The organism is Clostridium tetanomorphum, from assembly GCF_017873215.1.
In the GTDB taxonomy this organism is placed as follows: Bacteria; Bacillota; Clostridia; order Clostridiales; family Clostridiaceae; genus Clostridium_AO; species Clostridium_AO tetanomorphum.
In genome coordinates, this window is sequence record NZ_JAGGKA010000001.1 from 1 (window position 1) to 57,671 (window position 57,671).

Genomic DNA, 57,671 nt, shown 5'->3' on the forward strand with positions numbered 1-57,671 from the left:
AGATTTTCATACGTGCCTTAAGGCACAATGCTGGTAAAGTGCCCTTATAGGGCTTAAGAAAAACCACCAGCTTAGCTGGTGGATATTTATTTATTATCTATTATTTACTATTTATTAGATCTTCAACAAACTTTGGTAAAACAAAGGATGCTTTATGTAGTCTATTTGTATAGTATTTTGTAGAAAAAGGTAACTTATCTGGAAGATTAGCTTCTTCAGGGTCATGTGTTTTTGATCCTACAGTAAAGCTCCAATATCCTGCAGGATAAGTTGGAATTGCTGCCATAAATAACTTGGTTATTGGAAATACAGCCTTAGCATCATCATAAACTCTCTTTACTACTTCTGGTAAATAAAAAGGAGTTTCCGTTTGAGCTACAAATATTCCGTTTTCAGTTAAACATTCATATATTTCTTTATAAAAACTTCCCCCAAATAGGCCTTCTGCAGCTCCAAAAGGGTCAGTAGAATCAACTATAACAACATCAAATTCATTTTTATGTTCGTGTACATATTTAATTCCGTCACCAATAAAAATTTCACATCTTTTATCTTCTAAAGCACAGCTTATTTCTGGAAGATATTTTTTACATTCTATAATTACATCTTCATCTATTTCGCATAGTACAGCTTTTTCTATAGATGGATGCTTTAATATTTCTCTTATAGTGCCTCCATCTCCACCACCAACTACTAATACTTTTTTAGGATTAGGATGAGTAAATAGTGGAATATGAGTTATCATTTCATGATAAACGTATTCATCCTTTATGGTAGTCTGTACTATTCCATCAAGAACTAACATTCTCCCTAAAGCATAAGTATCTACAATGGCTAAATCTTGATATTTAGTTTTCTTTCTAACTAAAGTTTCCTTTATTTTGTAAGTCATTGCCGCATCAGAAATCTGACCTTCACTTAACCATAAATCCATCTTTTATATACCTCCCATGTACTATTAAAAATGCAATAAATTTATTATAACAGTGAATGAATTTATAAGCAAGGTATAATAATAAAAGAAAAATGTGTAAAATATATTATGAAATAATGTATAAAAATGAAATTTGTGGTTATAATAAAAAATACAAATTCAAATAAAAAGAAGGAAAAATATGGAATGTGTAGAATATATAAATTAGGTATTCAATGAAAAAATGGACAAATAAATACAAACAAAAATGGGGGGAAGTACATGTATCTTAAATTTGAAAACAATAATGATAAGCTACTAGTACATATGATGGGAGAATTGGATCATCATAGTGCAGAAGAAGTAAGAAATAAAATAGATGATAGACTAATCAGAGAAGATATGAATAAGCTTGTAATGGATTTTTCAGAAGTATCTTTTATGGACAGCTCTGGAATAGGAGTTGTAATTGGCAGATATAAAAAATTGTCTTATAAAAATGGAGCTGTTTGTATAACTAATGTAAATGAGGCTGTAAAAAGAGTATTTGAATTATCTGGTATGTTTAAAATTATAAAGCTATATGACAGTAATGAAGAAGCTTTAGAGAATATTTAGTGGGGGGAAAATAGAATGTACGATAACATGATGAAGGTAGAATTTTTAAGTAAATCAGAAAATGAAAGTTTTGCTAGAGTAGCCGTGGCAGCTTTTATATCTCAGTTAGATCCAACCATTGATGAAATAACAGACGTAAAAACAGCAGTCTCTGAAGCAGTTACTAACTCTATAATACATGGATATGAAAATAAAGAGGGAAAAGTTAAGATTGAAGCTTTTATTAAGGATAAGGAGGCTACAATAATAATTTCAGATGAAGGTAGAGGCATTGATAACATAGAACTAGCAATGCAACCCTTGTATACTTCAAGACCAGATTTAGAAAGATCAGGTATGGGATTTACTGTTATGGAATCCTTTATGGATAGTTTAAATGTTGAGTCTGAAAAGGGAAAAGGAACAAAAATTATAATGAAAAAAGCTTTTAAATCATTAAGTTAGGTGAATATTATGAGTGAAGAAGCGGTAAAAAAGGGTATATATTCTTATGAAGATAATTTAGGTCTTATTGAAAAAGCAAGGGATGGAGATAAAGAGGCTTTAAATAAGGTAGTAGAAATAAATCTACCTTTGGTTTCTGCTATAAGCAAAAAGTTCTTAAATAGAGGCTATGAATATGAAGATATATATCAAATAGGATGTATGGGATTAGTAAAAGCTATAAATAACTTTAATTCAGATTATGAAGTGAAATTTTCTACTTATGCGGTACCTATGATAATGGGTGAAATAAAAAGATTTATAAGAGATGATGGTATAATAAAAGTAAGTAGGAGTATAAAAAATACAGCAAGAAAATTACACTATGATAAAGAAGCTTTAGCAAAGCAGTTAAATAGAGAACCAACTATAGATGAACTAGCAACTTATTCAGGTATGGATAGAGAAGAAATAATTTTTGCTACAGAATCTGCTAGTAGTATGCAATATCTTTATGACACTATCCATCAAGACGATGGAGCACCTATTATGCTAATTGATAAGATTAGTGATAATTATGAAGAAGATAATGAAGTAGTTAATAAAATTGCATTGAAAGAAGCTCTAGGTAAATTAGATGTTAAGTCTAGGCAAATAATTATGCTTAGATATTTTAAAGACAAAACTCAAGTAGAAGTAGCTAAAATGCTTGGTATAAGCCAAGTACAGGTATCAAGAATAGAAAAAAGAGTATTAAAAATAATGAAGGAAAAATTAAAGGCTTAGGATAATTTGATTATCCTATTTTTTTTAGGTTAAAAATCAATTTTATGTATAAAATAAGAATAATAAATAAAAAAGAGGTGGTTTCATGAAGGGAAATGAAAAGAATGTAAAGAAAAAATTTAAAAAGTTATCCGCTGAAACAGAGCCTAAAAAGAATTTATTTAAAGACTGTATTAATGCATTTATTGTAGGAGGAATTATATGTGATATAGGTCAGTTTTTTAATAATTATTTTTTAAATAGAGGTATACCTAAAGAAGAAGTTGGAACCTATGTTGCTATAGTTATGGTATTCATAGGAGCCTTATTAACTGGTATTGGAATATATGATAGAATAGCTATTTTTGCAGGAGCAGGTACAATTGTTCCTATAACGGGATTTTCTAATTCAATGGTATCTCCTGCCATGGAATTCAAAAAAGAAGGATATATATTTGGAGTAGGAGCAAAAATGTTTACTATAGCAGGACCAGTATTGGTATATGGCATAAGTACATCGGTTATTGTGGGGATAGTATATTATGTTTTAAAAGTAATTTAATAATAAGAATAGTAGTAAAGAAGGTGGAAATTTGATAAAAAAAATAGGTAAACAGACTCTAAAAATGGAAAGTAAGCCTAGAATAATTTCGACTTTCAGCATAGTAGGACCTAAAGAAGGAGAAGGTCCTTTAAAAGATTATTTTGATTTTATATTAAGTGATGATATGAATGGAGAAGATAGTTATGAAAAGGCTGAAAGTAATATATTATATACAGCAGTAACAGAAAGTATAAAAAAGGCAAAATTAAAAGAAAGTAATATAGATTTCTTATTTGCTGGTGATTTGTTAAATCAATTAGCATCTTCTAGTTTTGCAGCAAGAGAAATAAACATTCCTTTTATAGGTCTTTATGGAGCATGTTCTACTATGACAGAATCATTGTCTATGGCTTCTTTAGCTATGGATGGAAATTTTGCAAATCATGTTGTAGCAGCCACATCTTCTCACTTTTCATCAGCAGAGAGACAATTTAGATTTCCATTAGAATTTGGCTCCCAAAGAGCACCTACAGCTCAATGGACAGTAACAGGTGCAGGAGCAGCGGTGTTAGGAAGAGAGGGGAATTTTCCTTATATAACTTATGTAACCATAGGAAAAGTAAAAGACTATGGTATAACGGATGCAAATAATATGGGAGCTGCTATGGCACCAGCAGCTGTATCTACTCTATATAGTCACTTTAAAGATACGGGTAGAGTTCCTAGTGATTATGATATTATTGCTACTGGAGATTTGGGTAAAATAGGTAAACAAATTACAATAGAATTACTTAAGGAATATAACTATGATATAAGCAATAATTATATAGATTGTGGAGAAGAAATATTTTATAACGATAAACAAGGAACAGATTCAGGAGGTAGTGGGTGTGGGTGCTCTGCGGTTGTTTTATGTGGATATCTTTATAAAAGCTTATTAAGTGGAAAATTTAAAAGAATGTTAATTGTATCTACAGGAGCACTTATGAGCACTACATCCTCTCTACAGGGTGAAAGTATTCCAGGTATAGCTCATGCAGTGTCAATAGAATATGGTACTGGAGGCGTTTAAGCTATGTTAAATGATTATATACGATCTTTTGTTGTAGGAGGAGGAATTTGTGTTATAGCACAAATTCTTATAGATAAAACTAAATTTACTCCAGCAAGAATACTTGTAAGTTTTGTTACTATAGGAGTTATATTAGGAGCATTAAATATATATGATGTAGTAATAGAATTTGGAAAGGCAGGTGCTACAGTACCTTTACCTGGATTTGGATCTACTATGGCTAAGTCAACTATAAAAGAAGTTAATGAAAAGGGACTGATAGGTGCATTTACAGGTGGAATAAAAGGAGGAGCAGGTGGAATAACAGCAGCAATAATTTTTGGATATATTATGTCTTTATTGTTTAATCCTAAAACAAAAAAATAGAATATACCCCAAAATATTGGGGTATATTTTTAAGGATTTTTTCTTTCATTAGCATGTGTATTATCTATATTATTAGTATTTTCTTTATCTGAATCAGTATTTTCATCTGTATTATTTTCATCAGGTTTTGAATCATTTGTTTCTTTATCATCATCTTCTTTGTTATCTACAGATTCATTTGTATCCTTTTTATCATCTTTTTTGTCATCTTTTTTATCCTTATCCTTTGAAGGAGTATAAATTCCAGTATGATAGTCACATAATTCAGTTGGAGCAGTTCCCTCTATAAACAATTCAGAAATTATAGTATTTTTAGGGCATGACGCTGTGGCAATTTTTCCCGATGATTTACATATAGGTACTTCTACAATTCCAGATGGTCTTGGAATTTCTTTATATTCTAGGTTCTTATGAGCTTCTTTCATTATTGTACCCCATAATAGGGCAGCATCGTTACTACCTATATATTTTCCATAAGTATATCCTGCATTGAAATTTGAATGGTCATCGTTACCTATCCATATTGCAGCGGAGTAATATGGAGTAAGTCCAGTAAACCATAAATCTATAGATCCACTAGTTGTACCAGTTTTACCTCTAGCCATAGGGCCAAAATTAGCAGAGCTACCAGTAGCGCCTGGAGAAAAGCTAACAGGACCTTTAAGTAAGTCGTACATTATATAAGCTGATTGAGGAGATAAAACTTTAGTTGTATTATATTTACTTTCTAAAATAACCTTACCATTTCTGTCTACTACTTTCCTATAGAGTATTGGATCCACTTTCATACCACTATTTCCAAAAGTTCCAAAGGCTGCAGCCATGGCTAAAGTATTTGTTCCACTGGTACCTTGTTTTCCACTTAATTGTCCTAAAGATAATGCTGATATGCTTGATTCATCTGAGGCCTTATCTAACATTAATCCGAATTTTTTACCATATTCTGCTCCAGTTTGTAAACCTATTTCATGTTCGATTCTTACAGATACTACATTTTTAGATTTTAAAAGAGCTTCTCGTAAAGTCATTTTTCCTTCAAATACATTAGGACTATTTTTAGGATTATAAGGAGCACCATTATCAGGATAAAGGCGTCCTATTTCTTCTGGAACAGGCGCATCATCATACATAGCAGCAGCAGTAGCTGTTTTGGTATCTATAGCAGGACCATATACTGTTAATGGCTTTATGCTAGAACCAACAGCTCTATAAAATTCTGTTGCTCTATTAAAAGATAGTGGAGGTTGTTTTCCTCTTCCTCCAATTAGAGCTTTTATTTCACCAGAATGATAATCCATTATTGTAGCAGAAGCTTGAGGTTCTATTATTTTGTTAGCAGATTTAGAGTTTATTCCTATAATACTGTCCATATTATCTAAAGTTTGTTGAGTATAGTCTTGTAAAGATTTATTCATAGTGCTATATATTTTAAGACCACCGTACATAATCATTCTTTCCGCTTCATTAGTGCTTAAATGATATTGAGAAATTAAATCCTTTTTTACTTGTTTAATAACTTCTCTTGAAAACCATTCATAATTCAATCTATTAACATTAATGTTTGTTTTTTTGAATACTAATTTTTTATTATTTAAGTCAGCAACAGCTTTATTATATTCAATTTGATTTATATATCCATTTTCCAACATTTTACTTAATACTGTTGTAGTTCTATTTAAATAAGTTGAAGGATTTTTTTGTGAAAATGCAGCATAATAAAAAGTAGTTGGACTTTGAATAATTCCAGCCATAAAGGCACTTTCAATAAGATTTAAATCTTTCACACTTTTGCTAAAATATTGTTTGGCTCCAGCTTCCATTCCGTAGGCACTACCACCTAATGGGATAGTATTCATATATGCTTCTAAAATTTCCTCTTTACTTAGTTTTTTTTCTAATTCCATCGCTAAATACCATTCTTGTACTTTTCTTTTAATCTTTACTTCATCAGAAAGTAATGTTTTTTTGATCAGCTGCTGAGTAATAGTAGAACCACCTTGTACTCCAGGCGTTCCAGTAATTTTATTTAACACTGTTCTAAAAGTAGCTCCAAATATTCTTTTTAGATCTATACCATTATGAGTTTTAAACCTTTCATCTTCAATACTTATAATAGCATTTTTTAAGTTATTTGGAACATCTTTAAATTGTACTACAGTTCTATGTTGATCAGAAACTACTGTATCCATAAAGTGTCCACTATCATTATATATAGTGGATGGTTCGTTTAAGCTTAATATCTTATTTATATCCAAAGGGGGAGCTGTTTTAATCATGGCAACACCTATTCCAAGTGCAGCTACAGATGAAAACATAGCAAGTAAGAATAAGGTTATAAGAACTATTTTAAGGGTTTTAAAACGGTTCTTTTTTTTCTTCTTTTTCCCCATTTTCTTTTTCTCCATATTTTTCCTCCTAAATTTACTATTATTTATTGTAACCAATTTTAAAATATTATATCATACAAAAGGCTTTTTATAAAATATATATATAAAGCCTTTTCTTTATATATAATATGATAATTATAAGAATATTTTCATAAATTGTTAAATATAAGTTAATAAGAATTTATATAGGGAAGTGAAGATTATTATAAGAGATTTTAAATTTAAAATGGTTCTTATATTTCTGTTTTTAAGCATATTTGGTGCAATCTTTATTTATACTTTTGATGAAATAGTAACTCCAACAGTTATCACAGTAGCTGATGGAGAAATGAGAGCAAAAGCTTTAGAAATTCTTAATAAAACTATAATAGATAATTGCTTAGAGAACTTTAAATATGAAGATATAATATCTATGGAAAAAGATGATTCTGGAAATATAGCTATGATAAAAGCAGATACATTGAAAATGAATAAAATAGCTTGTGATGTAGCTTTAGAATCACAACAGAGATTAAAAGATTTAGGAACTGTAGGAATAAAGATGCCATTAGGATATGTATTTAAGAATAATATCTTAGCTTATTTTGGTCCTAATATAACAGTTAAAATGCAACCAATAGGCTATATAGAAACAAAATATTTATCAGACTTTGAAAGTGCAGGAATAAATCAAACTAGACATAAAATATATGTACAGGTAAAAACTAATATAAGAGTAATAATACCTATGAGAAGCAATGACATAGAGGTAAAAAATGAAATACCTATATCTGAAACTATAATAGTAGGTAGAATACCTGAAACATCAATAAATTTAGGCTTGGAAAATGCAGGATTTAAAATTAGAGCAGAAGAAAATATGAGTAAATAATAAAAGACAATTAACAATATATTTTGTTAATTGTCTTTTGAGTCTCAATTTTCTTTCCAATTAAATATGTATGGAATGTTTCTGTAATAGTCCCCATAGTTTAAGCCATAACCTATTACAAATACATCAGGGATTTCGAAGCAACAATAATCAGGTTTAACATCTATTTTTCTTCTTTCTGGTTTATCTAGAAGTACACAACATTTTACAGAAGCTGCACCTAAATTTTTAACATGGTTTATTACAAAATCCATAGTTATACCTGTATCAACAATATCATCAACTATTAAAACGTCTAAACCCTCTATATTATCAGGAATATCATTTACTACTTTTACTTTTCCAGTGGATATTTCTGAGTTCCCATAACTTGAAGTTGTCATAAATCCTATTTTTGTAGGAACGGTTATATGTCTTACTAAATCTGCAGTGAAGATAAAGCTACCTCTTAATAAAGATAATACATATAAGTTTTTATCTTTATAATCTTTAGATATTACTTTTCCTAACTCTTCAATTCTTTTATCAATTTCCTCTTTAGATATTAATATATTTTCTTTTTTTTCTTCCATGATAGACCTCCATATTTATAACCATTATCTATGTTTATATATTATTTTTATATTTAAAATATACTTTATAAGCCTCCTAAAATCAAGGAAATTTTTAATTTCATTTAAAATTAGTTAAAAAATCATTTTTATTAATCTTGCTTATTCTACTTTCTTTTGATGTTTATAACAATGTTTATCCTAATTTCATTTTTGAAATAAAAGTATAATATCCATGTTATTGATATTTCTATATTTCTACAATTGTTTTAATATATTTCATGAATAATAAGTTTAATTTTTGCAATAAACTAATAAAGCAAAAACTGTTTTACAGAATTTTACGAAATCACTTCTAAACTTTACAAAATATTCTATTCATTGATATAATTTTATCAGGGAGGGATATATATGAAAAAACTAAAGATATACAATAGTTTTTTTATTGGATTGGTAATGGTATTTATCATTAGCTTAGGTAGCAGTACTGTTAATGCAGCACCAAAGCAAAAAAGATTAGCTGGTGCAGATAGATTTAAAACAAGTAGTGCGGTAGTAGAAGATGGATGGAAGCGATGTGATAATGCTATTTTAGTAAATGGAGAAAACTATCCAGATAGTTTAAGTGCTGCAGTTTTAGCTAAAAAGTATAATGCGCCACTTATTTTAACTAGAAGCAACTCTTTGGAGGAAAATGCTAAAAAACAACTTCAAAGGTTAAAAACAAAACATGTGTACATAGTTGGTGGACAAGGTGTAATTAAGGCTAATGTAGAAGAAGAATTAACTAAACTTAATATGACTACAGAAAGAATAAGTGGTAAGGATAGATATGCAACTTCTGTGGCTATAGCTGAAAAAATAGGTATAAAAAATGGTGTAATATTAGCTACAGGTAATGATTATACAGATGCATTAAGTATAGCTCCTATAGCAGCTAAATTACAAATACCTATATTATTGATACCTAAAGATAATGTTCCCCAAACTACTGCTGATTTTATGAAAGGAAAAACTGTATCTAAAACTTACATAATAGGTAGTACTAGTATAATTAGCGATAAAGTAGCTAGTACTTTTAGAAATGTTCAAAGAATAAGTGGAAAAGATAAATATGAAAGAAATATAAATATTATAAAAACATTTGAGGATAATTTAGATTTTAGCAATGCTATAATGGCCTATTCTGAAGGGTTTGCAGATGCACTATCTGGAACTGCTTATGCTGCAATAAAAAATAATCCTATTGTTCTTGTTGGGAAAAATCCAGCAGAAGCAACAAAAGGATATATTACAGATAAAGATATAAAAAATTTAATCATACTTGGTGGAAGTGCGGGAATAACAGATAGAACTATTAATACTATATATGAAGATAGAGAAAAAGATGATTCTAATAAAGATAAAGATTCAAAACATACAGAAAAAGAAAAAGTAGAGGATACATATAAAAATGGTAATATTGAAGTACAAATATCTAAATATAATCATTCAGATGGAAACGATATTAAATTTATAGTAATTCATGACACAGGAAATTACAAAGACACTGCTAAAAATAATGCACATTATTTTGGAGGAGGAGACAGGCAAGCATCAGCACATTATTTTATTGATGAAAATTCTATAGTACAAGTAGTAGAAGAATATGATGCTGCATGGCATTGTGGTGATGGAGGAATGAAATATGGTATAGGAAACCATAACTCTATAGGAATAGAAATGTGTAATTCTGGTGGGTATATATCTGAAAAGACTATAAATAATACTTTAGACCTAGTTAGATATTTAATGAAAAAGTATAATGTTCCAATAGAAAATGTTGTAAGACATTATGATGCTAGTGGGAAAAATTGTCCAAATAATATGTCGGCTAATAATTGGGAAAAGTGGCATGAGTTTAAAGCAAGATTAGTTGGAAATAGTAGTTCTGTACAATCATCTGAAAATGGTAGTTCTACAGAATCTAAAAGATTATTAAAATTAACATCACCATTAATGTATGGAGAAGATATAAAAGAACTACAGAATAATTTAAAAACATTAGGATTTGATTTAGAGGCAGATGGATATTATGGAGAGGACACTAAAAAAGCAGTTATTGAATTTCAGAAGTTACATACATTTATAGAAACTAATGGAATTGTTGGAAAAGAAACTAAAGAAGCTATTAAAGAGTATGTAGGTAGATAAATTAAATAGAGATTAAGCATTATAAATTAGAAATAATTTGATAATGCTTATTTTTTATAGCATTTACAATACGGATGTTATATTATAAAATTATATGAAACTTATTACAGTTAGTATATTTGTTTAAATTCATAATGTGTTGAACAAAATATGTTTTATAAGGAGATGAGGTTATGATAAGTGGCAATATAGAAGGAATTAGAGATATATTATTAGAAAAATTAGAAAAGATATATGACATAAAAGTTCCTAAAGATGAAGTGTTTAATATAGAATTATTAAATATAATATCGGAAGTTACTTCTAACATAGGAAGAGAAGTAAGTGTAGCTATAGATAGAAAGGGAAATGTAGTAGATGTAGCACTAGGAGATAGTACTACTGTAGAAGTACCTATAATAGATATAAAAGAAAAAAGATTATCAGCAATAAGAGTGATTCACACACATCCTAATGGCAATTCTAGACTATCAGCTTTAGATGTATCAGCTCTTATTAAGCTTAAATTAGATTGTATTGGAGCTATAGGGGTTGATGAGACAGGAGTTACAAATGTTACATTGGGGTTTTGTGGGATAGAAAATGATCTTTTAGTAGCTGAAATAACTAAAGAAATGACTATAGAAGAAACTATGAGATTTAATTTATTAGATAAAGTAAGGTATGCAGAAGAATCTATAAAATTAAATAGAGTAGAAGAAGATAATAGCGAGAAAGCTATTTTAGTTGGAGTTGAAAGTGAAGAGAGTTTAGAAGAATTAGAAGAATTGGCTAAAGCATGTAATGTTATTACAGTTGAAAAAGTGTTGCAGAAAAGATACAAAGTTGATTCAGCTTTTTATGTTGGTAAAGGTAAAGTTGAGGAAATTGCTTTATTAAGGCAGGCAAGAAAAGCTAATGTAGTTATATTTGATGATGAATTGACAGCTTCACAGGTTAGAAATCTTGAAGATTTTATTGGTGTAAAAGTAATAGATAGAACTACATTGATTCTAGAAATATTTGCCAAAAGGGCAAAAAGTAAGGATGGTAAAATTCAAGTAGAACTTGCACAATTAAAGTATAGATTGCCAAGATTATCAGGTCTTGGTACAGTTTTATCAAGAACTGGCGGAGGAATTGGAACTAGGGGGCCAGGAGAAAAAAAGTTGGAAACAGATAAAAGGCATATAAGGGAAAGGATATATGATTTAACAAAAGAATTAGAGAAAATAAAAAAGACAAGAGAGACTCAAAGAGATAATAGAAATGACATACCTAAGGTATCCTTAGTAGGATATACTAATGCAGGAAAATCAACTTTAAGAAATGTTCTTTATAATATGTATCCTGCTAAAGAAGGAATTCAAAAAGAAAATGTATTTGAAGCAGATATGCTTTTTGCTACATTAGATACCACTACTAGAGCAATATTGCTTCCTAATAACAGAAATATTACATTAACAGATACTGTAGGATTTATAAGAAAACTTCCTCATGATTTAGTTGAGGCTTTTAAATCAACATTAGAAGAAGTTATTTATTCTGATGTGTTATTACATGTAGTAGATATATCATCAGATTCCTATGAAGAACAGATACAGGCAGTAAATGAAGTATTAAAAGAGCTAAGTTGTTTGGATAAACCAACTATTCTTTTACTAAATAAGGTAGATAAAATTAATGAAGAAAAGTTATCAGATATAAGAGAAAAATTTAAAACATTAGATTGTATAGAAATATCAGCAAAACAGGGGAGAAATTTAGAAAAGCTTTTAGAAGAAATAATTAATAAGTTACCATATAAATTAATCAAAGCAGAGTATTTAATACCATATTCAGATGGTTCAACAGTGGCATATTTACATAGAAATGGAAATATTAATATAGAAGAATACAAAGAAGAGGGAACTTATATAAGCGCTGAAGTAGATGAGAAAGCATATAATGTATGTAAGAAATATATGATTAGTGAATAAATTATAAATGATAAATTATGAAATGAATATAGAGGATAGATAAGTAAAATTTTCAACTATTAACTGTCTTCTATTAATGAATTAAAGCGGGGGTTGTTATATGAGTATTTTAATTAAAGATACAATGATAGTTACTATGGATGAAGATGGGAAGATTATAGATAGGGGATATATATTAATTGAAGACAAAATAATAAAGGAAATTTCCTATGGAGAATATTTAGGAGAGTTTATAGAAAAGTATAATGATTTGGAAGTTATAGATGGCAAAGGATATTGCGTTATGCCTGGACTTATAAATTGCCATACTCATGCAGCTATGACTATATTAAGGGGCTATGGAGAAGGGTTACCTCTTATGAGATGGTTAAATGAAAGAATATGGCCTATGGAAAGTAAGTTTAAAGAAAGGCATATAAAGTTAGGTACAGAAATTGCCTGTATGGAAATGATTGGAACAGGAACTACTTGTTTTAATAACATGTATTTTTATGAAGAAGAAGCCATTAAAGTGGCAGAAGAATTCAATATTAGAGCTATTTTAGGTATACCCATAATAGGAGATACTTGGGAGGAAACATTAAAAACAGCGTTAGATTTTCATAAAAAAGTTAAAAGAAGAAATGATAATTTAATAAAAACTATGTTAGCTCCACATTCTCCATATACTTTAGAGAAAGAAGCTCTAGTTTGCGTAGGTAAAGAGGCTAAAAAAATAGAAAGCGGAGTTCACATACATATAGGCGAGACAGAAGATGAGGTTAATATATTAAAGGAAAAATATAATCTTACAGCTTGTGAATTATTACTTCAAAGTGGGATATTTAAAAATAAAGTAGTTGGAGCACATTGTGTTCATTTAACAGATGAAGATATAGAAATATTGAAAGAAAATAAAGCTAGTGTTGTTTATAACCCTCAAAGTAATATGAAATTAGCTAGTGGTGTAGCAAGAATAATTCATATGTTAGATAAAGGTATAAATGTATGTTTGGGAACAGACGGCACTTCTAGTAATAATAATTTAAACATGATAGAGGAAATGGAGACAGGAGCTTTGCTCCAAAAATTATGGTATAAAGATGCCACTAAATTAGATGGAGAAGAAGCAGTTAAAATGGCCACGATAAATGGAGCTAAAGCTTTAGGAATAAATAATTTAGGGATAATTAAAGAAGGATATCTAGCAGATTTAATAATGATCAATTTAAATAAACCAAATTTAATCCCTAATCACAACATACATTCAAATATAGTATTTTCTGCAAATGGTAGTGAAGTGGAATATGTAATAATAAACGGAAAAATAATCATGAGAAAAGCAGAATTTTTAAATATAGATAAGGAAAGAATAATGTATGAGTTTAAAGCTTTATGTAAAGAATTTAAACAATAAAAAATGTAGAAAAAATATTAAAAAATGGTATAAATTAAAAAATAAAGATGATATAATTGATTTGTAGTATAAAGATACTTATAGGACATTAAATGTTTACAAAATATTATCAATATTGTGAGCAGAGGAGGAGTTTTCATGGATAAGTATGTATGCAATGTGTGTGGATATATATATGATCCTGCACAGGGTGATCCGGATAATGGAGTAAAGCCAGGTACAGCTTTTGAACAGATTCCAGACAATTGGGTATGTCCTTTATGTGGTGTAGGTAAAAGTGAATTTGAAAAAGTAAAATAGTTTATAGTTAATAGGTGATTAATTTGTTTGATTAATCACCTATTAAATTTATACAATATATAGAAGTTTGGTTTTATATGAAAGTAAAATTGTTTTTTTATTGCAATATTTTAATTGTGGTAAAAATGTTAGAATTAATAAGCATAGTTAAAATCGGCATTAAACATAATAATATTTTTTAAAATAAAGGCCTATTTTAAATAAAAATGCAATTGATTTAAAAATAACTTTCATATATAATTATTCTTAGCTTCATATGAAAGTCTATTTAAAGAAGCGTAATAGAAGCATATAGTCTAACTATAAATGCAGAGAGTATTGAGGATAGTGCTATAGGATAAAATAATTATGGTAGTATACATTTATTGTATTTAATATCTACACAGTTGTGGTATTGAAATTATATTATGAAGGGGCTGAAAAGTTTGATAAAAAGATTTAAAAGAGTTTTAGTTGCAAACAGAGGAGAAATTGCTATAAGAATTTTTAGAGCTTGTCAAGAGTTGGGGATAAGAACCGTTGCTATTTATTCAGATGAGGATAAATGTGCATTATTTAGAACAAAGGCAGATGAATCCTATTTAATTGGTAAAAATAAAGGGCCTGTAGAGGCTTATTTAAATATTGATGAAATAGTTCACTTAGCTATCAAAAAAGGAGTAGATGCTATACACCCTGGATATGGATTTTTATCAGAAAATCCTGAGTTTGCTAGGAAATGTAGAGAAGCTGGAATTGAATTTATAGGTCCAACTCCAGAGATGATGGAGCGTGTAGGAGACAAAATACAATCTAAGCTAGTGGCTAAAGATGCAGGAGTTCCTACTATACCAGGTGTAGAAAAATCAATTGATTCTGAAGAGGAAGCTTTAGGAATTGCCAAAACTTGTGGATATCCAGTAATGATAAAAGCTTCAGCCGGTGGTGGCGGAAGAGGAATGAGAATTGTAAGAAATGAAAAAGAGCTTGTTTCAACTTTTAGAAATGCTAAAGAAGAAGCTAGAAAAGCATTTGGTATAGATAGTTTATTTATAGAAAAATATTTAGAGGGACCTAAGCATATAGAAGTTCAAATATTAGGTGACAAGTATGATAACATTGTGCATTTATATGAAAGAGATTGTTCTATACAAAGAAGACATCAAAAAGTAATAGAATTTGCACCAGCTTTTTCAATTTCAGAAGAAAAGAGACAGGAAATTTGTAATGATGCTTTAAAAATTGCTAGATCTGTTGGATATGTTAGTGCTGGAACAGCAGAATTTTTAGTGGATAAACATGGTAATCATTATTTTATAGAAATGAATCCAAGAATACAGGTTGAACACACAGTAACAGAAGTGCTTACAGGAATAGATATAGTACAAAGTCAGATATTAATTGCACAGGGTTATGCACTAAATTCAAAAGAAATTAATATAAATTCTCAAAAGGATGTAGAAAAAAGAGGATATGCAATACAATGCAGAGTAACCACAGAAGATCCTATGAATAATTTTGCACCAGATACAGGGAGAATAGATATTTATAGAAGTGGTTCTGGTTTTGGAATAAGATTAGATGGAGGAAATGGTTTTACAGGAGCTATAATAAGTCCATATTATGATAGTCTTTTAGTAAAAACTACAGCATGGTCAAGAAGTTTTAAAGATACAGCAAGAAAGGCAATTCGTTCTATTAAGGAATTAACTGTATCAGGTGTTAAAACTAATGTAGACTTTTTAATAAATGTGCTTAATCATCCAACATTTTTACAGGGAGCGTGTACTACAACTTTTATAAATGATAATCCAGAACTTTTTGATATATCACCTAAAGAAGATGAAGAATTAAGAGTATTAAAATATATAGGAGAAAAAGTAGTAAATGAAACAAAAGGAAATAAGCCTAATTTTGATGTACCTGTAGTGCCTAAAAATTTAAAAGAAGGAGAATTAAAAGGCACTAAGCAAATATTACAGGAAAAAGGACCAATTGGGCTTGTAAAATGGATAAATGAACAAGAAAAACTTTTAGTTACAGATACTACTATGAGAGATGCACATCAATCTTTAATGGCTACAAGACTTAGAAGTAAAGATATGATAAAAATTGCAAAGGCAGAAGCTAATCTTGCAAAAGAATTATTCTCAATGGAAATGTGGGGTGGAGCAACTTTTGATGTAGCCTATAGATTTTTAAAAGAAAATCCTTGGGAGAGATTAGAAAGGATTAGAAAGAAAGTACCTAATATATTACTTCAAATGTTAATAAGAGGGTCAAACGCTGTAGGATATAAGAATTATCCTGATAATGTTATTAAAGAATTTATAAAACAGTCTTCAGAATCTGGAATAGATGTATTTAGAATTTTTGACTCACTAAATTGGATAAAAGGTATGGAAATAGCTATTGAGACAGCATTAGATACTGGAAAAGTAGTAGAAGGATGTATTTGTTATACAGGAGACATTTTAGATTATTCTAGAGATAAATATTCATTAGAATACTATATTAAAAAAGCAAAAGAAATTGAAAAAACAGGAGCTCATATACTTGGTATAAAAGATATGTCAGCTTTATTAAAACCATATGCGGCAGGAAAATTGATAAAAGCATTAAAAAATGAAATTTCATTACCAATACATCTTCACACTCATGATACGACAGGAAATGGTGTAGCTACTATACTTATGGCAGCAGAAGCAGGTGTGGATATAGTAGATACAGCTTTTAGTAGTATGTCAGGGCTTACAAGTCAGCCAGCATTAAATTCTGTAGTTGCTGCTCTAGAGAATACAGAAAGAGATACTGGACTTAACTTAGATAATTTACAAAAAATATCTGACTATTGGAGTGCTGTAAGACCAGTATATGCACAATTTGAATCTGGATTGAAATCAGGTTCTACTGAAATATATAAATATGAAATACCTGGAGGACAATATTCAAATCTAAAAACTCAAATAGAAAGCTTTGGTTTAGGGCATAGATTTGATGAAGTTAAAGAGATGTATAAAAAAGTAAATGAAATGTTAGGTGATATAGTTAAGGTAACACCTTCTTCAAAAATGGTAGGAGATTTAGCTATATTTATGGTTAAAAATGAATTAACTCCTGAAAATATTTATGAAAGAGCAGAAAATATGGCATTCCCAGATTCAGTGGTATCTTTCTTTAAAGGTATGATGGGACAGCCAGAAGGTGGATTCCCAGAAAGGCTACAAAGTTTAGTGTTAAAAGGGGAAAATGGTATAGATAGACGTCCAGGAGAATTATTACCACCGGAAGACTTTGAAAAGATTAGAAAACATCTTAGTGAAAAATATAATATGAAACCATCTAATAAGGAATTATTAAGTTATGCTCTTTATCCAGAAGTATTTGAGGATTACATCAAATATCTACAAGAGTATGGAGATTTAAGCCATATGGGTAGTGATATATTCTTCCATGGGCTAAGAGAAGGAGAAACAAGTGAAATTGAAATTGCACAAGGAAAGACGCTAATAATTAAACTTCTTCAAATAGGAAAACTGAATAAAGGTAAGAGAACTATAGTATTTGAAGTGAATGGAAATAGAAGAGAAATAGAAATATTAGATAAAACCAATAGTATAAATAAGTTAAATAATGATGAGGAATCAATACAAATAGCTGATCAATATGATAAATATCAAATTGGAGCTAGTATACCAGGAACTATATTGAAAGTGTTAGTAAAAGAAGGGGATATTGTAAAAGAGGGAGACAGTATTGCAATTATAGAAGCTATGAAAATGGAGACTAATATTGTAGCTAGAGTAAATGGAAAAGTAAAGAAGATATTTGTTAAAGAAGGACAGCAAGTAAAGTCATCTCAACTTATAATTAAATTATCACAAGATTAAATAAGATTTTATAAAGATAGTAATATATTAAAATTTAGAATTATATCATCATATATAGCATAAAAAAGTGGTCTACAAGCATATTTGTAGACTACTTTTTGCATATAAATATAAAATTAGAAGAAAATTAATAATGTGATAACATATAAGAAAAGAGGGAAAAAAATGAGTAAGGTTTGTCCTGTTTGCAATGAATTAACAATGATAACATTTAACTGTAGTAAATGTGGAAATATTATGGTAGATAAAGGTAGGGTGCAAGAATATATGGATCCTTATGGACCACAGATGCCTATAGATGATAGAGAGAATTATTGTCTACATTTATTTCAATGTTTAAAATGCAAGAATATGGAGAGGAAAAGAATAGAAAAAGTAAAAATATAAAATTAGAAATGAATTTTTGAAGGAAAAAATTCATTTTTAACATTGAGAGTATTGTAATTATGTTTATTAATATTATATAATAGGAGATAATTTATTACTTTATTATGTCACCATAATTAAAAGGGGGAGAAGAATTTTGGAAAAAACTATTTTACAGTATCAACGAGCTTTTAACGGTCTTATAGACAAGTTGAAAAATAATGACGTAGTACTTGCAGCTATGGTGTTTGGAAGTGTAGTTACTGGAGACTTATGGGATAAGTCAGATATTGATCTTTTTGTAATAGCAAATGAAAAGATAGATAACATAAGAAATATATATACAGAGGAAAATGAAGTTCCTGTGCATATAAAGCTCATGAGCAAAGCTAAATTCATGCAACTCTATGAAGAAGATTTAAGGGGAGGATTTATTCATAGAATATTTGCATCATCTAGACTGGTTTTTTCTAAAGACAGTGATATAACTAACAGATATGATAATGGTAGATATTATCCTGATTTAGATAGAGAGAGATGGAATATGGTATATTTGGGTAATTTATTAAAAAGTATTGGGGTTTGTAGAAAATACTTATGTAATAATGGAATATATACTGCATATACATCAGCAGTTAAAACTTCAGAAGAATTTGCTAAGTTATATGTAAATTCAGCAGGATATATGATAAGTAAAGATGCTATGCCTATGGCTATGAATTTAAATGATAAATTTAAGCAATATGTTGATGAATTATTCTTTAATAAAGTTGAAGATGTAACAGTAGCTATAGAAAATTTAATTTCTTTTATAGAAAAAAATATAGATAAAGATTTAAAAAATGTTACTGCTATTTTATTAGACTATATGAGAAGAGAAGATGCACTTTTAAGTGGAGAGGATATAAAAAGGTCTAATCTTTTTCATAACTTCGATATAGATATAGAGGAGATACTAGAGAAGCTTTGTGAAAGAGATATAGTAAAGAAAGAAACGAGAGACTATAAGACAAATGATGGTAAGGTATTATTTAAAGAAAATGTTTATTTCCTTTAAAAATTTTAATTTTTCTTAAAAAAGACGGACTTAATATTTAAAATTAAGTTCGTTTTTTACAATATAATGGGAAAAGTTTTTCTAAGCTTCGGTCTATGTCATTCATTTATTTTAATTAGAGCTCTAACTGAAGTTAAGAATGACTTGAGAAGTGGGGGAGGAGCGTATGGAGAAATATATAATAGTCTTAGACAATATAGAGATTCCTAAATATGCAAGGATAGCACAGCATATAAAAAAATTGATAGATGATAATCTAATAGAAGATGGAGAAAAATTACCATCTATTAGGAAATTATCCAGCTTACTAAAAGTAAATAATGTAACTATAGTGAATGCTTATAATAAATTGCAAAATGAAGGATATGCGTTCCAAAAAGTGGGTAGTGGTACTTATGCTAAAAGAAAAAATACAGCTATAAGTTTTAAGAAAAAGTATGGAAGATTTATAAGAAAGACAGGAAGCGAAAAGAATAAAGTATATATAGATTTTTCAGGAGAAGAAGCCTGCGCAGAGCTTTTTCCTATAAGTACATTTAAAAATGTTGTAAATGAAGTTTTAGATAGAGATGGAGCGGAAGCATTAGTTTATCAAGAGGCATTAGGATATGAAGGACTTAGAAAGAGTATAGATGAATCCTTTTGGAATAATAAAATGGGAAAGGATAATATACTTGTAGTTTCAGGAGCTCAACAGGGTATAGATATAGTTTCAAAGGCTTTAATAAATGTTAATGATAATGTAGTAGTAGAAAAGCCAACTTATGGAGGGGCATTAACAGTATTTAAATGGAGAAGAGCCAATATTTTTGAAATAGAAGTAGGAAAAGGTGGTATGGATTTAGACCAATTAGATAAAATTGCAAAGAAAAACAAAATTAGATGTGTATATATTATGAGTTATTTTCAAAATCCAACAGGAGTAAGCTATAGCATGGAAAATAAAAGAAGACTTTTGAATTTAGCTCAAATATATGATTTTTATATAATAGAAGATGATTATCTTTCAGAATTAATATATAATGGTAATGAGTATAAAAGCTTTAAAAGCATTGATACCAATGATAGGGTAATTTATATTAAAAGTTTTTCTAAAATATTTTTACCAGGAATTAGACTGGGATATATGATAAGTCCTCAAAAATTTAAAGAAAGTATACAAAATTCAAAGGTAAATACGGATATTGCTACTTCAAGTTTAATGCAAAGGGCATTGGATTTATATATAAGAGAAGGAATGTGGAAAAAACATATAAATATTTTAAATGAAGTCTATAAAAAGAGATATATGTTTATGAAGGAAAAACTAAAGGAATTAGAAAAATATATTAGTTTCTACTCTCCAGGAGGAGGACTACATTTTTATATAGATTTAAAAGAAGGGAAAATGAATTGTTTAGATTTATTTTTCAAATGTAAAAAAGAAGGGGTTTTAATAACTCCAGGAGTAATATTCTATAAGGATCCAGAGGAAGGGTTAAATCATTTTAGATTAGGATTTTCTCAAACAAAGGAAAAGGATATTGAGAAGGGTATTGATATAATTAAAAACATTTTGGAAAATAATTAGAAATGGAGAATAAAAAAATGGACAAAGGCTTGTTAAAAGTTCAATGGGAAGAAATAAATAAGTATTCAGATGAAGACATTACCTATTTTTTATTCTTAGAAGGTAAGTCCTTGGAGGTTATTTCCACAATCAGAAATATTAACAAAGAAGTTGTTCAAAAACATATAATAGATGGAAAAATTAAATATGGACTTCTAGCTAAAAGCAAAAATGAAAAAGAGTTATTAAAAAATATATCTAAAGCAGGAAAAATGGATAAATTAGATATAATAAATTCATTACAAGAAGATATGAGAGCTAAATTAATAGCTTATATAAGAAAAAATTATGTAGAGATGTACTCAAAGGAAAAAGAAACTGCTATATGGATTATAGGAGAATTAAAGGAAAAGTCCTGCATAGATATATTGATAAAAGCTTCAGTACACAAATTTGTTAATGTAAGAAGAATGGCTATTTCAGCTATGGGTAAAATTGAAGATATTACCTTGGAAATACCGTTAATAAGGGCATTAGATGATGAAAATGATCAAGTAGTGTTGTATGCGATTAAAGCTTTAAGTAAAATAAAAAGCATAAAGGCCAAGGAAAAAATAATGCTTGTATATAATAATGCCAAAAAAGATTATTTAAAAATTGCAGCGGAGAAGTACATGGGGGTGATAAAGTGAGTTATTTAACTATTAAGGATGAAGTTAGTACTGAATTTCAAGAAAAGAAGTCTTTATTTATAGGCCATGCTAAGAGAGTATATAATGAAGAGGAAGCAAAGGAATTTATAAATAAAATAAAAAGTGTTCATAGTGAAGCTACTCATAATGTATATGCATATATAATTGGAGAAAATATGGGGATACAAAGGTATACAGACGATGGAGAACCACAAGGCACAGCAGGAGTTCCAGTTTTGGATGTAATAAAAAAAAATGAAGTAACTAATGTAGCAATAGTAGTTACCAGATATTTTGGAGGAATTTTATTAGGAAAAGGTGGACTTGTAAGAGCATATAGCAAAGGAGCTGCTCAGGCAATAAAAGAAGCTGGAGTTGTAGAAAGAGTAAAAGGAGCAGCTTTCCATATATTTATAGAATATGACTTATTAGGAAAAGTTCAATATTTATGTGGACAGAATCAATGGCATATTGAAGATACAATATATACAGATAAAGTTGAAATAATAATTTTATGTACAGATGAAATGATAAAAGCTATAGAGAAAGAAATTGTACAAGTAACTGGGGGAAAGAGTAATTTTAAAAAAGATAATGAAGGATATTATTTTAAAATAGAAAATAGATTATTTAAAGAATAAATATAAGTGAGCAGTAAAGTGAATTTGAGTTTATATTGTTTTTTATGTTATAATAGTTGAGGTTATTTTTAAGATTAATATAAAAGTTTTGTACATAAGGAGGAGATTATAAATGTCAGGACACTCTAAGTGGCATAATATACAGGCAAAAAAAGGAAAAATGGATGCGAAAAGAGGTAAAATCTTTACTAAAATAGGTAAAGAATTAGCGATTGCGTCCAAAAATGGCGGCTCTAACCCTGACACTAATAGCAAATTAAGAGATGTTATTGCAAAAGCTAAAGCAAATAACATGCCTCAAGATACTGTAATGAGAGCAATTAAAAAAGGTGCTGGAGAAATGGAAGGAGTAAACTATGAAGAAATAGTTTACGAAGGATATGGTCCATCAGGAATAGCTATTATAGTAGAAGTTTTAACAGACAATAAAAATAGAAGCGCAGGGAATGTAAGACATGCATTTACTAAACATGGCGGAAATATGGGTTCAACTGGTTGTGTATCTTTCATGTTCCAGAAGAAGGGACAATTAGTTATAGAAAAATCTGATTCTTTAGATGAAGATGAATTAATGATGATGGCTTTAGAAGCTGGAGCAGAAGACTTTGCCTCAGAAGAAGAAGTATATGTTGTAACAACAACACCAGAAGATTTTGGAGCTGTAAGAGAAGCTTTAGAAGGAAATGGACTTGAGTTCTTAGAAGCAGAAGTTAAAGGTATACCAGATACATATACAGAAATAGATGAAGATACAGCAACTAAATTCCAAAAAATGTTAGATGCTCTTGAAGATGACGATGACGTTCAAAACGTATATCACAATGCTGAATTCCCTGAAGGATGGGAAGAATAAGTATAAAATTAAATTTTCCCATAATGATATGTATAAAGTCACTCTAAAGGTTGTGTAAGAACAACTAGAAGAGTGATTTTTTATGTTATTAAATTATAGACTAAAGAAATTTTTGTTTAAAATAGGAATTAGATATATATTTATTATCTTATTTGTATGTTTATATAAATATAATAAATCAAAATTAACAAAGGTTTCAACATGAAAATATCATTGAAATGAGTGTTAAAATAAGTTCCTTAATAAATTTATAAGTCAATAAAATATAAGTTTTAAAGATGAAATCATTAGATAAAAAATGCAAATATGTATTGATGTATAATAATTTACATATTAAAATTAAAACATGCTATATATGGTACGGAATATAATGGATTATTAACTGTTTATGATGAACAAGCTATAAACAATGATATTATATCTGCTTGTGGAAGTTAAAATAGTTCAGCAAATAATAATAGTGTTTATAATGAGATTAAAAAGTTATCAGAATTAAAAGAACAAGAGATATTAGAAGTGCAAAGTTATAAGAGTTACCTCGAAATAATCAATAAATGGAGGAGTTATAATGAAAAAATTTATAAGTATTTTGTTGATAACAGGATTTATGATATCGGGATGTGGAAATAAGACAACTAATGCAAATATCAATACTAGTAAAGATACTGCTACTATTGTAAAAAAAGATTTAAAAGAAGCACAAGATTCAGCTAATAGATATTGCAAATTGATAAAAGAGAAACAAACAAATATCGTTTCTATTAAGTATTTAAAAACAGAGAGTGAAACAGATAATACATTTAAATTTTTATATGAAGTAACATTTTCAAACCTTAGTTATACAAGAACAGGCCTTGTAACAGTTATTAAAACAAATAACGGAAGCTTTGAAACAAATGGATTGAAATTTGTTAATTAAGTACCTTGAGAGTTTATTTTATTAAACGACATATAATTACAATAGACTTAAATAATGCTTGCAATAATATTATTTAGATATATGGATTTATACATAACAAATAGATACTATTTCTATGTTATATACCTAGGAGATATTTAGATAATAAGAATATAAATGATGTAATAAATATTATATGTTAGTGATTATTGAGAATAAAAAAGACTAGGGAATCTGAACGGTCTCCTGTTAAGTAGACAGGTAAAAAAACAAAAATTAAGATACTAAGGTCTGATTTCGATATTCTATCGGAGTCAGACCTTTTAACTTTTCTTGTAACCTTTTGTATTGTAAAACTCTATGTACTTACTGCAAGCGTTTATTTTCTGATTCAAGCAATTTTACTTTTGCAGCAAGTTTTTCGGTTTCTGTTAGTTCTTCCGAATAACTTGTTTTTCTTCCCTTGGTCATATGATTATCCCCCTATGAATTGTGAGATTTACTTGTTTTATGACCATTATACTTCTTTATCCACATCCTGAGAATACAATTGTTAGAAATATATGTGGAGATGAGAATGGTGAAGATTATGAAATAATTATAGAGATACGAACCATACTTCAATCTGAATATGGATTTTTACCAATAACTATGGAATTTAAAAGAATAAATAATAATTAGGATAAATTATGATATAAAGTATACATAATAGATGTATAGAAATATATTCCAAGATATTTTTGCAATGTTTAAATAATTTTGTAATATATTTAGTTTTAATTGTAAATTTGTTATAATAAATCATATATTACATAAATTTAGTGGAGGGGTAAAATGCGTTGTTTTAGATGTGGACAAGAAAATCTTGATGATAGTATATATTGTAATAAGTGTGGCGAGAAAATAGATAAAAGTATAGTGTTAGTTAATAATGAAAATAGGATAAGGGAATACAATACAAAAAAACTAAGAATTAGAAAATTTATTCTTGGATTTATTAGTCTAATTATTTTATTTGCAATTGGAGCTGGGGGAGGTTACTTATATTTTAAAAAAATAGAAAATCAAAAATATCAAGCTTACTATCAAAATTATACGGTTAATTTTATGAAAGCTACAAAAGGTATTTTATTAGAGAAAAAGATTACAAGTTTAATGTGTTCTGTTGTTTCTGAAACATGGAGCTCATCTATAGAGTCTAGGTATAAAGATTTTAATGATGAGCTAATTGAATTAAATAAAAGATGGAGTAGAAATGGATTTTTAAAATCAAGAGAAGATGCTAAAAACAAAATAGAATTGGAAATGTCTCAGCTAAAAAATCCGCCCAATGATTATAAAGAAGCCTATAATACTTTAGTGGAACTGTATGGCTATTATAGTCAAATTTATAATCAATCAGTTTCTCCAAAAGGGTCATTAATAACTTATAACCAAGATGTAAATAATAAAACTGGTGAATTTGATAAAATATATGATAAGTTAGCTATAATTAAACCTGATATTAAATTAATAGATATGGATGAACCTGATGATAGTAAGGATAATCTTAATCAACTAAACACTAATATAGTTAAAAATAAATTTCAATCAATAGATAATAACAAGAACATAACATCAAATGAGGCTGTTGATATAGTGAAAAGATTTTTTCCACAATTAAATTCTGATGCAATTATTGAATACGATCATACTGAAAATATTAATGGAAAAGATTATTATGTAGTACACATATATTCAATTGTTAACAATCATACAGCTACAGTTGGATGGTATTGTGTTGATACTAACACAGGAAAGGCTTATGAATGGAATCTGGCTAATGGAACACTTGCTATTTTAAGTTAATTAAATATACAATATTAGTAATGCTATTATACATACATAGATTTTTAATAAATGGGAAAACTTCTTTATAAATGTATATTTTAAGTAGAGAAAAATTTATAAAGGAGCTTCATAAGAGCTAAGGCGATAAGCTTAAGCTCTTTTTATATGTAGGCCAACACTGGTGTGTACTTATTAATTAGAGTTTCATATTGAAGCCTTTTGTTATCTATGATTTAGAATAATATAGTTATAGTAATTCAATTAATAGCATAGCAAGCGTTGTAGTATAAACCGTTAGATGATCATTAATTTAAAGAGGAGTATGTCAAAATAATTTTTCAGATTTCTGTATAAAAACATATATAAGTGACAATAATCAAGGTAGGAGGGATACTATGGAAATAAAAAATAAAAACAAAAAAAGACTTTATGTTATTTTGGCTATTACTATTTCTGCAATTATATTTAGCTTAAGTTATTATATAGGCATAGAGAAAATGAAAGGCAATAATAAGAACGATAAAAGTGATAAGATACAGGTTAATAATTTAACAGAAGAATCAGGAACTATGACTATGCAAAGTGGCGGAGATGAAAAGATACATCCGGATACATCTATAGTTTTTAGAATAAGATACAAAAAAAGTGGAGATGTATTGATAGAAAAAGTGGAAAAGGGAAGCAATTTTAGTGAAAAAACTAAAAATGCTTTAGCAGAAAAACTAAAAAAAGAAAACTATGAGTTAGTGGAAGGGTCTTCATCAAAGGTTATTTTCTTAAAAGAAATAGATAAATATTCTCCAAATAAATATGTTCTAGGAATAAAAGGAGATTATCTTGCAATATTTAAGACTAACAGCAATGGGGATATGTACATTGAAAATGAAGAGAAAGATATAACAGATAAAAAGATTGATAATTTAAAAGAACAGGATATAAATCTTTTAACTAACGGTAGTAAATATTTTCAGTGTAATACTAAAGAAGAAGCATTAGCACGTCTTGAGGATTATGAATAATAGTCCTCAAGACTTTTTTATGGTAAAATATAACCTTGGAACCTTTTTTCTTGAATAAAATTTCTTAAAATGTTAAAGTAATAAGTGATAATTTTAATAAGGGGCTGAAATTATGTATGAGTACATAAAGGGCATTTTTAAAGGTATGAATAGAGACTATATAATTATAGAAAACAATAATATAGGTTACAAAATATATACTTCAGGAAATACATTAGCTAGTATGCCTAAAATAGATGAAGAAGTAAAATTACATTTACAACAAATTGTAAGGGAAGATTTTCTTGGGTTATATGGGTTTTATACTAAAGAAGAAAGAGATATGTTCAATATTTTAATTACAATAAATGGAGTGGGAGCTAAGGCTTCTTTAGCATTACTTTCAATAACTAGTATTACAAATTTAAAATATGCTATACTTACTTCTGATGAAAAGACTTTAACTAAAGCTCCTGGAATTGGCAAAAAGACTGCTCAAAGGATTATTCTTGAACTTAAAGATAAATTTAAAAATGATAGTATAATAAGTAATATTAATATAGAAGAAAATAAAGGATTTGATTTATCACTAGAAGCATTGGATGCATTGATTGCTTTGGGATACTCAGAGAAAGAAGCAAACAAAGCATTAAAATCTATAGATAAAAATAATCCATTAGAGACAATTATAAAGGATTGCCTAAAGTTTTTAATGAATTGAAAGGAGTAATACAATATGGAGGAAAGATTTGTTACCCCTTTAAGCGTAGAAGAAGATACTCATATAGAATACAGTTTAAGGCCTCAGAGGCTTAAGGAGTACATAGGACAGAAGAAGGTAAAAGAAAAATTAGATATTTTCATTAAAGCAGCTAAAAAGAGAGAAGAAGCTCTAGATCATGTTTTACTTTATGGACCTCCAGGTCTTGGAAAAACAACTTTAGCAAACATAATTGCAAGGGAAATGGGAGGAAATTTAAAAATTACTTCTGGTCCTGCTATTGAAAGAGCAGGAGATTTAGCGGCAATTTTAACTAACTTAAATAATTATGATGTGCTATTTATAGATGAAATACACAGATTAAATAGAAATGTAGAAGAAATTCTTTATCCTGCTATGGAAGATTATGCTTTGGATATAGTAATAGGTAAAGGAGCTGCAGCAAAATCTATTAGATTGGACTTACCTAAATTTACTCTTATAGGGGCTACCACAAGAGTAGGATTGTTAACTTCTCCATTAAGAGACAGATTTGGAGTACTATGTCCTATGGAATTTTATGAAGAGGATGAATTAAAGGAAATAATAGTAAGGTCAGCAGGCATATTGAATATAGGAATAGAAGATAATGCAGCCTATGAGTTAGCTATGAGATCTAGAGGAACTCCTAGAATAGCAAATAGGATTTTAAAAAGGGTTAGAGATTACTCAGAGGTTAAAGGAAATGGAATTATAGATTTAGAAACTTCAAAGGATGCCATGAAACTTTTAGAAATAGATAAAGAAGGTTTTGATAGCATAGATAATAAAATTCTAACTGCTATTATAGATAATTTTGAAGGAGGACCTGTAGGAATAGAAACTCTTTCATATTTTATAGGAGAAGAATTGGATACAATTCAAGATGTATATGAACCTTACTTACTACAAAAGGGATTTATAATAAGAACTCCTAGGGGAAGAATGGCAACAGATAAAGCATATAAACATTTTAATAGAATTAAAAATAACAAAGCTCAAATGGAGCAGTGTTCAATAGAAATTGATAACTGATAATTTATTAATTCAGTTATTTTTTTAGTAAAAGAGGAGTGGAAAAATGAGAGTAAAAGATTTTGATTACTATTTACCAGAAGAATTAATAGCACAACATCCCTTAGAAAGAAGAGATGAAGCAAGACTAATGGTTCTTGATAAGGAAAGTGGAGAAATTCAACATAAGATATTTAAAGATATAGTAGATTATTTAAATCCTGGAGATTGTCTTGTACTTAATGATACTAGGGTAATACCGGCAAGGCTTATAGGAGAAAAAGAAGATACTCATGGCAAAATGGAATTTCTACTTTTAAAGAGAATTGATAAAGATATTTGGCAGACTTTGGTTAAACCAGGGAAAAGAGCAAAGGTAGGAACAAGATTTTCTTTTGGTGATGGAGAATTAAAAGCAGAAGTAATAGATATTGGAGAAGAAGGAAGTAGAATTGTTAGATTTGAATATGAAGGAATATTTGAAGAAGTTTTAGATAGGTTAGGGCAGATGCCACTTCCTCCATATATAAAGGAAAAATTAGATGATAAAGAACAGTATCAAACTGTATATTCTAAAGAACAGGGGTCAGCAGCAGCACCTACAGCGGGACTTCATTTTACAGAGAAGCTTTTAGAAAAAATAAAGCAAAGAGGAGTAAATTTAGCTTTTTTAACTTTGCATGTAGGACTTGGCACTTTCAGACCAGTAAAAGCAGAAGAAATAGAAGAACACCATATGCATTCAGAGTATTATAGGATGAGCAAAGATACAGCAGATTTAATAAATAAGACAAAAGAAGCGGGTAAAAGAGTTATATCTGTGGGAACAACATCTTGTAGAACGCTTGAAACTATTGGAGATGAAACAGGTAGAGTAAGAGAGCAATCAGGATGGACTGATATATTTATTTATCCTGGATATAAATTTAATATTGTAGATGCATTAATTACAAATTTTCATCTTCCACAATCAACTTTGGTTATGCTTGTAAGTGCATTAAGCGGTAGAGAAAATATAATGAATGCATATAATACAGCCGTAAAAGAAAAATATAGATTTTTTAGCTTTGGAGATGCTATGTTTATAAAGTAAGGGAGTGTACATATGTATAAATTAATTAAAAGATGCGGGAGAACTAGAAGGGGAGAGTTTATTACTCCACATGGAACTATTCAAACTCCTGTATTTATGAATGTTGGAACATTAGGTGCTATTAAGGGAGCAGTATCCTCTATGGATTTAAAAGAAATAGGATGCCAGGTGGAACTTTCCAATACTTATCATCTTCATTTAAGACCAGGAGATAAGATAATAAAGCAAATGGGTGGACTTCATAAATTTATGAATTGGGATAGACCTATATTAACTGATTCAGGTGGATTTCAAGTATTTTCACTTTCAAGTATAAGAAGGATAAAAGAAGAGGGAGTATATTTTAATTCTCATATAGATGGAAAGAAAATATTTATGGGACCTGAGGAAAGTATGCAAATACAAAGTAATATAGCATCAACTATTGCTATGGCTTTTGATGAATGTATTCCTAATCCATCTACTAGAGAGTATGTAGAGGACTCTGTAGCTAGAACTACTAGATGGCTTGAGAGATGTAAAATAGAAATGGATAGATTGAATTCTCTGCCAGACACTATAAATAAGAAGCAAATGCTATTTGGTATTAATCAAGGTGGAACCTATGAAGATATAAGAATAGAACATGCTAAAACTATAACGAAAATGGATTTGGACGGATATGCCATAGGAGGCCTTGCAGTAGGGGAAACTCATGACGAAATGTATAGAATAATAGATGCTGTAGTACCACATTTGCCACAGGATAAACCTATATATTTAATGGGAGTAGGTCTTCCAAGTAATATTTTAGAGGCTGTGGATAGAGGGGTAGATTTTTTTGATTGTGTATTACCTGCAAGAAATGGAAGACATGGTCATGTATTTACTAAAGAAGGAAAAATAAATCTAATGAATGCTAAATTTGAATTAGATGGAAGACCTATAGATGAAGGATGTCAGTGTCCAGCATGCAGACACTATACAAGAGCTTACATTAGACATTTATTTAAAGCAAAAGAAATGCTAGCTATGAGACTTTGTGTTTTACATAATCTATATTTTTATAATAATTTGATGCAGGAGATTAGAGATGCAATAGATGGAGATTATTTTTCAGAATTTAAGGAAAGAAAATTAAAAGAGTGGGGCGGAAGAGCATAGCATAGATAATTAATGATATTTTTCAAATAATTGTAAAAATATTTCTTTACAGTTTTGAAAAGTACCTATAAACTATATTATGAGGGGAGGTGATTATATGACTATACTTGGAGGATTTTTAAATATGGCTGCTGCTGGACAGCAAGGAAGCGCTTTAGGATTATTTTTACCTTTTATTTTAATGTTGCTATTCTTTTACATAATAGTATATATACCAGAAAATAAAAGAAAGAAAAAATATAAAAGTATGCTAGAATCCCTAAAAATAAATGATGAAATTATAACTAAGGGAGGAATACTAGGAAAGGTTATAAATGTACAGGACACATTTATAATTTTAGAAACAGGTCCTAGTAGAGCAAGAATAAAGTTGGATAAAAACGGAATACTTTCTATCTTAAGTTCTTCTGAAACAGATGAAAAAGAAGATAAAAAGGATTTGAAAAAAGAAGTTAAGCATAAGGAAGAAAAAGAAGATAAAGAAATTAAAGAAAGCACAGAAGAAAATAAAGATGTGCAATATAAAGAAAATTAAATTCTTTAATCATAAAACACCTCTTTTCTACATAAATAGTAATAGATAGGAGGTGTTTTTAATATGGAAAAAACTAATTTTTTACCCATTGGAGATGGAGTGCTAAGAAGTACTATTGTTACTGTTATATTTATGATGGTGTATGCTATCATTATGAGTTTTGTAGACATAAGTGAGAAAACTAATTCTATTTTTTATTTAGTTACTACTATGTTAAGTATAATGTATGGAACTATATATGCTGTTCGTAAGATTAATAGACGAGGGTGGCTCATAGGGATAATTGTAGCTATATTGTATATGTTAATAATTTACATTGTATCTATGATAGCAGGCAATACAGGGGGAATAGGATATAAAGGAATAATAAGGTTTATACTAGCATTGGCGGTGGGTGCATTATCTGGTATGCTAGGTATAAATATTTGATATTTACTTTATTTTATTTATTTTTTATGTTATAATCATACAGAAATAGCCTATATGAATGGAGGATTTTTAAAATGAAACATATAAAAACAATTAACAAATCAAATATAAAGGATAGTTTAAAGAAACCAGGCTGTAAAGAATGTGCAAACTCATGTCAATCAGCATGTAAAACTTCTTGTACAGTTGCAAATTTAGCTTGCGAGAATTAATATAAAAGCAGTAACTTTAGGTTACTGCTTTAAATTTAGTTAAGATTCATTTAGTTGGGAGGAAAAGAAGTTGGCGGATATTCATAAGTTTATCCAAGATGGAGAGTACTACATTATAGATGTAAATTCAGGAGCAGTACATATAGTGGACGAGCTGGTATACAATATAGTTCAGGAAGATGGGTTAACAAATAAAGAAGAATTAATAGAAAAATATGAAGGTAAGTATGAAAAGTGTGATATCATTGAAGCTTATGATGAATTAGAAGAACTTATAAAAGAAGGAGTATTATATTCTAAAGATTTATATGAAGATATAGGACTAAAATCAGGAGATGGTGCCTCATTTATTAAAGCTTTGTGTTTAAATATAGCTCATGATTGTAACCTTAGATGTAAATATTGTTTTGCAGATGAAGGTGAATATAAAGGTAAAAGAGAAATAATGACAACAGAAGTTGGAAAGAAAGCTATTGATTTTGTAATAGATAAGTCAGGTCCAAGAAAACATATAGAAGTAGATTTATTTGGTGGAGAGCCACTAATGGCATTTGATGTTGTTAAAGAAATAGTAGAATATGCAAAAGAACAAGAAAAAGTACATAATAAAACTATAAGATTTACAATGACTACTAATGCTACTTTACTTAATGATGAGATAATGGATTATTTAGACAAAAATATGGGGAATATAGTATTAAGTATAGATGGAAGAAAAGAAGTAAATGACAGTGTAAGAATAAGAATTGATGGTAGTGGAAGTTATGAATCTATAATCCCTAAGATAAAGAAAATGGTTGAAGTAAGAGACAAAGGTAAACAATATTATGCTAGAGGAACTTTTACAAGAGCAAATACAGACTTTTATGAAGATGTAATGCATTTAGCCAATGAAGGCTTTGATGAAATATCTATAGAACCTGTTGTATTACCTGATGGTCATCCTTTATCTTTAAGGGAAGAGGATTTACCTAAAATATTTGAACAGTATGATAAGTTGTATAAAGAGATGGTTAAAAGGCATAAAGAGGGAAATGAATTTAAATTCTATCATTTTAATATAGATCTTCAAGGAGGTCCATGTGTATATAAGAGAATATCTGGATGTGGAGCAGGATATGAGTATGTAGCCATAACTCCTTCAGGAGATATATATCCTTGTCATCAATTTGTAGGAAATGAAGAATTTAAAATGGGTACTGTATTTGAAGAAGGATTAAAAGAAAATATACAGAAAGAATTTAAAGAAGGAAATATTTACTTTAAACCTGTTTGTAAAGAATGTTGGGCAAGATTTTATTGTAGTGGTGGATGTCAAGCCAACAATTATAATTTTAATAAAGATATACATATACCTTATGAATTAGGATGTAAAATGCAAAAAAAGAGAATAGAATGTGCTATAGCTTTAAAATCAAAAACTATGGAGTAATAAGGTAAAACTTAGTCAAATGAAGCAATATATACAATTAATACCTTTCTGGACAATAATGGATGGGGACTTATATTGACTATTTTTTACAGAAGATATATAATTTCTTTGTGTTATGATTTAGTTTAAAATATTTCAGAGATTAAACTTACAAAAGAAGGGGGATAAAGATGAGACAAAAGAAATCAGGCAAAGGTAAAAGTACAGCCATATTTATACTTATTGTAGCTGTCATAAGCTTTTTAGCTTATGCTGGAGCTTTTGGAGTATATAATATATTCGGATCGGGATATAAAGTTAAATCTTTTGGAGAAACAATTAAGAAAGGCCTTGATCTTCAAGGTGGTGTATCCTTAGTAGAAGAAATACAAGCGGATAAAGTAGATGATGCTACTATATCAAGAACTATAGAACTATTATCAATGAGAGTTAATAAACTAGGAGTTAGTGAAACAGTTGTACAAAGAGAAGGTGCAAAAAGAATAAGAATAGAAATTCCTGGCATATACAATGCAAAAGAAGTTATAGACACTGTAGGAAAAACAGGAGAATTAAAATTTATGGGACCGGATAATAAAGTTATTCTTACAGGAAAAGATGTAAAAAATGCTACAGCACAAATAAATCCAGAAAATAACCAACCAATTATAAGTTTTGAACTTAATGATGAAGGAACAAAAAAATTTGCAGAAGCAACTAAAAAGTTTATAGGACAGTCAATTGCTATATACATGGATGAGCAATTATTAACTAATCCTAAAGTAAATAGTGTTATACCAACTGGTAAAGGTATGATTGAAGGAAGTAAAACTTTAGAAGAAGCAAAAAGACAGGCAAATATTATAAAATCTGGAGCACTTCCAGTAGTAGTAAAACCTGTAGAAGTTAAAACAGTAGGAGCTACATTAGGAGCAAATGCACTACCTCTTAGCATAAAGGCTGGAAAAATAGGAGTAGGTTTAGTTCTTATATTCATGTTACTTTATTATAGAGTACCAGGTCTTATTGCATGTATTGCACTAGTACTTTACATAGTTTTAGTATTATTAGCTTTTGTTTCAATGAAAGCAATACTAACATTATCAGGAATAGCAGGATTCTTGCTTACTATAGGTATGGCAGTAGACGCTAATGTACTTATATTTGAAAGAATAAAGGAAGAATTGAAGTCAGGAAAATCTACAAGATCAGCAGTAGATTCAGGATTTCATAGAGCGTTAACTTCCATTCTTGACTCTAATATAACTACTATTATTGCAGGTATAGTATTATATAACTTAGGTTCAGGACCAGTCAAAGGTTTTGCTCTAACTCTAATGGTAGGTATAGTATTAAGTATGCTTACAGCTATAACTGTTACTAGATTTTTACTGAAATTAGCTGTAGACATGGGAATATTAAATAATGTAGCAGCCTTTGGAGTTAAGAGGAGGGTAGAATAATATGCGTACGCTAAAAATTATAGAAAGAACTAAAGTATGGTTTGCTATATCTCTTATAGTAATACTTACAGGATTATTTTTTATGTTTAAAACAGGTTTGAATTATGGTATAGATTTTAAAGGTGGTACCTTAGTTCAAATTAATATGAAAAAAAGTTTTGATAAAGCTGAAGTAGAGAAGATAATTGGAAAGTATACTAAAGATTATACTACTAACACAGCAGTAAATACTGCTAATGAAGTTCAATTAGAAATAAGAAGTAATTCTTTAACAGATGATAAAATAGATCCTATGTTTAAAGAAATAAAAGGAAAATATAAATTAGAAGATAAAGACTTAGTATCACAACAGAGAATAGGACCAGCTGTAGGTAAAGAGTTAAGACAGAAAGCTATTTTAGCTTTAGCCATTGCAAATATAGCTATGCTTATTTATGTAGGAATTAGATTTGAATTTAAATTTGGATTAGCAGCTATTTTTGGATTGCTTCACGATATATTGATAACTGTATCTATATATGCTATACTTCAAATTCCTGTTAATTTAAGTTTTATAGCTGCTATACTTACCATTGTAGGATATTCTATTAATGATACCATAGTTATTTTTGACAGAATAAGAGAAAATTCTAAGAAAATGAGAAAAACTAGTGATGCTGAATTAGCTAATATAAGTATAACCCAGACTATGTCAAGATCTATAAATACAGTTATTACAACTTTATTTACAATAGTTGCAGTTTATGTATTTGTTCCATCTATAAGAGATTTTGCAACTCCACTTATAGTAGGAATTGTATCTGGAGCATATTCTTCAATATTTATATCAAGTCCGCTATGGGTTATATTTAAAAAGAAAAAATTTAAAAAGTCTTTAGCTACAAAATAAGTAGATTTATATAAGAATGTAGAAAACTATATAAAACTAGAGCATTTATATGCTCTAGTTTTTTAATTTATGAAGAATTTATTTAAACTATTTGTCAAAATGCATATTTTAAATTATAATATATATGCTTTTTTATTTTTTTGGAGGATTTAGTTATGGAGAAAAAAGGAAGAACTGTACAATTGCATAATCGGCCTGTTTCTCATGATCCATTTTTATTAAAAGGGATGGATGAGGCATTAAGAAGGATAGTAAAGGCTGTAAATGAAAGAGAAAAAATCATTGTGTATGGATGCTATGATTTAGACGGAATAACAGCAGTATCTTTACTTTTTTTGGTTTTAAAATATCTCAATGCTGATGTAGAGTACTTTGTATCCGGTGTAGATAATGGAAAATTTGATATAAATGCAGATATTGTAAGAAATCATGTAAAGTTTCTTGGTACAGATTTAATGATAACTGTAGGATGCGGGTCAAACTCTTATGAGCAAGTAGAATTATGTAAACAATTAGGGATAGATGTAATAATTACGGATCATCATAAATTCGACAATATTCCACCAAAAACTGTAGTTATCAATCCTAATCAAAAAGACTGTACATATCCTTTTAAGGTTTTATCTAGTGTAGGTGTGGCATATAAACTTGTTCAGGCTATATCTTCTTATTATCAGATGAAATGTATAAGTAAATATTTGGATTTAGTTATGTTAGGAACTATTTCCAATAATTTGCCATGCATAGGAGAAAACAAACTTATGATAGATGAAGGCATATATCATATGAATTATACTAATAATTATGGATTAAAAGCTTTAATTAAAGTCAATAATATTAAATATATAAATCTAGAAAGTGCTCATAAGCTAGTAAATAGTATAATGCCTTGTTGGAGTAGTTCTAGAGGATTAGACAATGCGAGAATAACAGTAGAGTTATTTACTACTTCCAATAGTGATAGAGCAGAGCAAATTGCAAAGTACTTGAAAAATGAAATAAAGATAACTAAGATTTATGTAAAATAATATTTGAATAAGTTACCTTTTTTAATATATAATGATATGGTGCTAAAAACAGTGAATAAAGCAAAATCTAAATAATAAGAACTTTTAAGCTACATTTGGACTTAGCTAAAAGAAAATATTTTTTGAAGTTTTAGGGGGGAAAAGCAGTAATGGATTTAAAGGAAAAGATAAGAATAATAGAGGGTTTTCCAAAAGAAGGTATAAGCTTTAAAGATGTAACTACTTTACTTAATGATAAAGAAGCATTTAAATTTACAATAGATATCATAGCTGAACATCTTAAAGATAAGAATGTTGATGTAATTGTGGGACCAGAAGCTAGAGGATTTTTATTTGGAGCACCTTTAGCCTATGCACTAGGAGTTGGATTTGTTCCAGTAAGAAAGAAAGGAAAGTTACCGTGGCATACAATTAGTCAAAGTTACGACTTAGAGTATGGTACTGATGTGTTAGAAATTCATAAAGATGCAATTAAACTAGGTCAGAGAGTTGCAATAGTTGATGATTTGCTTGCTACTGGGGGAACTATAGCCTCTGTTGCCAAGTTAGTTGAAAACGTTGGAGGAGAAGTTGTATCCATGGATTTTGTAATAGAATTGATGGATTTAAAGGGAAGAGAAAAGCTAGAAAAATATGATTTGCTATCCCTTGTACAATATGATATATAACCAAAATATAAATTGCAAGTTTCTACAAAATATTATATAATGTTAGTAAAAAAATAATGGCTGGTTAATTAAACCAGCCATTGATTTTAGGAGAGTATAGTATGCTTGAAAAGTTGATTGATAGAATTGATAAAAATTGCATTAATGTTGACAAAGAACTAGTAAAAAAAGCATATAATCTTGCCTTTCAGGCTCATAATGATCAAAAGAGAGAATCAGGAGAGCCTTATATTATACATCCTATTGAGGTCGCTTGTATTTTAGCTGAAATGGGTATGGATACTAGCACTATAGTAGCAGGATTGTTACATGATGTAGTGGAAGATACACATTACAGCCGTGAGGATATAGAAAGAGAATTTAGTAGCGAAGTTGCAGATTTAGTAGAAGGGGTAACTAAGCTTGGTAAAATACAATATAAAACCAAAGAGGAACAACAGGCAGATAATGTTAGAAAAATGCTTTTAGCTATGGCTAAGGACGTAAGAGTAATACTTATAAAACTTGCAGATAGATTGCATAATATGAGAACTTTGAAGTATATGCCTGTGGAGAAGCAAAAGGAAAAGGCTAAGGAAACCTTTGATATTTATGCTCCTTTAGCTCATAGGTTAGGTATTTCAAAGATAAAGTGGGAATTAGAAGATTTAGCTTTTAGATATATAAACCAAAATGAGTATTATGATTTAGTAAAACAAATTGCTGAAAAAAGGGCAGAAAGAGAAGCCTATATAGATATAATAGTAAAGGAACTGAAAGATAATTTAGGGAAATCGGGAATACAATCTGACATTGATGGAAGACCAAAACATTTCTATAGCATATATAGAAAGATGGTAAATAAAAATAAAACTTTAGAACAGATATTTGATTTAACTGCTATAAGAATACTTGTAGATACAGTTAAAGATTGTTATGCTGCTTTAGGAATAGTCCATACCATGTATAAACCTATTCCAGGAAGGTTTAAGGATTATATTGCTATGCCTAAACCAAATATGTATCAATCCTTGCATTCAACGGTTATAGGTCCACAAGGTAAACCTTTTGAAATTCAAATAAGAACTTTTGAAATGCATAAAACTGCAGAGTATGGTATTGCTGCTCACTGGAAATATAAAGAAGGCAAAAATTTAGAAAATAATATGGACTTAAAACTTACTTGGTTAAGAGAAATTTTAGAATGGCAAAGAGAGACTTCAGATGCTACTGAATTTATGGAAGGTTTTAAAATAGATTTATTTTCTGACGAGGTTTTTGTATTTACTCCAAAGGGAGCAGTAATTAATTTACCTAGTAATTCAACCCCTATAGATTTTGCTTATAGAATACACACGGATATAGGGAATAAATGTGTTGGTGCTAAAGTAAATAATAAAATGGTGCCTTTAGATTACCGCTTGAAAACTGGTGAGATAGTGGAAATTATAACATCTTCTACTTCAAAGGGACCTAGTATAGATTGGATTAATGTGGCAAAGAGTAACCAGGCTAAGAGTAAGATAAGAGCGTGGTTTAAAAAAGCTAAAAGAGAAGAAAATATTACCAAGGGTAAAGAATTACTTGAAAAAGAAGCTAAAAAACAAGGATACAACTTTGGAGAAATTGCCAAAGGAGAAATATTAAATAATCTACTAAAAAAATATAATTTCAATTCTATTGAGGATTTATATGCAGCAGTAGGTGTTGGAGATATAATATCATCTAATATAGTTTCTAAAGTGAGGGAACAGTATGAGAGAGGTAATAAGGCTCCTATATCTAATGAAGACATTATAAATAATATAAACAATAAAAGTTCAAAGCATAATGAAAATAAAAGAAAGAAGAAAAATAATGATCCAGGAGTTATAGTTAAAGGAGTAAGTAATGTTTTAGTAAGATTTTCAAAATGTTGCAATCCAGTTCCTGGTGATGATATCATAGGATATATAACAAAAGGAAGAGGAGTATCCATTCATAGAAGAGATTGCAAAAATGTTTCTTTATTAATGGAAGACATAGATAATAAAATTATAGAAGTAAGCTGGGGAACAGCTAGTTTTGGTGCGTATATAGCAGAAATACAAGTAAAAGCAGAGAATAGAGATGGACTGTTAGGGGAAATTATGGATATAATTACTCAAACTAAAACAAATCTTTATGCTATAAATGCTAAAACTATAAAAGGTAAAACTGCTTTAATAAATATAAAATTAAAAATTCCTAATATAGATCATCTTAAAGACTTAATGAAGAAAATAAGAAAATTAAGTGGTGTTACCGAGGTTTATAGAACAAAGAATTAGGAGTGATGTAATTGAGAGCTGTGGTACAAAGAGTTAAGTCCTCTAAAGTATCAGTAGATGGGAAAGTGATAGGTAGTATAGGAATGGGATTAAACGTACTGTTAGGGATATCTAAAGAGGACAATAAAGAGGACATAATCTATTTAAAAGATAAAATTTTAAATTTGAGAATTTTTGAAGATGAACAAGGAAAGATGAACAGGTCTTTATTAGATGTTGGAGGAGAGTTAATAGTAGTTTCTCAGTTTACACTATATGGAGATTGTAGAAAAGGTAAAAGACCTAGTTTTATAGAAGCGTTAGGTGGAAATGAAGCTAAAATAATGTATGAAGAATTTGTACAACAGTGCAAAGACATATTAGGAAATGTGGAAACTGGAGAATTTGGGGCAGAGATGGAAGTGACAATAATAAATGATGGACCAGTAACCATATTAATAGATAGTAAGAAAACTTTTTAAAATATATTCTAGGAGTTGATTAAATGAAAATAAAAAGGATTCCAGTAGGAGTATATGCTGCAAATTGTTATATAGTTATGGACGAAGATACAAAAGAAGGAATAGTGATAGATCCAGGATCAGAAGCTTTGGTAATAGAAGAACAGATAAAAAAAATGGGGGTCAATGTAAAATATATATTTGTAACCCATGGACATATTGATCATACAGGAGCAGTAGCAGAACTTAAGAAAGCATTAAATGCTCCAGTATGTATAAGTGAACAAGATGATAATTTTATAGTAAACAGAGCATATATGTTTGGAAATCCAGAGAATTGTGGAAAAGCTGATATTATAATAAGAGAAGGAGATATTTTTAACATTGGAAATATGAAATTAAAATGTATAGAAACTCCTGGGCATACCTTGGGAGGTATGTGTTTTATTATAGATAATATAGTTTTTACTGGAGATACACTATTTGAAGGATCTATAGGAAGAACTGATTTTGATGGAGGAGATTTTGAAACTATAATAAATAGTATAAAAACTAAGCTTATAACTCTTTCAGAAGATACTATAGTGCTTCCAGGGCATGGAGATCAAACTACAATAAAAAATGAGAAGGTATATAATCCTTTTCTTTAATTGTAAAGGAAAATAATATGGTAATAAATATAGAATTAAATAATTTAAAATATAGATATGATGTTTATCAAATATTTAATCTTTTTTATCCCTTTAATGCATTAGTTTTTGAAGAGACTAATGCCCAATACAAAATATATATAGAAGAGAATAAAGTAATAGCACAACATAAAGACAATTATAAAGAGTATTTTATGAAAGACAGTAAACAAAGAAAAAGAGATATAAAAAAAGCTATCTATTTATTTCTAAAGGATGAGACAGGTAAGAATTTTCCATGGGGAACTCTTATAGGAATAAGACCAAGCAAAATAGCTCTTTCTTTTCTAAATGAAGGTAAAAGTCAGGAAGAAATAATAAATTATTTCAATGAAAATTATTTAGCTAGTTCAGAAAAAGCAAAATTGTGTATAAGAATAGCAGAAGTAGGAAAAAAGATGGTAAATAAATATGAAGACAATATAAGCATATATTTAGGAATGCCTTTTTGTCCTACTAGATGCTTATATTGTTCGTTTACTTCTAATTCTGTTAGCGGTTGTAAAAAATTAGTTAAACCTTATATTAATTCTTTAATATATGAAATTGAGGAAATTTATAAGTTTATAAAGGAAAACAATTTGAATATACAAACAGTATATTTTGGAGGGGGAACTCCTACAGCAGTAAGTAATGAAGAATTTGAATATATTATGGAAAAAATATATAATAAGTTTATATGTGGCAATAATATAGAAGAATTTACTGTTGAATGTGGAAGGCCTGATAGTTTAACCTATGAAAAGTTTTTATCCATGAAAAAATATAAAGTAAGTAGAATAAGTATAAATCCTCAAACTATGAATGAAGATACCTTAAAATTAATTGGAAGAAATCATTCTGTTTCTGAAGTGATAGAAAAATTTAATTTGGCAAGAGAATTAGGTTTTGATAATATTAATATGGATGTAATAGTGGGATTACCAGGAGAAGGTTTAGAACATATTAAAAACACGTGTGAAGAAATAGCAAAGTTAAAACCAGACAATTTAACAGTTCATGGTATGTCATTAAAAAGAGGATCAAAACTTTATGAAAATATGGAACATTATTTAAAACAAATAGATCAAAATGAATTAAATCTCATGTATAGAGAAACTGTAAAATTAGCAGAAGTTTTAGGAATGTCACCTTATTATATGTATAGACAAAAAAATATGTTAGGTAATATGGAGAATGTAGGATATTCTTCACCTGGTAAAGAAGGAATATATAATATTCAGATGATAGAAGAAAAGCAAACCATTATTGCTATGGGAGCAGATGCAGTAACCAAGGTTATATTTTTAGATGAAAATAGAATTGAAAGAGTTCCCAATGTAAAAGATGTAATAGAATATAATAAAAGAGTAAAAGAAATGGTAGAAAGAAAGTTTATAGAACTCAAAAAGTTGTATAAATAATAATACAAAATTCAAGCAACTTAAATGTTGCTATAATAAATTTAATAATTATCAACTCATAGTAGTTGATAAAAGGAGGAAAAGAAATGGGAGAAGCATTAAAAGGATTAAAAAGAACCATAATGTGTGGCGAACTTAGAGAATCCCATGTAGACAGCACCTACACTGTAATGGGTTGGGTTCAAAGAAAAAGAAACCTAGGAGGACTTATTTTTATAGATTTAAGAGATAGAGCAGGAATCCTTCAGGTAGTATTTGGTGAGGAGATAAATAAAGAAGCTTTTGATAAGGCTGATACTGTTAAATCAGAATATTGTATAGCAGTTACAGGAAAAGTAGTAAGAAGAGAGTCACCAAATACTACTTTACCAACAGGTATGGTGGAATTAAAAGGTGAAAGTATTAAAATATTATCTGAGTCAGAAACACCACCTATATACATAAAAGAAGATTTGGATGCTTCAGAGAACATAAGATTAAAATATAGATACTTAGATTTAAGAAGACCAGATATGCAAAGAATATATAAGATTAGACATAAGGCTGCTAAAGCTGTAAGAGATTTTATGGATTCCCAGGGATTTTTAGAAGTGGAAACTCCAATACTTACTAAAAGTACTCCAGAAGGGGCAAGAGATTATCTTGTACCAAGTAGAAATTATCCAGGAATGTTTTATGCATTACCACAGTCTCCACAATTATTTAAACAGTTACTTATGGTATCAGGTTTTGATAAATATTTCCAGATAGCTAAGTGTTTTAGAGATGAAGACCTAAGAGCAAATAGACAACCTGAATTTACTCAGATAGATTTAGAAATGTCTTTTGTTGAGGCCGATGATGTAATGGAGTTAAACGAAAGATTAATTCAATATGTATTTAAAAAGATACTAGATGTAGATGTTAAACTACCTATTGAAAGAATGCCTTACAGAATAGCTATGGAGAAGTATGGTAGTGATAAACCAGATTTAAGATTTGGTATGGAAATAGAGAATGTAAGTGAAGTAGTAGCAGAGTCTGAATTTAAAGTATTTAGAGATGCTTTGGATAATGGAGGTTCTGTACGTGCTATAAAAGCGGAAAATTGTGCTGATATGGGAAGAAAACAAATTGATAAATTAACTGACTTTGTAAAGACTTTTAAAGCTAAGGGATTAGCATGGATAGCTTATAAAGAAGGAGAGATAAAATCTCCAATAGCTAAATTTTTATCAGAAGATGAAATGAAAGCTATATTAGATAAGATGAATGCAAAAGTTGGAGATTTGATTCTTATAGTATCAGATGTTAAAGACAAAATTGTATTCCAAAGTCTTGGACAATTAAGATTACATTTAGCAAAAGAATTAGACTTATTAAAAGACAATAAAGAATTTAGATTTGTATGGATTACTGAGTTCCCATTACTTTCATATAATGATGAAGAGAATAGATGGGAAGCAGAACATCATCCATTTACAATGCCTATGGATGAAGACATTCAATACCTAGATTCAGATCCGGGAAGAGTAAGAGCAAAAGCTTATGATATGGTATTAAATGGAGAAGAATTAGGTGGAGGAAGTATAAGAATACATGTTTCTAGTCTTCAGGAAAAAATGTTTAAGGTATTAGGATTTACTCAGGAAAAAGCTTGGGAGAGATTTGGATTCTTACTTGAAGCATTTAAATATGGTCCACCACCACATGGCGGGTTAGCATTTGGATTTGATAGAATGATAATGTTCTTAGCGGGAACAGAAAATATAAAAGATGTTGTTGCTTTCCCTAAAAATCAAAATGCATTCTGCCCATTAACAGAAGCTCCTAATGTAGTAGATGAGATTCAATTAAATGAACTTCAAATAAAAACAAAATAGTTAATTTAAACTGCTTAGTCTAAATTTATAAAAAATTTAAAAAAATATATATTTTCAATAACAGATTTCTGTAGTATAATATTAATAAATAAAAGAACATTTCCTACTGTGTTTGTATAAATAGATTCATATTGAGCCAACACATTTTTAAAGGGAATCGGACTCTTCTTGTGGAATTGATGCTTAGATTTTATTTAAGAACAAGAAGCAAGAAGGAGATGCCCACCTGCTAAGGGCAGGTTCAAACATAATCTATTTAAGCGGCACGGTGGGATTTTACTTTAAGGAATGTCAAAAAGCTAGTATGTATTTACTAGCTTTTTTCTATTCTAGGTTTTACATAATATAAATATATAACAATTATATTGTGGCATTTTTTGTTAAATAGTAGAATTTTGGGAAGGCGTGCTTTCAAATGAGTTTGCAACAATTACAGTCAAATTTATTGTTTTTAGGAAAGGATTATGAGGTAGTTCAAATTATATATAATGATGATAAAATAAAAATTTTTATTAGAGGCAAAAACATTGAAATATATATACCAAAAATAATTAAGAAAGTTGATTATAAATATTTAATATGGGGAAAATTAAAAATATGGTACAGGGAAATGTGTAGAGATATAATTGAAGAAAAGCTTAATAATTATTGTAGGATTTTAAATGTTAAATATAATAATTTTAGAATTAAAGATCAAAAAACTAGATGGGGAAGTTGTTCAAGTAAAAATAATTTAAACTTTAACTGGAGAATTATAATGGCTCCAGAATGGGTATTAGATTATATAATTGTACATGAATTATGTCATTTGATTCATTTTAATCATTCAAAGGATTTTTGGAATGAAGTAAGAAAATATATACCTAATTATGAAGAAGCTATATTATGGCTAAAAGTCAATGGATACAAATTAATGAGTATTAATTAATTTTGTAATTTTTAAACTATATCAATCATAAAAATAATTAATAAAATATAATGCAATTTATTATAAAAGGAGTGTAGTATATGAATCTTGAAGTTAGAGATATTATTAAAAAGAAGATTTTAGATACTAAATCTATAGTTATTGATTATAAGTACTATTCAGAGAAAATAGGTAACGATCCTGAAGTAGTAGAACTTTTTAAAAAAATTCAAGCTGAAGCTTCCATGCAAGTGGAAGAGTTAGAAAATTTATTAAATAAGTATGAAAATGGACTATTTAATAATGCTGGAATACATTAATATAATTATTTATTCCACATCTACCACTGCTAATACTCTCACTTGTTAAGTGGGAGATAAGCAGTGATATGAGTTATTTTAAGTTTTATATGGAAAGATCAATTTTTTAATAAATTTCACCTTAAGCCAATAACTGTTTCATAGATTAAATGAATTTATGATGCAGATATTCAAGAAGGTAATATAAATTCATTTAAATATAAGAAAATATTTATTTAAAAGTAAAAATAAGGTATAATTAAATTGTATTGTTAGAAAGGGGCAATTTATACATGGAAAAGACTCTTGTACTTATAAAACCAGATGGAATTAAAAGAAGATTAGTAGGTGAAATAATTAGTTTTTATGAAAGAAAAAGCCTAAACATAGTAGCTTTAAAAATGACAAAAGCAAATAAAGATATTGTAGAAGAGCATTATAAGGAACATAAAGGAAGAGAATATTACGAAGAATTAATAGCTTATATAACACAAGACAAGTTAATAGCTATGATTATAGAAGGGGAAAATGTAATAGCAATGATTAGAAAAATAAATGGAATTACAGATCCTCTAGAAGCTGATATGGGAAGTATCAGAGGAATGTATGGAACTAGTAAGCAAATAAACTTAGTACATGCTTCTGATAGTGTAGAAAGTTCTAGGAGAGAAATAAACATATGGTTTCCTGAGATGGAATTTTAATATATTCAATATTTTAAATTTTTAAAAAAGAAGGAATTTATATTGTTATTATAGAATATTAATTTATATTCACTTTATGATTAAGAAACTAAATAGAAAGGTGCGTGAAAGGATGATATCAAATAAAGATGAAGTGATAAAACTAGCAGAAGAAATACTTTCTTTACTTAAAGTAAATGGATATAACATAGAACAAATGACTCCAGAAGAAGTAAGCAAGCTAGTAGATGAATATTTAAAAGATATGTATGAGGATTTTATAGACAGTCATGAAGATATTTTTAGAGAAATTGAATTTTCCTATGAAAGTTTTGAAGATTTTTATAAGACCTTTACAAAAAGTGTGAGAAACAAGGAAATACATATAGAAAGTTATTTAAATTAAAAAGCGATTTACATAAATTTCATAATTTTAAATATACATAAGAGAAAAAAGTGGAGAATTTTATAATCTCCACTTTTTTTAGGATAGGAAAGATAAAAATTTCACAAAGTTATGCAAATGTAATATAATATCAGTAAACAAAAGATATATGTTACTATTAATTACATATGATGAACTTTTTTCTTGAGAAGTTAAACTTTAAACATTATAATTATATTAGTAAATATATAAGGAGCTAGTTTTATGAAAGCTAAAGTTAAAAAAATAGATGAAAGATATGTTATATGTTTAAGAGAAGATGGAATAATAATTGATATACTTGTAGATTTTTTAAAGGAAGTTAAATCAGGAGACATTTTAACAATACCGGATATAAGAAATGATAAAAAATTGTAAACATAATTTATTATAAGCATATATTATTAAGTAGTTATTGCTATTGGATTAAGGAACGATGTAGGGAGGGAATTATGATAAGAAACAATAATTACAATTTGGAAAAGACGATAAGTTATATAGGACAAATTGTACTGGATAATAAAAAATTTCATGAATATAAAAGTAACAAAAATAACTTATCACTAATGCTTGCTATTGAGACTATAATAAAAATGGATTTTGACAATTATAGTAAAGAAGATATATTAAAAAGAGTAGAGACTATTGAAAAGTTTTATGATTTAGATAATCCAGATATGGTTTCAAATAAAATTACTGGAAAGAGCTTTTATGTGTTTAAGCCTGTTAAAAAATTCACAAATTAAATAATATCGTGTATTACAATTTCCTCTAGAATAAAACTTCTTTCTTTAGAAAAAATAATAAAGAAAGGAGTGTTTTTATGCCTAATAAGATGAGGAGTACTAAAAATAATAGAAAGCATGATGGGAAGTTTAGAAAAAAGACTATAAAGCATGATCCGCAAGCAGAAAGTTCAAGAGCTGTTTTTGGAGAACCAAAGGCTAAAGAATTAGATTAATCATTGGAGGAATTAAATATGTTAGAAGGAAATATAGATGAACTAAAGCTAAAGGCAAAAAAAATGCTTATAGATGGCAAAACAATGGATGAAATAAGAAGAGAGACTAGACTTAGAGAAAAAGATATAAAGAGAATACAATCAGAGATAACAGCAAAATTTTAATATAAGATTTTGAAAATAAAATTATAATAGAGAGCAGATTTAAATTAATAAAAGATAAATTTGCTCTCTATATTTTTTAATATAAAATAGCATGATAAATATTAAAAAGTGTCATTTTTTATTTACTTCAATTACTTGACCAGAGCCATTATAAATTTTAAGCTTTACTATATAATCATAAGTTTCTTCATAAGGTTTTGAAATTCTATTATAATCATTAATTGTATCATATAACGTTTTATCAGTGGTAAAATATTTATCTAAGTCATAGTTTATATATATTTTTTGTTCTTTTATATTATCTATATTGAAATTCTCTTTTAATACATAAGTTGGTATGCTACATTTTAAATATAATTGCCCTTTTTTGGGCTTTTCTAAAGTAATACGAGAGACATGCCAATAGTTATTTTTTTTATTTAATATTCCATAGGCATTTATATAATCTTTTTTTAATTCTTTGTAATTAGTATAAATAGCAGAATCTACAATATTTTTATCTATAGATGATATTTTATAATCTAAATAAAGAACTCTTCCTCTAAAAGTATCTTTTCCAGGATTAATACGACTTTCTAATTGTACGGTTTCACCATATATTTGGACAAGCAGTGGTGGTATGCACATAGATAAAAGAACTAATAAGGGAATTAAAGATACTAATAAGTATTTCTTTGTTTTAGTTAATGTAATCATACTTATATACCTTCCTTTCTTAGTCTTTCAAAATAATAACCCATAGATAAAAGTATTATTCCACCAATAAGGAAAAATAAAGATTTAGGTAAGAAATCATATGCCATATCAAAATAAAATCTTAATATAGTAATACATAGTAGAATAAGAGAAGTTAGACTTCCTTTTTTTATTAGTATTAAAAGATATATAAAAAACAATATAGAAAATATTATAGAAAGTTTAGAAGCTGTATTAAGTGAAAATAAATTAATATTTTCCCAATGATATTTATAGGTTAGTATTATTCCTGTTACACCAAATATTAAATTGCCTTCAATTTTAAATATTTCTTTATTGTTTTTAAAAGGAGTATAGTAGAAAACAATACCTATAATAAAAACTATAAAGGCAGTATAATTAGATATTGCGTCAATTTTTAAGATAAAGTTTATTAAAATATCTAATAATAATAGATTATTTAAAAATGCAAGTTTTCCAGAATTCTCATATATTTTATTATTTATCAAATACATTAAAGGCATTATTAACATAAATATATATAGATTAAAGTTAAAAGAAAAATATTGATTTATATATATAAAAAGCAATCCTTGAGAAAAGAAAAATAAAATTTTGTCTTTGAATAGAATTACGTATGGAATAACGCCTATAAACCAAAGTAAGAATGATGTACTAACATAGCCGCTATAATTAAAATTTTGAGTTGTCAAAAATATTCCCGAACCGTATATAAGAGAGCTTAAGTATAAAAAGCTTTTACTAGTTTTAGGATAGCTATCATAAACTTTAAAACTTATCATATTAGAAATAATAAATAGTGATATTACTATAATGAATTTAATGAGTCTAGTAAAACCTTCCCAATTACTAGCTATAAAAGTTAATATTCCAAGTCCTATAAGAATAGATCCAATAATTAATAACACTCTTATAAAATTTATATTACTACCAACATTGTAATAAGATAAAATAGTTTCTTTTTGCTCTTCAGTGATAATACCTTCATCCTTAAATAAGATTAGTTCTTTTTTTAAAAAATTAAATTTGCTAGAGGAAATAGTTCTCTTACCCATAGTTACCTCCTTGGTGATTGTAATGTGGAATATAATTTAAAATGAATCTTTATAACATTCTGTATTTTTTTAGTGCAGTTATTTTTATTATATGCAAAAATCATAATTACTATAGATGAAGCAATAGCTAAAGCAAATAGAGTCATATTAGGCTCTTCCTTTCAATGATATACTAATTATTATATTATACAATTATATAGAATAAGAAAAAAACTTATAAAGAAATTATAAAGTTTTATAAGTTTATGCCAATATAATTTATAATAAAGCATGTAGGAGGGACCTTTCTATGAATGAAAAAATATTAATTGTTGAGGATGATAAAGATATTGCTTTATGCATAAAAGAATATATTGAAAAAAAAGGATACATCGGTATATGGGCATCTACAGGAAAAGAAGGATATGAGGAATTTAAAAGAGATAAATTTCAGCTTCTAATATTAGACATTATGATGCCTGAAATGGATGGATTAACCCTTTGTAAAAATATAAGACTCATAAGTGATGTACCAATACTTATTATAAGTGCTAAAAGTGAAGATTATGATAAGGTTAAGGGTCTAAATTTAGGAGCTGATGATTATATTACAAAACCCTTTAGTTTAACTGAACTTTATGCAAGGATAGAATCTCATTTGAGGAGATATAGAAGATATAATTCTATAAAAGAAAATGCTAACATTATAACTTATAATAATGGTCTTGTTATATATGAAGATGGCAAATATGTTGAAGTTGATGGGGTTAATATACACCTAACTTCAAAAGAATTTGAACTTGTCATGTTAATGGCGCAAAATGCCAAAAAAGCTTTTACTAAAAAGGAGCTTTATGAAACAGTATGGAGTGAGCAGGATGTAGATGGAAATAATACGGTAACAGTTCACATAAAAGAAATTAGGGAAAAGTTAAAGGATGATGTAAAAAACTCAAAATTTATTGAGACTGTATGGGGAATAGGTTATAGATTTATAGGAGAAAAAATAATATGAAAATAAAAAACTGGCTTATTTTTTCATATATAACAGTAATGCTTATTCCAATATTAACTGCAGTAATACTTTTCTTTTGGATGGAAAGTTATAATAAGCAAACAGAAATAAATGACTATGTGACAAACATGAGAAAATTTGAAAAGTATGATGAAGTATTAAATGATGAAAATATTTTTATTCATCCTCCTAAAGAACTTAATTTAATTGATGAAAAAGATAAAAGCAATACAAAAATAGAACTATACGATAAAAACGGAATACTAGTATATTCATCTAATAATGAAACTATGAGTATCCCAATATCTACAGAACAACTTTATAAGGAGCTTTATGAAATAAAACATGGATTTAGGGCAGATACATTTAAAAAACCTATTTTTAGTAAAGGTGATTTAATTGGGATTTATAAAATAACTATAATGCGTACAAAAATAGTTAAAGGTGTAAATTATATAACACTAAAGGCTTTTGCTATATTTATTACAGTATTTTTTATAGTTTTAATATCCATGATTAAATTAATGGATAAAAAATTTAATAATCCAATTTTACTTTTGATAACGGCTATGCAGGATTTTGCACGAGGAAAAGAAACTTCTATAAAATATAAGTCACAGGATGAAATAGGAGAACTCATAAAGCATTTCAATAATATGAAAAATGAACTTGAACAAAAAAATGTTCAAATAGAAAAAGAACAAAAATCTAAAGAGTATATGATAGCAGCAATATCACATGATTTAAAAACTCCTTTAACGGCTATAAGAGCTTATGCAGAACTAATTAATTCTAAAGATGAGGAAAACAGTATTAGACATGTTTGGAGTATATTAAATAAATGCGATTACATGACTAATATGTTAGAGGATTTACTAATGTATACGGTACTATCTTCAAATTATACTATGAACTTTGTTAATGTAGATGGAGAAGAGTTTTTTCAAATGCTTTTTTCAGGCTATGATGAAGTTTGTTTTAAAAATAATATAAGGTTTGAAACTGAAATAAATGTTAATGGAAGTTTTAATGTTGATGTTAAGCAAATGATAAGAGTAATTGATAATTTAATGAGTAATGCAATTAGATATACAGAGGAAGGAAAGTGGATTCATATGGGAGTATTTTGTCATGAAGCTAATCTTCCTAATTGGATATGCCAGGATGAACAGCAAAAACTTAAGGAATTTAGAAAAGAAGGGGCAGTTATATTAGTTAAAAATGAAGGTGAAGAAATATCAAAAGAGCATATAGAAAGAATTATGGAACCTTTCTATAAAGTGGACAACTCCAGAAATAAGAAGGTAGGAACAGGACTTGGATTAAGCATAGTAAAGTTGATTATTGACAATCATCATGGAAAAATGACTATTTTATCAAGTAAAGAAACAGGAACATTAATAGCTTGTTTTTTAAAAAATGAAGGGATGGATTAAGATATGATTAAAAAAAGAGTTATAAGTATTTTTATAGGAGCTTTAGTAGGTGTTACTGCATTAGTAGGTTGTGAAACAAAAACTAGTATTTTACCAGAAAAAATAGTAGCTCATGCTATGGAGGTAGATAATAAAGTAAAACCTTATTATGGAGAAAGTAGAATGGTAATATACGGTGAAGGTAATAAGATTGTTGAAGATACAATTCTAAAAGAATGGTATGATACTTCCAACAATAAAATGAGGATTAGAATTGAAAGTTATGATGATAAAAATAATATGTTAAGCACATGTACAAATGATGGAAATAATATATTAATGTATATGAGCAAGGATAAAAAAGTTTTAACTATGAAAAGTATAAATAGTATGGATATGCCTATAAAATCTCAAAGGGAGCAAACAAAACAACTTTTAGAAATTATAAAGAAAAGTCATAATGTAACTACTGTAGGAGAAGAAAAAGTAAATGGTATAGAAGCGTATCATATAAAAGCAGTACCAAAAGAAAAGGATAGCTTAATAGGTAACCAAGATATGTGGATAGATAAAAATAATTGGTTTGTGGTTAAAAGCATTTCTTTAGCCGGAAATACAAAAATAGAATGTGAATATACAAAGTTAGATTTTTCACCTAAGATAGATGATAGTCTTTTTACACAGAAAATTCCTTCAGATGTGAAGGTGGAGAATTTAGAGAATATGGGTCCAAAAGTAAAGGAAATGAGTTTAAAAGATATAAAAGGTTTTTTAGGAAACTCCTTTTCATATTTCTCAGAAACATCAGGCTATAAAATTAATAAAATATCACTTAATCAGTACAAAAGCAAAGTAGCAGATGATGAAATAATTATGGATTATCAAAAGAATAATAAACCTTGTTTTAGTATAAGCCTTAGAAAAGGAAATAAAGCTAATTCAGAGAATGGTAAAATCCCTGGTGAAAAATATGTAACTATAAGGGGACAAAAAGGATTTGTTATAAATGATGGTATTTGCATAATTGGATGGACAGAAGGTAATGTAAATTATAGTGTAATATTACAAGATAATAGCATAAAGTATAAAGAGTTTATAAAGACTTTAGATAAGATGGAAGTGTATAAATAATTTTAAAAAGCTTAAGTCAAAGAAGAATTTTGACTTAAGCTTTATTAATTTATTATAATGGTAGTAGAAAATGGTAAAAGTATTGTATAATATTTTTATAAATAAAGAGTAAATATATTAATGGGAAAGTTAGGTGATAGCAATGAAACCTATAATTATGTTTATAACATCATGGTGCCCATATTGTAAAAAAGCACTTCTATGGATGGAGGAACTGAAGAAAGAAAATCCACAGTATGAAAATGTTGAAGTAAAAATAATTGATGAGGAACATGAATCTGAAATAGCTAAAAAGTATAGTTATTATTATGTTCCCACATATTATGTGGATGGAATAAAGGTTCATGAAGGAGTGCCTACTAAAGATATAATTAAAGATGTATTTGAAAGGACAATTAAATAAAGCTACTAATTAATAATTTTTATATAAGGCGGTGCTTAATTTGAATATTGATTTTGATAAAATAGTAAATGATGTAAGTGTAGAAGCTAGCAAAGAGGCTGTAGCTTCAGCTTCATCAATATTATCTTTACCAGAAGATATTGCAGATGATGTGGAAACATATAAACTACTAATAGCCTACACAAATTCATTAGTTGCAAAATCTCTTGAAGAATATCATAAAACTATTATGAAAGAACTTAAAAAAGATTAATTTAGAAAATATGTACGGCAAAATGAGAGTGTAAATAAAGCACTCTCATTTTGCTATGTATTAAAATAAAAAATTATAGTCAGAAAAATAGTAATTTGTTCGTATTAGATTATGAGAAGCTTCTTAAGGGAGATTGTAGCAGAGGGAGGAAAAATATGAATGTAGACAGTACAAACTTTGTAAAAGAAATAAAAAAGAAGAATACAAGAGCTCTAGAGTTTGTAATAGATAACTATAGTAATCTAATTTTTAAAGTTATAGGTAGTGTATTAAATTCCAGCTTTCATTCTCAATATGTAGAGGAATGTGCAAATGATGTATTTTTAGCTGTATGGAATAATATTGAAAGTTTTGATGAGAAAAAGGGAGAATTTAAATATTGGATTACTGCTATAGCAAAATACAAAGCTATAGATTACAAAAGAAAGTTATTTAAGCAAAGTACTGTTCATCCTATTGAGGATTATACATTACAGGATACTGTGAATTTAGAAGAAATTATAGTAGGAAAAGAAAATAGAGAAGAACTTTTAATGGCTATAGATGATATGAAGGATGCAGATAGGGAGATATTTATAAGAAGATATTTTTTATATGAGGGAGTAGAAAATATAGCAAGAACTTTTGGTGTGAATAGGAATTTAGTAGATAAAAGACTTTCAAGAGGACGTAAATTTTTAAAGGAAAAGCTTATGCTTTTGAAAGGAGAAGTATTATGAATAATAATGATTTTAATTTAGAAGAAAAGGATATATATAAATTGTTTAATGGAATAAAAATTGAAGAAAGTGAGTTTAATGATATGAATGAAGAAGTAGACCAGATTCAAAAAGAAAGAATAAAGAAAAATTTAAATAAAAGGGTAAAAGGCAAAAAAGGTTCAAAAGCTTTAAAGTATGGTTCTATGGCAGCAGCCATATCAGTAGCATGTTTCATAGGAATTAAGGCAGCTCCCCCAACTTTTGCAAAGAATATTCCAGTATTAAATTCTATAATACAAATGCTAAAGAACGAAGATGGAGATCATGGGGAATATGAAAAGTACTCTCAAATTGTAGATAAGAGTGTTACAGATAAGGGAGTAACTCTTACTATAAATGAGATATTAGCTGATGAATCAAAACTTGTTATAAGTTACACAATAAAAAGTGATAAAAAAATTAAAGATTTGGAAGTATATCCCTTACAAGGATTTTTAAAAATTAATGGTAAAAATTTTTCTGGTAGTGGAGTTAGTCGAGGAAAGTATATTGACGATTATACCTATGTTGTTAGTGAAGAGGCAGATATTGATTCATTTAAAGCACCTGAAAAATTTAATGTGGATTTAGAGGTTAGTGAGATAGCAAATATAAAAGGTAAGTGGAACTTTGATTTTAGTGTATCAAAAGAGGAAATAGCCAAAAGTAGTACTATAATTAAACCAAATAAAAAAGTAAGTTTCCCAGATAGTAATATAACTATAGATAAAGTAGTATTATCTCCTATAGGAACTTATATTTTAATAAATGGAGAATTCAAAGATAAAGTGAAAAATAGAAACATACCAGCAGGAGAAATGTTTGAATATAATTACTGGGTAGCTTATGATGATAAAGGAGTGGAACTTATACCAAATGGGATTGGTGCTGGAGCAGCAGATTCTTCAAAATTTAGCAGTAAGATGGCTTATACAAAAGTAAAAGATATTCCTAAGCATTTAACTATATTACCTTTAAAATGGACTCCTACAGGAGGTGGCGGAGTTGATGAAAACGGCAAAGAAGTACATTATTCAATAGAGGAAAGTAAAAAACCTAAGGAAGTAAGTAAAATTATAGATGGAAAATATCCAATAGAGATTTCACAAGGAAAAATGGGAAAACTTATAATAAAGGAAATAAAAACAGAAAAAGATAAGACTATAGTTAAATTTACTGCGGAAGGTAAAGCACCTTATACTCAAGGAACTAGCCTTTCTATAAAAGATGCATTTGGAAAAGAGGTTAAAATTAAAGATAGTGATATAAGAAAAAATGAAGAAAAACCTAATGAATTCACCATGGAATTTGAATCATTAGATCCTAATAAACAATATAGAGTATGTACAACTGACTTTGCTAATGTTGAAGTGGGAGAAGATTTAAAGTTTAATATTGAGATTAAATAGGTAAAGATAAATAAGAAATAAAAAATAATAAAGAATAAATAGGGAGAGAATTTTTGCTTATAGCAAAAATTCTTTTCATGTTTATAATAAAAATTTCTAAAGAAATTTTAACAATATTTATTCTTTATTATCTATAATTTAAGTTTTTGTGGTTGTTTGCAACTAAATATTCTTACAATATTGTAATATTTCTGTTTTATATGTAAGCAGTTAGTTATTGTTATAAATAATAAATGATATATAATATAAATGTATATATGAAAAATAATTCTTAAATGGAAAAAGGAGATTTTATGGAAAAGTGTATTATAAATGGACATGAATATAGTAAGATTGAAAAAATTTTAGATGAAAAAAAAGTAAATTTATTAAGTTTGGATTTAATTTGAAAGGTTTTATGCCTTATGCTCATTGCAAAAAAGCTATTTCTATAAAAGTATATAAATTTGGAGTTTTACTACCTACAATTATATTAGGATTTATACCAACTCTTTTAGGTATTATTTTGGAAAATTCTAATTTGGCTGCTATTGGAACCTTAATGATTGCCATGGGATCAGGAGATTTTATGATATTTTGGATAATAAAAAATTTACCTAATGTTGCTTTAGTTAGTGATCATCCAGTAAAGCCTGGTTGTGTTGTCTATGTGGGAAAGTAAATTATAGATTTTTATGAAGGGGGATAAAAATGAATTTTAAAAGATTGTGTTCAAAAATTTTTGTAGCAGTATTTGTGACTACTGCTATACTAAGTGGAAGTACTTCACAAGCAAAATGTGCAGAGATAACTGAGGGTAATTTAAAATCAAAAGTAGTACCTTTAAAAACTGTGCAAGCTAGAAATGGCCTTGATGATTTTAACTCACTTCAAACTATTTTGAAGGATAAAAAGATTGTTGCAGTTGGAGAAGCTACTCATGGAACTAAGGAATTTTTTCAAATGAAGCATCGCATGTTTGAGTTTTTAGTAGAAAAAATGGGGTTTAGATTATTTGGTATAGAAGCTGCCTTTGGAGAATGTAGAGCAATTAATGATTACATTCTTTATGGAAAGGGAAAAGCGGAAGACGTTGTTAGTGGTATGGGATTTTGGACTTGGTCAACTAAGGAAGTAGTGGATATGGTACAGTGGATGAGAGCATATAATGGAGATCCTAATCATAAAACTAAAATAAAATTTTACGGATTTGATATGCAATCAGCAAATAAAGATAAAGAAATTGTATTGAATTATATAAAAAAAGTAGATAGTAAGTCTTTAAAAAATTATAATGATGCTTTATCTAAATTTAATGTAAATGAATTAACTGCAATTAAAAATAAGGTTGGAGCATTAAGTATTGCTTTTGAAAAGAATAAAAATCAATATATTTCAAAATCATCCAAGAGTGAATATGAGATTACACAGCAGCATTTAAACATTATTATTCAATGTTTAGATTTAACAATAAAAAATAAAGGATTTATGGCAAATGCTTCAGAAGTTAGAGATTATTATATGGCCCAAAATGTTAAATGGATATTGAATTATGAAAAACAGTTTGGAAATGATAAAATAATGCTTTGGGCACATAATGGACATGTGGCAAAGAAGTTCCCTGGTTATGTTTCTATGGGACAAAATTTAAAAGGAATATTTAAGGATGATGTCTATGTTATAGGACAAGAATTTTACAAAGGAAGTTTTAGAGCAATTT

61 protein-coding genes, 1 other RNA gene and 1 pseudogene (1 of these 63 running past the window's edge) are annotated in these 57,671 nt (G+C 28.2%); 57 read left to right on the forward strand and 6 right to left on the reverse strand.

The window, feature by feature from the left end:
* Positions 1 to 100 precede the first annotated feature (100 nt).
* Positions 101 to 934: a polyamine aminopropyltransferase gene (gene speE, locus J2Z24_RS00005; RefSeq protein WP_111947770.1), complete on the reverse strand. Its 834-nt coding sequence runs from the start codon at positions 932 to 934 to the stop codon at positions 101 to 103.
* Between the two features lie 261 nt (positions 935 to 1,195).
* Between speE and spoIIAA the strand changes: the two genes are divergently transcribed.
* The 6 genes from spoIIAA (at position 1,196) to spoVAE (ending at position 4,701) form a co-directional block, all read left to right on the forward strand.
* Positions 1,196 to 1,531, forward strand: coding sequence for an anti-sigma F factor antagonist (spoIIAA, locus tag J2Z24_RS00010; RefSeq protein ID WP_035144165.1), 336 nt, complete (start codon positions 1,196 to 1,198; stop codon positions 1,529 to 1,531).
* Positions 1,532 to 1,546: 15 nt separating this feature from the next.
* Complete coding sequence (gene spoIIAB / locus J2Z24_RS00015) at positions 1,547 to 1,975, forward strand: anti-sigma F factor (RefSeq protein WP_035144166.1); 429 nt, start codon at positions 1,547 to 1,549, stop codon at positions 1,973 to 1,975.
* Between the two features lie 9 nt (positions 1,976 to 1,984).
* The gene (gene sigF, locus J2Z24_RS00020; protein WP_035144167.1) at positions 1,985 to 2,740 is read left to right on the forward strand and encodes an RNA polymerase sporulation sigma factor SigF; all 756 of its coding nucleotides are present in this window, start codon (positions 1,985 to 1,987) and stop codon (positions 2,738 to 2,740) included.
* Between the two features lie 85 nt (positions 2,741 to 2,825).
* Positions 2,826 to 3,281, forward strand: a complete 456-nt coding sequence (gene spoVAC, locus J2Z24_RS00025; protein ID WP_035144169.1) for a stage V sporulation protein AC — start codon at positions 2,826 to 2,828, stop codon at positions 3,279 to 3,281.
* 31 nt (positions 3,282 to 3,312) lie between these two features.
* A complete protein-coding gene (gene spoVAD, locus J2Z24_RS00030) occupies positions 3,313 to 4,335 on the forward strand; it encodes a stage V sporulation protein AD (RefSeq protein ID WP_035144170.1) in 1,023 nt (340 codons plus the stop codon).
* A gap of 3 nt (positions 4,336 to 4,338) precedes the next feature.
* Positions 4,339 to 4,701: a stage V sporulation protein AE gene (spoVAE, locus tag J2Z24_RS00035; protein ID WP_035144171.1), complete on the forward strand. Its 363-nt coding sequence runs from the start codon at positions 4,339 to 4,341 to the stop codon at positions 4,699 to 4,701.
* A 29-nt stretch (positions 4,702 to 4,730) separates the two neighbouring features.
* On the opposite strand, the gene J2Z24_RS00040 is transcribed toward spoVAE, so the two are convergent.
* Positions 4,731 to 7,091: a transglycosylase domain-containing protein gene (locus tag J2Z24_RS00040; protein ID WP_035144446.1), complete on the reverse strand. Its 2,361-nt coding sequence runs from the start codon at positions 7,089 to 7,091 to the stop codon at positions 4,731 to 4,733.
* 223 nt (positions 7,092 to 7,314) lie between these two features.
* On the opposite strand from J2Z24_RS00040, the gene yunB reads away from it, so the two are divergent.
* On the forward strand, positions 7,315 to 7,959 hold the full coding sequence (gene yunB / locus J2Z24_RS00045) for a sporulation protein YunB (RefSeq protein ID WP_051593069.1): 645 nt from the start codon (positions 7,315 to 7,317) through the stop codon (positions 7,957 to 7,959).
* Positions 7,960 to 8,003: 44 nt separating this feature from the next.
* Here the strand turns inward: yunB and hpt are convergent, their stop codons facing one another.
* The gene (gene hpt / locus J2Z24_RS00050; protein ID WP_035144176.1) at positions 8,004 to 8,531 is read right to left on the reverse strand and encodes a hypoxanthine phosphoribosyltransferase; all 528 of its coding nucleotides are present in this window, start codon (positions 8,529 to 8,531) and stop codon (positions 8,004 to 8,006) included.
* 390 nt (positions 8,532 to 8,921) lie between these two features.
* On the opposite strand from hpt, the gene J2Z24_RS00055 reads away from it, so the two are divergent.
* The 12 genes from J2Z24_RS00055 to J2Z24_RS00110 all read left to right on the forward strand — a co-directional run bounded on the left by J2Z24_RS00055 (position 8,922) and on the right by J2Z24_RS00110 (position 24,303).
* On the forward strand, positions 8,922 to 10,703 hold the full coding sequence (locus tag J2Z24_RS00055; protein WP_162175668.1) for a cell wall-binding repeat-containing protein: 1,782 nt from the start codon (positions 8,922 to 8,924) through the stop codon (positions 10,701 to 10,703).
* Positions 10,704 to 10,876: 173 nt separating this feature from the next.
* On the forward strand, positions 10,877 to 12,661 hold the full coding sequence (gene hflX / locus J2Z24_RS00060) for a GTPase HflX (RefSeq protein ID WP_035144177.1): 1,785 nt from the start codon (positions 10,877 to 10,879) through the stop codon (positions 12,659 to 12,661).
* Positions 12,662 to 12,761: 100 nt separating this feature from the next.
* A complete protein-coding gene (locus J2Z24_RS00065; RefSeq protein ID WP_035144178.1) occupies positions 12,762 to 14,057 on the forward strand; it encodes an amidohydrolase in 1,296 nt (431 codons plus the stop codon).
* A gap of 138 nt (positions 14,058 to 14,195) precedes the next feature.
* A complete protein-coding gene (rd, locus tag J2Z24_RS00070; RefSeq protein ID WP_085058946.1) occupies positions 14,196 to 14,357 on the forward strand; it encodes a rubredoxin in 162 nt (53 codons plus the stop codon).
* Between the two features lie 425 nt (positions 14,358 to 14,782).
* Entirely contained in the window at positions 14,783 to 18,226 is a 3,444-nt protein-coding gene (locus tag J2Z24_RS00075) for a pyruvate carboxylase (RefSeq protein WP_035144180.1), read from the forward strand.
* Between the two features lie 165 nt (positions 18,227 to 18,391).
* On the forward strand, positions 18,392 to 18,613 hold the full coding sequence (locus J2Z24_RS00080) for a hypothetical protein (RefSeq protein ID WP_035144181.1): 222 nt from the start codon (positions 18,392 to 18,394) through the stop codon (positions 18,611 to 18,613).
* 136 nt (positions 18,614 to 18,749) lie between these two features.
* The gene (locus tag J2Z24_RS00085) at positions 18,750 to 19,649 is read left to right on the forward strand and encodes a nucleotidyltransferase domain-containing protein (RefSeq protein WP_035144183.1); all 900 of its coding nucleotides are present in this window, start codon (positions 18,750 to 18,752) and stop codon (positions 19,647 to 19,649) included.
* 166 nt (positions 19,650 to 19,815) lie between these two features.
* Positions 19,816 to 21,219, forward strand: coding sequence for a MocR-like pyridoxine biosynthesis transcription factor PdxR (pdxR, locus tag J2Z24_RS00090; protein WP_035144185.1), 1,404 nt, complete (start codon positions 19,816 to 19,818; stop codon positions 21,217 to 21,219).
* Between the two features lie 17 nt (positions 21,220 to 21,236).
* A complete protein-coding gene (locus J2Z24_RS00095) occupies positions 21,237 to 21,890 on the forward strand; it encodes a HEAT repeat domain-containing protein (RefSeq protein WP_035144186.1) in 654 nt (217 codons plus the stop codon).
* A complete protein-coding gene (locus J2Z24_RS00100; protein ID WP_035144188.1) occupies positions 21,887 to 22,531 on the forward strand; it encodes a YigZ family protein in 645 nt (214 codons plus the stop codon). Before J2Z24_RS00095 ends, J2Z24_RS00100 begins: the two co-directional genes overlap by 4 nt.
* Before the next feature lie 112 nt (positions 22,532 to 22,643).
* Entirely contained in the window at positions 22,644 to 23,384 is a 741-nt protein-coding gene (locus J2Z24_RS00105; protein ID WP_035144189.1) for a YebC/PmpR family DNA-binding transcriptional regulator, read from the forward strand.
* 568 nt (positions 23,385 to 23,952) lie between these two features.
* On the forward strand, positions 23,953 to 24,303 hold the full coding sequence (locus tag J2Z24_RS00110; RefSeq protein WP_035144190.1) for a hypothetical protein: 351 nt from the start codon (positions 23,953 to 23,955) through the stop codon (positions 24,301 to 24,303).
* 255 nt (positions 24,304 to 24,558) lie between these two features.
* On the opposite strand, the pseudogene J2Z24_RS21845 reads toward J2Z24_RS00110, so the two are convergent.
* A pseudogene (locus J2Z24_RS21845) lies at positions 24,559 to 24,662 on the reverse strand (IS3 family transposase); the annotation flags it as partial.
* 130 nt (positions 24,663 to 24,792) lie between these two features.
* Between J2Z24_RS21845 and J2Z24_RS00120 the strand changes: the two are divergent.
* The 29 genes from J2Z24_RS00120 (at position 24,793) to J2Z24_RS00260 (ending at position 47,855) form a co-directional block, all read left to right on the forward strand.
* Positions 24,793 to 24,963, forward strand: a complete 171-nt coding sequence (locus tag J2Z24_RS00120) for a hypothetical protein (protein WP_156950164.1) — start codon at positions 24,793 to 24,795, stop codon at positions 24,961 to 24,963.
* A gap of 153 nt (positions 24,964 to 25,116) precedes the next feature.
* The gene (locus J2Z24_RS00125) at positions 25,117 to 26,130 is read left to right on the forward strand and encodes a zinc ribbon domain-containing protein (protein ID WP_051593070.1); all 1,014 of its coding nucleotides are present in this window, start codon (positions 25,117 to 25,119) and stop codon (positions 26,128 to 26,130) included.
* 377 nt (positions 26,131 to 26,507) lie between these two features.
* Entirely contained in the window at positions 26,508 to 27,131 is a 624-nt protein-coding gene (locus J2Z24_RS00130) for a hypothetical protein (protein WP_035144191.1), read from the forward strand.
* Positions 27,132 to 27,243: 112 nt separating this feature from the next.
* The gene (gene ruvA, locus J2Z24_RS00135; protein WP_035144192.1) at positions 27,244 to 27,831 is read left to right on the forward strand and encodes a Holliday junction branch migration protein RuvA; all 588 of its coding nucleotides are present in this window, start codon (positions 27,244 to 27,246) and stop codon (positions 27,829 to 27,831) included.
* Positions 27,832 to 27,846: 15 nt separating this feature from the next.
* Positions 27,847 to 28,884 (forward strand): Holliday junction branch migration DNA helicase RuvB, encoded by a 1,038-nt coding sequence (gene ruvB / locus J2Z24_RS00140; protein ID WP_035144194.1) that lies wholly within the window; start codon positions 27,847 to 27,849, stop codon positions 28,882 to 28,884.
* 46 nt (positions 28,885 to 28,930) lie between these two features.
* The gene (gene queA, locus J2Z24_RS00145; RefSeq protein WP_035144196.1) at positions 28,931 to 29,956 is read left to right on the forward strand and encodes a tRNA preQ1(34) S-adenosylmethionine ribosyltransferase-isomerase QueA; all 1,026 of its coding nucleotides are present in this window, start codon (positions 28,931 to 28,933) and stop codon (positions 29,954 to 29,956) included.
* 12 nt (positions 29,957 to 29,968) lie between these two features.
* Positions 29,969 to 31,099: a tRNA guanosine(34) transglycosylase Tgt gene (gene tgt, locus J2Z24_RS00150; protein ID WP_035144197.1), complete on the forward strand. Its 1,131-nt coding sequence runs from the start codon at positions 29,969 to 29,971 to the stop codon at positions 31,097 to 31,099.
* A gap of 97 nt (positions 31,100 to 31,196) precedes the next feature.
* Complete coding sequence (gene yajC / locus J2Z24_RS00155; protein WP_307861355.1) at positions 31,197 to 31,634, forward strand: preprotein translocase subunit YajC; 438 nt, start codon at positions 31,197 to 31,199, stop codon at positions 31,632 to 31,634.
* 63 nt (positions 31,635 to 31,697) lie between these two features.
* Positions 31,698 to 32,063 carry a TIGR04086 family membrane protein gene (locus tag J2Z24_RS00160; protein WP_035144199.1) on the forward strand — a complete coding sequence of 122 codons (366 nt, stop codon included), beginning with the start codon at positions 31,698 to 31,700 and terminating at the stop codon, positions 32,061 to 32,063.
* A 74-nt stretch (positions 32,064 to 32,137) separates the two neighbouring features.
* Entirely contained in the window at positions 32,138 to 32,275 is a 138-nt protein-coding gene (scfA, locus tag J2Z24_RS00165) for a six-cysteine ranthipeptide SCIFF (RefSeq protein WP_034869559.1), read from the forward strand.
* Positions 32,276 to 32,345: 70 nt separating this feature from the next.
* On the forward strand, positions 32,346 to 33,707 hold the full coding sequence (gene scfB, locus J2Z24_RS00170) for a thioether cross-link-forming SCIFF peptide maturase (protein ID WP_035144200.1): 1,362 nt from the start codon (positions 32,346 to 32,348) through the stop codon (positions 33,705 to 33,707).
* A gap of 170 nt (positions 33,708 to 33,877) precedes the next feature.
* A complete protein-coding gene (gene secD, locus J2Z24_RS00175; RefSeq protein WP_035144203.1) occupies positions 33,878 to 35,149 on the forward strand; it encodes a protein translocase subunit SecD in 1,272 nt (423 codons plus the stop codon).
* A 1-nt stretch (position 35,150) separates the two neighbouring features.
* On the forward strand, positions 35,151 to 36,038 hold the full coding sequence (gene secF / locus J2Z24_RS00180) for a protein translocase subunit SecF (RefSeq protein ID WP_035144204.1): 888 nt from the start codon (positions 35,151 to 35,153) through the stop codon (positions 36,036 to 36,038).
* Positions 36,039 to 36,193: 155 nt separating this feature from the next.
* Positions 36,194 to 37,066 carry a DHH family phosphoesterase gene (locus J2Z24_RS00185; protein ID WP_035144205.1) on the forward strand — a complete coding sequence of 291 codons (873 nt, stop codon included), beginning with the start codon at positions 36,194 to 36,196 and terminating at the stop codon, positions 37,064 to 37,066.
* 149 nt (positions 37,067 to 37,215) lie between these two features.
* Positions 37,216 to 37,734, forward strand: a complete 519-nt coding sequence (locus tag J2Z24_RS00190) for an adenine phosphoribosyltransferase (RefSeq protein ID WP_035144207.1) — start codon at positions 37,216 to 37,218, stop codon at positions 37,732 to 37,734.
* A 101-nt stretch (positions 37,735 to 37,835) separates the two neighbouring features.
* A complete protein-coding gene (locus J2Z24_RS00195; RefSeq protein WP_035144208.1) occupies positions 37,836 to 40,022 on the forward strand; it encodes a RelA/SpoT family protein in 2,187 nt (728 codons plus the stop codon).
* Between the two features lie 11 nt (positions 40,023 to 40,033).
* The gene (gene dtd, locus J2Z24_RS00200) at positions 40,034 to 40,483 is read left to right on the forward strand and encodes a D-aminoacyl-tRNA deacylase (protein WP_035144209.1); all 450 of its coding nucleotides are present in this window, start codon (positions 40,034 to 40,036) and stop codon (positions 40,481 to 40,483) included.
* Between the two features lie 23 nt (positions 40,484 to 40,506).
* Positions 40,507 to 41,112, forward strand: coding sequence for an MBL fold metallo-hydrolase (locus J2Z24_RS00205; RefSeq protein ID WP_035144210.1), 606 nt, complete (start codon positions 40,507 to 40,509; stop codon positions 41,110 to 41,112).
* A 17-nt stretch (positions 41,113 to 41,129) separates the two neighbouring features.
* On the forward strand, positions 41,130 to 42,554 hold the full coding sequence (locus J2Z24_RS00210; protein ID WP_035144212.1) for a coproporphyrinogen III oxidase: 1,425 nt from the start codon (positions 41,130 to 41,132) through the stop codon (positions 42,552 to 42,554).
* An 86-nt stretch (positions 42,555 to 42,640) separates the two neighbouring features.
* Entirely contained in the window at positions 42,641 to 44,416 is a 1,776-nt protein-coding gene (gene aspS, locus J2Z24_RS00215) for an aspartate--tRNA ligase (protein ID WP_035144213.1), read from the forward strand.
* Positions 44,417 to 44,513: 97 nt separating this feature from the next.
* Positions 44,514 to 44,695, forward strand: a non-coding RNA gene (ssrS, locus tag J2Z24_RS00220) — 6S RNA.
* Positions 44,696 to 44,831: 136 nt separating this feature from the next.
* On the forward strand, positions 44,832 to 45,344 hold the full coding sequence (locus J2Z24_RS00225) for a M48 family metallopeptidase (RefSeq protein ID WP_051593071.1): 513 nt from the start codon (positions 44,832 to 44,834) through the stop codon (positions 45,342 to 45,344).
* A gap of 80 nt (positions 45,345 to 45,424) precedes the next feature.
* Positions 45,425 to 45,643 carry a hypothetical protein gene (locus J2Z24_RS00230; protein WP_035144214.1) on the forward strand — a complete coding sequence of 73 codons (219 nt, stop codon included), beginning with the start codon at positions 45,425 to 45,427 and terminating at the stop codon, positions 45,641 to 45,643.
* A gap of 272 nt (positions 45,644 to 45,915) precedes the next feature.
* Entirely contained in the window at positions 45,916 to 46,326 is a 411-nt protein-coding gene (gene ndk / locus J2Z24_RS00235) for a nucleoside-diphosphate kinase (RefSeq protein ID WP_035144216.1), read from the forward strand.
* A gap of 112 nt (positions 46,327 to 46,438) precedes the next feature.
* Positions 46,439 to 46,711: a hypothetical protein gene (locus tag J2Z24_RS00240; protein ID WP_035144218.1), complete on the forward strand. Its 273-nt coding sequence runs from the start codon at positions 46,439 to 46,441 to the stop codon at positions 46,709 to 46,711.
* A 243-nt stretch (positions 46,712 to 46,954) separates the two neighbouring features.
* Positions 46,955 to 47,107, forward strand: coding sequence for a hypothetical protein (locus J2Z24_RS00245; protein ID WP_156950167.1), 153 nt, complete (start codon positions 46,955 to 46,957; stop codon positions 47,105 to 47,107).
* Positions 47,108 to 47,181: 74 nt separating this feature from the next.
* Positions 47,182 to 47,475, forward strand: a complete 294-nt coding sequence (locus J2Z24_RS00250) for a hypothetical protein (RefSeq protein ID WP_035144219.1) — start codon at positions 47,182 to 47,184, stop codon at positions 47,473 to 47,475.
* A 77-nt stretch (positions 47,476 to 47,552) separates the two neighbouring features.
* Positions 47,553 to 47,690 (forward strand): CPC_1213 family protein, encoded by a 138-nt coding sequence (locus J2Z24_RS00255; protein WP_173680008.1) that lies wholly within the window; start codon positions 47,553 to 47,555, stop codon positions 47,688 to 47,690.
* An 18-nt stretch (positions 47,691 to 47,708) separates the two neighbouring features.
* On the forward strand, positions 47,709 to 47,855 hold the full coding sequence (locus J2Z24_RS00260) for a hypothetical protein (protein ID WP_173680009.1): 147 nt from the start codon (positions 47,709 to 47,711) through the stop codon (positions 47,853 to 47,855).
* Between the two features lie 111 nt (positions 47,856 to 47,966).
* Here the strand turns inward: J2Z24_RS00260 and J2Z24_RS00265 are convergent, their stop codons facing one another.
* Positions 47,967 to 48,551: a GDYXXLXY domain-containing protein gene (locus J2Z24_RS00265; RefSeq protein ID WP_035144220.1), complete on the reverse strand. Its 585-nt coding sequence runs from the start codon at positions 48,549 to 48,551 to the stop codon at positions 47,967 to 47,969.
* A 2-nt stretch (positions 48,552 to 48,553) separates the two neighbouring features.
* Complete coding sequence (locus J2Z24_RS00270; RefSeq protein ID WP_035144222.1) at positions 48,554 to 49,627, reverse strand: DUF2157 domain-containing protein; 1,074 nt, start codon at positions 49,625 to 49,627, stop codon at positions 48,554 to 48,556.
* A gap of 289 nt (positions 49,628 to 49,916) precedes the next feature.
* Between J2Z24_RS00270 and J2Z24_RS00275 the strand changes: the two genes are divergently transcribed.
* The 9 genes from J2Z24_RS00275 to J2Z24_RS00315 form a co-directional block, all read left to right on the forward strand.
* Positions 49,917 to 50,621 (forward strand): response regulator transcription factor, encoded by a 705-nt coding sequence (locus J2Z24_RS00275; protein WP_035144223.1) that lies wholly within the window; start codon positions 49,917 to 49,919, stop codon positions 50,619 to 50,621.
* Positions 50,618 to 52,057 (forward strand): HAMP domain-containing sensor histidine kinase, encoded by a 1,440-nt coding sequence (locus tag J2Z24_RS00280; RefSeq protein ID WP_035144225.1) that lies wholly within the window; start codon positions 50,618 to 50,620, stop codon positions 52,055 to 52,057. The genes J2Z24_RS00275 and J2Z24_RS00280 overlap by 4 nt, the downstream gene beginning before the upstream one ends.
* 3 nt (positions 52,058 to 52,060) lie before the next feature.
* Positions 52,061 to 53,167, forward strand: a complete 1,107-nt coding sequence (locus tag J2Z24_RS00285) for a LolA family protein (RefSeq protein ID WP_035144226.1) — start codon at positions 52,061 to 52,063, stop codon at positions 53,165 to 53,167.
* 142 nt (positions 53,168 to 53,309) lie between these two features.
* The gene (locus tag J2Z24_RS00290; protein ID WP_035144227.1) at positions 53,310 to 53,570 is read left to right on the forward strand and encodes a thioredoxin family protein; all 261 of its coding nucleotides are present in this window, start codon (positions 53,310 to 53,312) and stop codon (positions 53,568 to 53,570) included.
* Between the two features lie 40 nt (positions 53,571 to 53,610).
* The gene (locus J2Z24_RS00295) at positions 53,611 to 53,823 is read left to right on the forward strand and encodes a hypothetical protein (RefSeq protein ID WP_035144229.1); all 213 of its coding nucleotides are present in this window, start codon (positions 53,611 to 53,613) and stop codon (positions 53,821 to 53,823) included.
* A 155-nt stretch (positions 53,824 to 53,978) separates the two neighbouring features.
* The gene (locus J2Z24_RS00300) at positions 53,979 to 54,542 is read left to right on the forward strand and encodes a sigma-70 family RNA polymerase sigma factor (RefSeq protein ID WP_035144230.1); all 564 of its coding nucleotides are present in this window, start codon (positions 53,979 to 53,981) and stop codon (positions 54,540 to 54,542) included.
* Entirely contained in the window at positions 54,536 to 55,972 is a 1,437-nt protein-coding gene (locus tag J2Z24_RS00305; protein WP_372440060.1) for a DUF4179 domain-containing protein, read from the forward strand. Before J2Z24_RS00300 ends, J2Z24_RS00305 begins: the two co-directional genes overlap by 7 nt.
* A 385-nt stretch (positions 55,973 to 56,357) precedes the next feature.
* Positions 56,358 to 56,633, forward strand: coding sequence for a DUF3267 domain-containing protein (locus J2Z24_RS00310; RefSeq protein ID WP_051593072.1), 276 nt, complete (start codon positions 56,358 to 56,360; stop codon positions 56,631 to 56,633).
* Positions 56,634 to 56,662: 29 nt separating this feature from the next.
* On the forward strand, positions 56,663 to 57,671 hold the 5' portion of the coding sequence (locus tag J2Z24_RS00315) for an erythromycin esterase family protein (RefSeq protein ID WP_035144233.1). 314 nt of this gene lie beyond the right edge of the window; the window shows 1,009 of its 1,323 coding nt (coding positions 1-1,009); it begins with the start codon at positions 56,663 to 56,665; its stop codon lies beyond the right edge, outside the window.

What these genes read in the sequence shown, in the direction of transcription:
- J2Z24_RS00225 (WP_051593071.1), top strand. Translation starts at nt 44,832, where the DNA reads ATGAGTTTGCAACAATTACAGTCAAATTTATTGTTTTTAGGAAAGGAT.
- J2Z24_RS00095 (WP_035144186.1), top strand. Translation starts at nt 21,237, where the DNA reads ATGGACAAAGGCTTGTTAAAAGTTCAATGGGAAGAAATAAATAAGTAT.
- J2Z24_RS00125 (WP_051593070.1), top strand. Translation starts at nt 25,117, where the DNA reads ATGCGTTGTTTTAGATGTGGACAAGAAAATCTTGATGATAGTATATAT.
- J2Z24_RS00190 (WP_035144207.1), top strand. Translation starts at nt 37,216, where the DNA reads ATGGATTTAAAGGAAAAGATAAGAATAATAGAGGGTTTTCCAAAAGAA.
- spoVAE (WP_035144171.1), top strand. Translation starts at nt 4,339, where the DNA reads ATGTTAAATGATTATATACGATCTTTTGTTGTAGGAGGAGGAATTTGT.
- J2Z24_RS00205 (WP_035144210.1), top strand. Translation starts at nt 40,507, where the DNA reads ATGAAAATAAAAAGGATTCCAGTAGGAGTATATGCTGCAAATTGTTAT.
- J2Z24_RS00230 (WP_035144214.1), top strand. Translation starts at nt 45,425, where the DNA reads ATGAATCTTGAAGTTAGAGATATTATTAAAAAGAAGATTTTAGATACT.
- ruvB (WP_035144194.1), top strand. Translation starts at nt 27,847, where the DNA reads ATGGAGGAAAGATTTGTTACCCCTTTAAGCGTAGAAGAAGATACTCAT.
- ndk (WP_035144216.1), top strand. Translation starts at nt 45,916, where the DNA reads ATGGAAAAGACTCTTGTACTTATAAAACCAGATGGAATTAAAAGAAGA.
- yunB (WP_051593069.1), top strand. Translation starts at nt 7,315, where the DNA reads ATGGTTCTTATATTTCTGTTTTTAAGCATATTTGGTGCAATCTTTATT.
- spoIIAA (WP_035144165.1), top strand. Translation starts at nt 1,196, where the DNA reads ATGTATCTTAAATTTGAAAACAATAATGATAAGCTACTAGTACATATG.
- yajC (WP_307861355.1), top strand. Translation starts at nt 31,197, where the DNA reads ATGACTATACTTGGAGGATTTTTAAATATGGCTGCTGCTGGACAGCAA.
- hflX (WP_035144177.1), top strand. Translation starts at nt 10,877, where the DNA reads ATGATAAGTGGCAATATAGAAGGAATTAGAGATATATTATTAGAAAAA.
- J2Z24_RS00290 (WP_035144227.1), top strand. Translation starts at nt 53,310, where the DNA reads ATGAAACCTATAATTATGTTTATAACATCATGGTGCCCATATTGTAAA.
- J2Z24_RS00210 (WP_035144212.1), top strand. Translation starts at nt 41,130, where the DNA reads ATGGTAATAAATATAGAATTAAATAATTTAAAATATAGATATGATGTT.
- pdxR (WP_035144185.1), top strand. Translation starts at nt 19,816, where the DNA reads ATGGAGAAATATATAATAGTCTTAGACAATATAGAGATTCCTAAATAT.
- J2Z24_RS00245 (WP_156950167.1), top strand. Translation starts at nt 46,955, where the DNA reads ATGAAAGCTAAAGTTAAAAAAATAGATGAAAGATATGTTATATGTTTA.
- J2Z24_RS00080 (WP_035144181.1), top strand. Translation starts at nt 18,392, where the DNA reads ATGAGTAAGGTTTGTCCTGTTTGCAATGAATTAACAATGATAACATTT.
- speE (WP_111947770.1), bottom strand. Translation starts at nt 934, where the DNA reads ATGGATTTATGGTTAAGTGAAGGTCAGATTTCTGATGCGGCAATGACT.
- spoVAC (WP_035144169.1), top strand. Translation starts at nt 2,826, where the DNA reads ATGAAGGGAAATGAAAAGAATGTAAAGAAAAAATTTAAAAAGTTATCC.
- J2Z24_RS00065 (WP_035144178.1), top strand. Translation starts at nt 12,762, where the DNA reads ATGAGTATTTTAATTAAAGATACAATGATAGTTACTATGGATGAAGAT.
- rd (WP_085058946.1), top strand. Translation starts at nt 14,196, where the DNA reads ATGGATAAGTATGTATGCAATGTGTGTGGATATATATATGATCCTGCA.
- sigF (WP_035144167.1), top strand. Translation starts at nt 1,985, where the DNA reads ATGAGTGAAGAAGCGGTAAAAAAGGGTATATATTCTTATGAAGATAAT.
- queA (WP_035144196.1), top strand. Translation starts at nt 28,931, where the DNA reads ATGAGAGTAAAAGATTTTGATTACTATTTACCAGAAGAATTAATAGCA.
- J2Z24_RS00185 (WP_035144205.1), top strand. Translation starts at nt 36,194, where the DNA reads ATGGAGAAAAAAGGAAGAACTGTACAATTGCATAATCGGCCTGTTTCT.
- J2Z24_RS00280 (WP_035144225.1), top strand. Translation starts at nt 50,618, where the DNA reads ATGAAAATAAAAAACTGGCTTATTTTTTCATATATAACAGTAATGCTT.
- J2Z24_RS00130 (WP_035144191.1), top strand. Translation starts at nt 26,508, where the DNA reads ATGGAAATAAAAAATAAAAACAAAAAAAGACTTTATGTTATTTTGGCT.
- J2Z24_RS00300 (WP_035144230.1), top strand. Translation starts at nt 53,979, where the DNA reads ATGAATGTAGACAGTACAAACTTTGTAAAAGAAATAAAAAAGAAGAAT.
- secF (WP_035144204.1), top strand. Translation starts at nt 35,151, where the DNA reads ATGCGTACGCTAAAAATTATAGAAAGAACTAAAGTATGGTTTGCTATA.
- J2Z24_RS00040 (WP_035144446.1), bottom strand. Translation starts at nt 7,091, where the DNA reads ATGGGGAAAAAGAAGAAAAAAAAGAACCGTTTTAAAACCCTTAAAATA.
- J2Z24_RS00285 (WP_035144226.1), top strand. Translation starts at nt 52,061, where the DNA reads ATGATTAAAAAAAGAGTTATAAGTATTTTTATAGGAGCTTTAGTAGGT.
- J2Z24_RS00275 (WP_035144223.1), top strand. Translation starts at nt 49,917, where the DNA reads ATGAATGAAAAAATATTAATTGTTGAGGATGATAAAGATATTGCTTTA.
- J2Z24_RS00120 (WP_156950164.1), top strand. Translation starts at nt 24,793, where the DNA reads ATGACCATTATACTTCTTTATCCACATCCTGAGAATACAATTGTTAGA.
- scfA (WP_034869559.1), top strand. Translation starts at nt 32,138, where the DNA reads ATGAAACATATAAAAACAATTAACAAATCAAATATAAAGGATAGTTTA.
- J2Z24_RS00110 (WP_035144190.1), top strand. Translation starts at nt 23,953, where the DNA reads ATGAAAAAATTTATAAGTATTTTGTTGATAACAGGATTTATGATATCG.
- J2Z24_RS00160 (WP_035144199.1), top strand. Translation starts at nt 31,698, where the DNA reads ATGGAAAAAACTAATTTTTTACCCATTGGAGATGGAGTGCTAAGAAGT.
- J2Z24_RS00105 (WP_035144189.1), top strand. Translation starts at nt 22,644, where the DNA reads ATGTCAGGACACTCTAAGTGGCATAATATACAGGCAAAAAAAGGAAAA.
- ruvA (WP_035144192.1), top strand. Translation starts at nt 27,244, where the DNA reads ATGTATGAGTACATAAAGGGCATTTTTAAAGGTATGAATAGAGACTAT.
- tgt (WP_035144197.1), top strand. Translation starts at nt 29,969, where the DNA reads ATGTATAAATTAATTAAAAGATGCGGGAGAACTAGAAGGGGAGAGTTT.
- hpt (WP_035144176.1), bottom strand. Translation starts at nt 8,531, where the DNA reads ATGGAAGAAAAAAAAGAAAATATATTAATATCTAAAGAGGAAATTGAT.
- J2Z24_RS00250 (WP_035144219.1), top strand. Translation starts at nt 47,182, where the DNA reads ATGATAAGAAACAATAATTACAATTTGGAAAAGACGATAAGTTATATA.
- spoIIAB (WP_035144166.1), top strand. Translation starts at nt 1,547, where the DNA reads ATGTACGATAACATGATGAAGGTAGAATTTTTAAGTAAATCAGAAAAT.
- J2Z24_RS00270 (WP_035144222.1), bottom strand. Translation starts at nt 49,627, where the DNA reads ATGGGTAAGAGAACTATTTCCTCTAGCAAATTTAATTTTTTAAAAAAA.
- secD (WP_035144203.1), top strand. Translation starts at nt 33,878, where the DNA reads ATGAGACAAAAGAAATCAGGCAAAGGTAAAAGTACAGCCATATTTATA.
- J2Z24_RS00055 (WP_162175668.1), top strand. Translation starts at nt 8,922, where the DNA reads ATGAAAAAACTAAAGATATACAATAGTTTTTTTATTGGATTGGTAATG.
- aspS (WP_035144213.1), top strand. Translation starts at nt 42,641, where the DNA reads ATGGGAGAAGCATTAAAAGGATTAAAAAGAACCATAATGTGTGGCGAA.
- J2Z24_RS00195 (WP_035144208.1), top strand. Translation starts at nt 37,836, where the DNA reads ATGCTTGAAAAGTTGATTGATAGAATTGATAAAAATTGCATTAATGTT.
- J2Z24_RS00260 (WP_173680009.1), top strand. Translation starts at nt 47,709, where the DNA reads ATGTTAGAAGGAAATATAGATGAACTAAAGCTAAAGGCAAAAAAAATG.
- J2Z24_RS00265 (WP_035144220.1), bottom strand. Translation starts at nt 48,551, where the DNA reads ATGATTACATTAACTAAAACAAAGAAATACTTATTAGTATCTTTAATT.
- J2Z24_RS00240 (WP_035144218.1), top strand. Translation starts at nt 46,439, where the DNA reads ATGATATCAAATAAAGATGAAGTGATAAAACTAGCAGAAGAAATACTT.
- J2Z24_RS00255 (WP_173680008.1), top strand. Translation starts at nt 47,553, where the DNA reads ATGCCTAATAAGATGAGGAGTACTAAAAATAATAGAAAGCATGATGGG.